This window comes from Pseudoalteromonas sp. 20-92, assembly GCF_030847595.1.
In the GTDB taxonomy this organism is placed as follows: Bacteria; Pseudomonadota; Gammaproteobacteria; order Enterobacterales; family Alteromonadaceae; genus Pseudoalteromonas; species Pseudoalteromonas fuliginea.
The window spans coordinates 115,343-173,013 of the sequence record NZ_JANJGQ010000003.1; the positions used below are offsets into that span (position 1 = coordinate 115,343).

Annotated in this window: 61 protein-coding genes (2 of these 61 running past the window's edge); 21 read left to right on the forward strand and 40 right to left on the reverse strand. The window is 38.1% G+C overall.

The features are described 5' to 3' along the window. From tpiA to rlmE, 5 genes are all read right to left on the reverse strand, one after another. Positions 1–388: the 5' portion of a triose-phosphate isomerase gene (tpiA, locus tag NRL14_RS04225; protein ID WP_306724090.1), read on the reverse strand. The gene continues 362 nt to the left of window position 1, outside the view; the window shows 388 of its 750 coding nt (coding positions 1–388); its start codon is at positions 386–388; its stop codon lies beyond the left edge, outside the window. A gap of 81 nt (positions 389–469) precedes the next feature. Continuing rightward, a complete protein-coding gene (gene glmM, locus NRL14_RS04230) occupies positions 470–1,810 on the reverse strand; it encodes a phosphoglucosamine mutase (RefSeq protein WP_007377781.1) in 1,341 nt (446 codons plus the stop codon). After that, positions 1,810–2,655 (reverse strand): dihydropteroate synthase, encoded by an 846-nt coding sequence (folP, locus tag NRL14_RS04235; protein ID WP_149614272.1) that lies wholly within the window; start codon positions 2,653–2,655, stop codon positions 1,810–1,812. The genes glmM and folP overlap by 1 nt, the downstream gene beginning before the upstream one ends. A 234-nt stretch (positions 2,656–2,889) precedes the next feature. Beyond that, on the reverse strand, positions 2,890–4,833 hold the full coding sequence (gene ftsH / locus NRL14_RS04240; RefSeq protein ID WP_306724154.1) for an ATP-dependent zinc metalloprotease FtsH: 1,944 nt from the start codon (positions 4,831–4,833) through the stop codon (positions 2,890–2,892). Positions 4,834–4,899: 66 nt separating this feature from the next. After that, entirely contained in the window at positions 4,900–5,529 is a 630-nt protein-coding gene (rlmE, locus tag NRL14_RS04245) for a 23S rRNA (uridine(2552)-2'-O)-methyltransferase RlmE (RefSeq protein ID WP_007377784.1), read from the reverse strand. An 88-nt stretch (positions 5,530–5,617) separates the two neighbouring features. Here rlmE and yhbY point away from each other — a divergent pair, with 88 nt between their 5' ends. Then, complete coding sequence (gene yhbY / locus NRL14_RS04250; RefSeq protein ID WP_007377785.1) at positions 5,618–5,914, forward strand: ribosome assembly RNA-binding protein YhbY; 297 nt, start codon at positions 5,618–5,620, stop codon at positions 5,912–5,914. Positions 5,915–5,992: 78 nt separating this feature from the next. On the opposite strand, the gene NRL14_RS04255 is transcribed toward yhbY, so the two are convergent. Together NRL14_RS04255 and NRL14_RS04260 are read right to left on the reverse strand one after the other, a co-directional pair. Beyond that, positions 5,993–6,496: a histidine phosphatase family protein gene (locus tag NRL14_RS04255; RefSeq protein WP_007377786.1), complete on the reverse strand. Its 504-nt coding sequence runs from the start codon at positions 6,494–6,496 to the stop codon at positions 5,993–5,995. Next, complete coding sequence (locus tag NRL14_RS04260) at positions 6,493–7,647, reverse strand: serine hydrolase (RefSeq protein WP_306724091.1); 1,155 nt, start codon at positions 7,645–7,647, stop codon at positions 6,493–6,495. The genes NRL14_RS04255 and NRL14_RS04260 overlap by 4 nt, the downstream gene beginning before the upstream one ends. 114 nt (positions 7,648–7,761) lie before the next feature. Between NRL14_RS04260 and NRL14_RS04265 the strand changes: the two genes are divergently transcribed. From NRL14_RS04265 to NRL14_RS04290, 6 genes are all read left to right on the forward strand, one after another. Then, positions 7,762–8,565, forward strand: coding sequence for a hypothetical protein (locus NRL14_RS04265; RefSeq protein WP_007377788.1), 804 nt, complete (start codon positions 7,762–7,764; stop codon positions 8,563–8,565). 92 nt (positions 8,566–8,657) lie between these two features. Next, positions 8,658–9,515, forward strand: coding sequence for a MipA/OmpV family protein (locus NRL14_RS04270; protein ID WP_007377789.1), 858 nt, complete (start codon positions 8,658–8,660; stop codon positions 9,513–9,515). Next, complete coding sequence (locus NRL14_RS04275; RefSeq protein ID WP_033023763.1) at positions 9,505–9,888, forward strand: DUF3019 domain-containing protein; 384 nt, start codon at positions 9,505–9,507, stop codon at positions 9,886–9,888. The genes NRL14_RS04270 and NRL14_RS04275 overlap by 11 nt, the downstream gene beginning before the upstream one ends. 21 nt (positions 9,889–9,909) lie before the next feature. Beyond that, the gene (locus NRL14_RS04280) at positions 9,910–10,614 is read left to right on the forward strand and encodes a response regulator transcription factor (protein WP_007377791.1); all 705 of its coding nucleotides are present in this window, start codon (positions 9,910–9,912) and stop codon (positions 10,612–10,614) included. A gap of 14 nt (positions 10,615–10,628) precedes the next feature. Beyond that, positions 10,629–11,921 (forward strand): ATP-binding protein, encoded by a 1,293-nt coding sequence (locus NRL14_RS04285; RefSeq protein WP_007377792.1) that lies wholly within the window; start codon positions 10,629–10,631, stop codon positions 11,919–11,921. A 204-nt stretch (positions 11,922–12,125) separates the two neighbouring features. Continuing rightward, the gene (locus NRL14_RS04290) at positions 12,126–13,481 is read left to right on the forward strand and encodes a sodium-dependent transporter (protein WP_306724092.1); all 1,356 of its coding nucleotides are present in this window, start codon (positions 12,126–12,128) and stop codon (positions 13,479–13,481) included. A gap of 76 nt (positions 13,482–13,557) precedes the next feature. On the opposite strand, the gene NRL14_RS04295 is transcribed toward NRL14_RS04290, so the two are convergent. Next, on the reverse strand, positions 13,558–14,004 hold the full coding sequence (locus NRL14_RS04295) for a GNAT family N-acetyltransferase (RefSeq protein ID WP_007377794.1): 447 nt from the start codon (positions 14,002–14,004) through the stop codon (positions 13,558–13,560). Between the two features lie 61 nt (positions 14,005–14,065). Next, the gene (locus NRL14_RS04300) at positions 14,066–14,809 is read right to left on the reverse strand and encodes a sporulation protein (RefSeq protein WP_007377795.1); all 744 of its coding nucleotides are present in this window, start codon (positions 14,807–14,809) and stop codon (positions 14,066–14,068) included. A 265-nt stretch (positions 14,810–15,074) separates the two neighbouring features. Between NRL14_RS04300 and NRL14_RS04305 the strand changes: the two genes are divergently transcribed. Both NRL14_RS04305 and NRL14_RS04310 read left to right on the forward strand, forming a co-directional pair. Next, positions 15,075–16,646, forward strand: a complete 1,572-nt coding sequence (locus tag NRL14_RS04305; RefSeq protein ID WP_007377796.1) for a cation:proton antiporter family protein — start codon at positions 15,075–15,077, stop codon at positions 16,644–16,646. A 577-nt stretch (positions 16,647–17,223) separates the two neighbouring features. Then, entirely contained in the window at positions 17,224–17,439 is a 216-nt protein-coding gene (locus NRL14_RS04310) for a DUF3820 family protein (RefSeq protein WP_007377797.1), read from the forward strand. A gap of 82 nt (positions 17,440–17,521) precedes the next feature. On the opposite strand, the gene NRL14_RS04315 is transcribed toward NRL14_RS04310, so the two are convergent. The 6 genes from NRL14_RS04315 to ilvY all read right to left on the reverse strand — a co-directional run bounded on the left by NRL14_RS04315 (position 17,522) and on the right by ilvY (position 22,990). Further along, positions 17,522–18,793 carry an ATP-binding protein gene (locus NRL14_RS04315; protein ID WP_306724093.1) on the reverse strand — a complete coding sequence of 424 codons (1,272 nt, stop codon included), beginning with the start codon at positions 18,791–18,793 and terminating at the stop codon, positions 17,522–17,524. 26 nt (positions 18,794–18,819) lie between these two features. Next, a complete protein-coding gene (locus NRL14_RS04320; protein ID WP_007378650.1) occupies positions 18,820–19,512 on the reverse strand; it encodes a response regulator in 693 nt (230 codons plus the stop codon). A gap of 14 nt (positions 19,513–19,526) precedes the next feature. Beyond that, positions 19,527–19,895, reverse strand: coding sequence for a DUF3019 domain-containing protein (locus NRL14_RS04325; RefSeq protein WP_149614280.1), 369 nt, complete (start codon positions 19,893–19,895; stop codon positions 19,527–19,529). Positions 19,896–19,908: 13 nt separating this feature from the next. Beyond that, positions 19,909–20,784: a MipA/OmpV family protein gene (locus tag NRL14_RS04330; RefSeq protein ID WP_149606245.1), complete on the reverse strand. Its 876-nt coding sequence runs from the start codon at positions 20,782–20,784 to the stop codon at positions 19,909–19,911. A 133-nt stretch (positions 20,785–20,917) separates the two neighbouring features. Continuing rightward, positions 20,918–21,964 carry a GGDEF domain-containing protein gene (locus tag NRL14_RS04335; protein ID WP_306724094.1) on the reverse strand — a complete coding sequence of 349 codons (1,047 nt, stop codon included), beginning with the start codon at positions 21,962–21,964 and terminating at the stop codon, positions 20,918–20,920. Between the two features lie 120 nt (positions 21,965–22,084). Then, positions 22,085–22,990, reverse strand: coding sequence for an HTH-type transcriptional activator IlvY (gene ilvY / locus NRL14_RS04340; RefSeq protein WP_306724095.1), 906 nt, complete (start codon positions 22,988–22,990; stop codon positions 22,085–22,087). A gap of 138 nt (positions 22,991–23,128) precedes the next feature. Here ilvY and ilvC point away from each other — a divergent pair, with 138 nt between their 5' ends. Next, positions 23,129–24,601, forward strand: a complete 1,473-nt coding sequence (gene ilvC, locus NRL14_RS04345) for a ketol-acid reductoisomerase (protein WP_306724096.1) — start codon at positions 23,129–23,131, stop codon at positions 24,599–24,601. A 179-nt stretch (positions 24,602–24,780) separates the two neighbouring features. Beyond that, the gene (locus tag NRL14_RS04350) at positions 24,781–26,700 is read left to right on the forward strand and encodes a methyl-accepting chemotaxis protein (protein ID WP_033023841.1); all 1,920 of its coding nucleotides are present in this window, start codon (positions 24,781–24,783) and stop codon (positions 26,698–26,700) included. A gap of 111 nt (positions 26,701–26,811) precedes the next feature. Here the strand turns inward: NRL14_RS04350 and NRL14_RS04355 are convergent, their stop codons facing one another. Further along, positions 26,812–27,150 (reverse strand): GIY-YIG nuclease family protein, encoded by a 339-nt coding sequence (locus NRL14_RS04355; RefSeq protein ID WP_188085523.1) that lies wholly within the window; start codon positions 27,148–27,150, stop codon positions 26,812–26,814. Between the two features lie 106 nt (positions 27,151–27,256). On the opposite strand from NRL14_RS04355, the gene NRL14_RS04360 reads away from it, so the two are divergent. After that, on the forward strand, positions 27,257–27,616 hold the full coding sequence (locus tag NRL14_RS04360; protein ID WP_149606242.1) for an outer membrane protein assembly factor BamE: 360 nt from the start codon (positions 27,257–27,259) through the stop codon (positions 27,614–27,616). Between the two features lie 59 nt (positions 27,617–27,675). Here NRL14_RS04360 and NRL14_RS04365 read toward each other — a convergent pair whose 3' ends face one another. Together NRL14_RS04365 and NRL14_RS04370 are read right to left on the reverse strand one after the other, a co-directional pair. Further along, complete coding sequence (locus NRL14_RS04365; RefSeq protein ID WP_306724097.1) at positions 27,676–27,999, reverse strand: RnfH family protein; 324 nt, start codon at positions 27,997–27,999, stop codon at positions 27,676–27,678. Next, on the reverse strand, positions 27,996–28,436 hold the full coding sequence (locus NRL14_RS04370; protein ID WP_007378640.1) for a type II toxin-antitoxin system RatA family toxin: 441 nt from the start codon (positions 28,434–28,436) through the stop codon (positions 27,996–27,998). Before NRL14_RS04370 ends, NRL14_RS04365 begins: the two co-directional genes overlap by 4 nt. Before the next feature lie 146 nt (positions 28,437–28,582). On the opposite strand from NRL14_RS04370, the gene smpB reads away from it, so the two are divergent. Continuing rightward, a complete protein-coding gene (gene smpB / locus NRL14_RS04375) occupies positions 28,583–29,062 on the forward strand; it encodes an SsrA-binding protein SmpB (protein WP_004335699.1) in 480 nt (159 codons plus the stop codon). Positions 29,063–29,703: 641 nt separating this feature from the next. Beyond that, complete coding sequence (locus NRL14_RS04380) at positions 29,704–32,295, forward strand: TonB-dependent receptor (protein ID WP_306724098.1); 2,592 nt, start codon at positions 29,704–29,706, stop codon at positions 32,293–32,295. 58 nt (positions 32,296–32,353) lie between these two features. On the opposite strand, the gene NRL14_RS04385 is transcribed toward NRL14_RS04380, so the two are convergent. Together NRL14_RS04385 and fadR are read right to left on the reverse strand one after the other, a co-directional pair. Next, entirely contained in the window at positions 32,354–32,959 is a 606-nt protein-coding gene (locus NRL14_RS04385) for a peroxiredoxin (RefSeq protein ID WP_007378637.1), read from the reverse strand. 363 nt (positions 32,960–33,322) lie between these two features. Further along, a complete protein-coding gene (fadR, locus tag NRL14_RS04390; RefSeq protein WP_306724099.1) occupies positions 33,323–34,036 on the reverse strand; it encodes a fatty acid metabolism transcriptional regulator FadR in 714 nt (237 codons plus the stop codon). A 304-nt stretch (positions 34,037–34,340) separates the two neighbouring features. Between fadR and nhaB the strand changes: the two genes are divergently transcribed. The 3 genes from nhaB (at position 34,341) to NRL14_RS04405 (ending at position 36,852) form a co-directional block, all read left to right on the forward strand. After that, positions 34,341–35,921, forward strand: coding sequence for a sodium/proton antiporter NhaB (gene nhaB / locus NRL14_RS04395; RefSeq protein ID WP_306724100.1), 1,581 nt, complete (start codon positions 34,341–34,343; stop codon positions 35,919–35,921). A 104-nt stretch (positions 35,922–36,025) separates the two neighbouring features. Next, positions 36,026–36,544 (forward strand): disulfide bond formation protein DsbB, encoded by a 519-nt coding sequence (gene dsbB / locus NRL14_RS04400; RefSeq protein WP_033031451.1) that lies wholly within the window; start codon positions 36,026–36,028, stop codon positions 36,542–36,544. Between the two features lie 5 nt (positions 36,545–36,549). Beyond that, positions 36,550–36,852, forward strand: coding sequence for a DUF6170 family protein (locus tag NRL14_RS04405; RefSeq protein WP_306724101.1), 303 nt, complete (start codon positions 36,550–36,552; stop codon positions 36,850–36,852). Positions 36,853–36,868: 16 nt separating this feature from the next. Here the strand turns inward: NRL14_RS04405 and NRL14_RS04410 are convergent, their stop codons facing one another. Next, positions 36,869–37,165, reverse strand: coding sequence for a ComEA family DNA-binding protein (locus NRL14_RS04410; RefSeq protein ID WP_007378631.1), 297 nt, complete (start codon positions 37,163–37,165; stop codon positions 36,869–36,871). A gap of 302 nt (positions 37,166–37,467) precedes the next feature. On the opposite strand from NRL14_RS04410, the gene NRL14_RS04415 reads away from it, so the two are divergent. Beyond that, positions 37,468–37,785 carry a YebG family protein gene (locus NRL14_RS04415; RefSeq protein WP_033031453.1) on the forward strand — a complete coding sequence of 106 codons (318 nt, stop codon included), beginning with the start codon at positions 37,468–37,470 and terminating at the stop codon, positions 37,783–37,785. A 111-nt stretch (positions 37,786–37,896) separates the two neighbouring features. Here the strand turns inward: NRL14_RS04415 and putP are convergent, their stop codons facing one another. Beyond that, positions 37,897–39,375: a sodium/proline symporter PutP gene (gene putP / locus NRL14_RS04420; RefSeq protein ID WP_033031455.1), complete on the reverse strand. Its 1,479-nt coding sequence runs from the start codon at positions 39,373–39,375 to the stop codon at positions 37,897–37,899. A 331-nt stretch (positions 39,376–39,706) separates the two neighbouring features. On the opposite strand from putP, the gene NRL14_RS04425 reads away from it, so the two are divergent. Next, positions 39,707–40,930: an EAL and HDOD domain-containing protein gene (locus NRL14_RS04425; protein WP_008133803.1), complete on the forward strand. Its 1,224-nt coding sequence runs from the start codon at positions 39,707–39,709 to the stop codon at positions 40,928–40,930. Between the two features lie 62 nt (positions 40,931–40,992). Here NRL14_RS04425 and NRL14_RS04430 read toward each other — a convergent pair whose 3' ends face one another. Genes NRL14_RS04430 through ccmA form a run of 10 tightly spaced genes read right to left on the reverse strand, consistent with a single transcriptional unit; the run spans position 40,993 to position 48,710 of the window. Continuing rightward, complete coding sequence (locus NRL14_RS04430) at positions 40,993–41,724, reverse strand: VacJ family lipoprotein (RefSeq protein WP_007377921.1); 732 nt, start codon at positions 41,722–41,724, stop codon at positions 40,993–40,995. Between the two features lie 9 nt (positions 41,725–41,733). Continuing rightward, entirely contained in the window at positions 41,734–42,987 is a 1,254-nt protein-coding gene (ccmI, locus tag NRL14_RS04435; protein ID WP_007377922.1) for a c-type cytochrome biogenesis protein CcmI, read from the reverse strand. After that, a complete protein-coding gene (locus NRL14_RS04440) occupies positions 42,988–43,449 on the reverse strand; it encodes a cytochrome c-type biogenesis protein (RefSeq protein ID WP_007377923.1) in 462 nt (153 codons plus the stop codon). Next, the gene (locus tag NRL14_RS04445) at positions 43,449–44,018 is read right to left on the reverse strand and encodes a redoxin family protein (RefSeq protein WP_007377924.1); all 570 of its coding nucleotides are present in this window, start codon (positions 44,016–44,018) and stop codon (positions 43,449–43,451) included. The genes NRL14_RS04440 and NRL14_RS04445 overlap by 1 nt, the downstream gene beginning before the upstream one ends. Next, positions 44,015–45,985, reverse strand: coding sequence for a heme lyase CcmF/NrfE family subunit (locus tag NRL14_RS04450; protein WP_008136761.1), 1,971 nt, complete (start codon positions 45,983–45,985; stop codon positions 44,015–44,017). Before NRL14_RS04450 ends, NRL14_RS04445 begins: the two co-directional genes overlap by 4 nt. Before the next feature lie 2 nt (positions 45,986–45,987). Beyond that, the gene (ccmE, locus tag NRL14_RS04455) at positions 45,988–46,467 is read right to left on the reverse strand and encodes a cytochrome c maturation protein CcmE (protein ID WP_007585848.1); all 480 of its coding nucleotides are present in this window, start codon (positions 46,465–46,467) and stop codon (positions 45,988–45,990) included. Then, the gene (gene ccmD, locus NRL14_RS04460) at positions 46,464–46,667 is read right to left on the reverse strand and encodes a heme exporter protein CcmD (RefSeq protein ID WP_306724102.1); all 204 of its coding nucleotides are present in this window, start codon (positions 46,665–46,667) and stop codon (positions 46,464–46,466) included. The genes ccmE and ccmD overlap by 4 nt, the downstream gene beginning before the upstream one ends. A gap of 2 nt (positions 46,668–46,669) precedes the next feature. After that, positions 46,670–47,407 carry a heme ABC transporter permease gene (locus tag NRL14_RS04465; RefSeq protein WP_007377928.1) on the reverse strand — a complete coding sequence of 246 codons (738 nt, stop codon included), beginning with the start codon at positions 47,405–47,407 and terminating at the stop codon, positions 46,670–46,672. Continuing rightward, the gene (gene ccmB / locus NRL14_RS04470; RefSeq protein WP_008136756.1) at positions 47,407–48,093 is read right to left on the reverse strand and encodes a heme exporter protein CcmB; all 687 of its coding nucleotides are present in this window, start codon (positions 48,091–48,093) and stop codon (positions 47,407–47,409) included. Before ccmB ends, NRL14_RS04465 begins: the two co-directional genes overlap by 1 nt. Beyond that, the gene (ccmA, locus tag NRL14_RS04475; RefSeq protein WP_306724103.1) at positions 48,093–48,710 is read right to left on the reverse strand and encodes a cytochrome c biogenesis heme-transporting ATPase CcmA; all 618 of its coding nucleotides are present in this window, start codon (positions 48,708–48,710) and stop codon (positions 48,093–48,095) included. The genes ccmB and ccmA overlap by 1 nt, the downstream gene beginning before the upstream one ends. Positions 48,711–48,823: 113 nt before the next feature. Between ccmA and NRL14_RS04480 the strand changes: the two genes are divergently transcribed. Both NRL14_RS04480 and NRL14_RS04485 read left to right on the forward strand, forming a co-directional pair. After that, the gene (locus NRL14_RS04480; protein WP_306724104.1) at positions 48,824–51,184 is read left to right on the forward strand and encodes a flagellar hook-length control protein FliK; all 2,361 of its coding nucleotides are present in this window, start codon (positions 48,824–48,826) and stop codon (positions 51,182–51,184) included. A 2-nt stretch (positions 51,185–51,186) separates the two neighbouring features. Further along, entirely contained in the window at positions 51,187–51,495 is a 309-nt protein-coding gene (locus NRL14_RS04485) for an EscU/YscU/HrcU family type III secretion system export apparatus switch protein (protein WP_007377933.1), read from the forward strand. 31 nt (positions 51,496–51,526) lie between these two features. On the opposite strand, the gene NRL14_RS04490 is transcribed toward NRL14_RS04485, so the two are convergent. The 8 genes from NRL14_RS04490 to NRL14_RS04525 form a co-directional block, all read right to left on the reverse strand. Continuing rightward, a complete protein-coding gene (locus tag NRL14_RS04490) occupies positions 51,527–51,928 on the reverse strand; it encodes a DUF2802 domain-containing protein (protein ID WP_007377934.1) in 402 nt (133 codons plus the stop codon). Between the two features lie 17 nt (positions 51,929–51,945). Beyond that, the gene (locus NRL14_RS04495) at positions 51,946–52,440 is read right to left on the reverse strand and encodes a chemotaxis protein CheW (RefSeq protein WP_007377935.1); all 495 of its coding nucleotides are present in this window, start codon (positions 52,438–52,440) and stop codon (positions 51,946–51,948) included. A 24-nt stretch (positions 52,441–52,464) separates the two neighbouring features. Further along, complete coding sequence (locus NRL14_RS04500) at positions 52,465–53,247, reverse strand: chemotaxis protein CheW (RefSeq protein WP_007377936.1); 783 nt, start codon at positions 53,245–53,247, stop codon at positions 52,465–52,467. A 3-nt stretch (positions 53,248–53,250) separates the two neighbouring features. Beyond that, positions 53,251–54,021, reverse strand: coding sequence for a ParA family protein (locus NRL14_RS04505; RefSeq protein ID WP_007377937.1), 771 nt, complete (start codon positions 54,019–54,021; stop codon positions 53,251–53,253). An 18-nt stretch (positions 54,022–54,039) separates the two neighbouring features. Further along, on the reverse strand, positions 54,040–54,990 hold the full coding sequence (locus NRL14_RS04510; protein ID WP_306724105.1) for a flagellar motor protein MotB: 951 nt from the start codon (positions 54,988–54,990) through the stop codon (positions 54,040–54,042). A 5-nt stretch (positions 54,991–54,995) separates the two neighbouring features. After that, positions 54,996–55,760: a flagellar motor protein gene (locus NRL14_RS04515; RefSeq protein WP_007377939.1), complete on the reverse strand. Its 765-nt coding sequence runs from the start codon at positions 55,758–55,760 to the stop codon at positions 54,996–54,998. Further along, entirely contained in the window at positions 55,753–56,883 is a 1,131-nt protein-coding gene (locus tag NRL14_RS04520; protein WP_007377940.1) for a chemotaxis response regulator protein-glutamate methylesterase, read from the reverse strand. The genes NRL14_RS04515 and NRL14_RS04520 overlap by 8 nt, the downstream gene beginning before the upstream one ends. Positions 56,884–56,944: 61 nt before the next feature. Next, positions 56,945–57,671 carry the end of a chemotaxis protein CheA gene (locus tag NRL14_RS04525; RefSeq protein ID WP_008136743.1) on the reverse strand. 1,478 nt of this gene lie beyond the right edge of the window, so only the last 727 of its 2,205 coding nucleotides appear in the window; its start codon lies off the right edge, out of view; the stop codon is at positions 56,945–56,947.

Sequence of the window (57,671 nt, forward strand, 5' to 3'; positions counted from 1 at the left end):
GCTCTGTTTCACTTTCACCCACACATAAGATTGGAATGAGACCAACATTTTGAGCTCGGGCAAATTTTTCAGCGACCGTAGTATTACTTTCATTATAAATACTACGTCGTTCTGAATGACCTACTAGCACGTACTTCGCGCCTAAATCTTTAATAAGTTTCGCATCAACTTCACCGGTAAAGGCGCCTGGTTTGTTTTCAGAAACAGTTTGCGCTCCTGTACAGACTCCGGTTAAAACCATTGATGATACTAATGGGAAAGGGGGAAATAAGACAATGTCTATCTCTTTTGATTTAACATTGTTGATGGCACCAGACATTTCTTTAATTAGCTCTAACGAACCATTCATTTTCCAGTTGCCTGCGACCATTGGCTTGCGTATTGCCATTTTTCCACTCCACATTAGAAAGCGGGCGAGATATTAACTTTTCTCGCCCAAAGTTACAAGAGGTTATTGTTATCAATCAGTTTATTTGCTCATAGATTCGACAACTGTCGCAATTTTTTGCGCACTATCGAGTACTATTTTTTCTTGTTCTGCTTCAACCATAACACGCACAACAGGCTCAGTACCTGATTTACGAAGTAAAACGCGCCCTTTATCGCCTAAGCTTTTCTCTACTTCGGCAACAGCTGCAAGGACCTCTGTTGTACTCGTTGGATCAGTTCCCGGTGTATAACGTACGTTAATCATTTTCATTGGGTATTTAGTAAAGCCTGCACCTAAGTCTTGTAGAGTACGGTTTTGTGCAACCATTGCAGCCAATACTTGTAGGCTTGAAATAATACCATCTCCGGTACTTATCAAATCTAGATTTAGAACATGGCCCGAGCTTTCCCCACCAATTTTCCAACCCTTCTGTTGCAGTAATTCCATAACGTAGCGATCGCCTACTTTACTACGTGCGAATTCAATTCCTTTGGCTTTTAAAGCATTTTCAAGACCCATGTTAGACATAACAGTCCCAACTACGCCACCACCTAAGTTATCTTCTTGGGCTGCTTGACACGCAATTATATAAACTAGATCATCACCATCAAATACACGGCCATTATGATCAACCATCATAACGCGATCACCATCACCATCATAAGCAATACCTACGTCTGCTTTAAATTCAAGTACTTTACGTTTAAGTGTATCTACGTGTGTAGCACCACATTCATGATTTATGTTTACGCCATTTGGCTCACACGCATGGGTAATTACTTCAGCACCAAGTTCGCGCATAACAGAAGGAGCAATATGATATGTAGCACCATTAGCACAATCAACGACGACTTTGAGACCCTCTAATGACAAACCTTGTGGAAACTGACTTTTACAAAATTCTATGTAACGACCATCTGCACTGACTAAACGAGATGCTTTACCTAATTTATCAGATGCAACGCAAGTCATTGGCTCATCAAGCATCGCTTCTATTTGAAGCTCTACGGAATCAGCTAGCTTTAGGCCTTGTCCATTAAAAAACTTAATACCATTATCGTAATAAGGGTTGTGTGATGCACTAATTACAATTCCCGCTTCCGCACGAAACGTTTGCGCTAAATAGGCAACAGCAGGCGTTGGCATAGGGCCAAGTAACACGACGTCAATACCTGCGGCAATTAACCCAGCTTCAAGTGCTGTTTCAAGCATATAACCTGAGATACGTGTATCTTTACCAATAATTACTTTTTTAGTGCCACCCAGAGATAAAACACGCCCTGCAGCCCAACCTAATTTCATAGCAAACTCTGGGTTAATAGGTGCTGTACCAACTAATCCACGCACTCCATCAGTGCCAAAATATTTTCTTTCTTTCATTATTGTATTCCTTGTTCGCAGGCTCGTAATACACTAAGCACGTCTGCGGTTTCTTTTACGTCATGTACGCGAATAATTTTTGCGCCATTTTGCGCCGCGATTAGCGCACCTGCTAAGCTACCTGCCAATCGCTCACTTGTTTCTCTATTTAATAAATTACCTATCATCGATTTACGAGATAAACCAGCCAATAATGGCAAACCCAATTTATTAAAATCATTAAACTTAGCCAATATTTGATAGTTATGGTTAAGCGTTTTTCCAAATCCAAAACCGGGATCTAGGATAAGTCGTTCAAACTTAATCCCGGCTGTTTCACAGGCTTTAATACGTTGACTAAAAAACATATTTATATCTGCAAACAAATCATCATAATGAGGTGAACATTGCATACTGCGAGGTTGCCCTTGCATATGCATTAAACAAATTGCTACATCTTCATAGTGCGCAACCGTTTCTAACGCATCTAATTCTTGCAAAGCTCTTACATCGTTGACTATATCAGCCCCTGCGAGTATTGCTTGTTCCATTACTTGCGCTTTACTGGTATCAATTGAAATAACGCAATCACTGTGCTCACGTATTGCTTTAATAGCGGGAATTACGCGGGCAAGTTCATCTTTCAAACTCACATTTGGTGCGCCGGGGCGGGTAGATTCTCCGCCTATGTCTACAATTTTCGCACCATCATCCAATAACTGCATTGCACGTTTCAGTGCTATTGTTGGGTCTAAAAACTGCCCACCATCAGAAAATGAATCCGGCGTTACATTTAATATTCCCATAATAACGGGCTTTTCAATATTAAGCGTACGTCCTCTGGGAAGCTTTAATATGTTAGTCATTGCCAACCTTTATTCTTTTTCCAATAAAATTAAATTAATATCTATTATAGCGATAAGTAAATAGCTTAATTACAAGGCGGAATTATGACATATAGTTATTCTATATAAATAATTTCTCAGCGAAGTTAGTGAGTTATTTAATTCGCTAGAATGAACATCCATCAATAAAATTGGTATAAATAACTGATACAAAAAAGCCCCGAAGTACGGGGCTTTCATTCGCTATTTTAACGATTATTCAGCTTTATCATCAAGGTTTGTTTCATCTTTTTTCGATGAATCATCCGATTTTCGACTTTCATCGCTAACTGGCTCTTGAGATTCTTCAGCTTTTACCGGTTTTGCTTCATGGCGGTCATGTGCATCACGCGGTTCACGCACTGGTTGGCGTGCCATTAAATCATCAATTTGCTTAGCATCAATAGTTTCATACTTCATCAGGGCATCTTTCATTGAGTGAAGAATATCAATGTTTTCTTTTAATATTTCTTCTGCTCGTTGATAGTTACGATCTGAAAGTAATCGAACCTCTGCGTCAATTATCTTTGCTGTGTCGTCTGACATGCTAGATGCACGACTGCCGCCGCCACCCATATACATTTCATTTTGATCTTCAGCGTAAAGTAACGGACCTAGTTTTTCACTTAAACCCCAGTGTGTAACCATTTTACGAGCAATATCTGTAGCTCGTTCAATATCATTACTCGCACCTGTTGTTACTTTATCAGCACCATAAATAAGCGCTTCAGCAATTCGACCACCGTAAAGGCTAGAAATCATTGATTCTAAAAGCTCTTTTGAATGACTAACACGGTCTTGTTCAGGCAAGTACATTGTTACACCTAGCGCACGGCCACGTGGAATAATAGATACTTTGTAAACTGGATCATGTTCAGGAACCATACGGCCCACAATTGCGTGACCTGCTTCATGATACGCAGTCATTGCTTTTTCTTGCTCGCTCATCACCATGGTTTTGCGTTCTGCACCCATCATGATTTTATCTTTAGCAGCGTCAAATTCAGCCATACTTACAACACGTTTATTACCACGTGCAGCATAAAGTGCAGCTTCGTTTACTAAGTTCGCTAAATCAGCACCAGAGAAACCAGGTGTACCACGTGCAATAAGTGCCGCTTCAACGTTATCGCCTAATGGCACTTTACGCATGTGTACTTTAAGTATTTGCTCACGGCCACGAATATCAGGTAAACCAACTTCTACTTGGCGGTCAAAACGACCTGGACGAAGTAATGCTGGGTCTAATACATCTGGTCGGTTAGTTGCTGCAATAACGATAATACCTTCGTTACCACCAAAGCCATCCATTTCTACTAGCATTTGGTTAAGTGTTTGCTCACGTTCGTCGTTACCGCCGCCCATACCAGCACCACGTTTACGACCAACAGCATCAATCTCATCTATAAAGATAATACAAGGCGCTGCTTTTTTAGCTTGCTCAAACATGTCACGTACACGTGATGCACCAACACCTACAAACATTTCAACAAAATCTGAACCAGAAATTGTAAAAAACGGTACTTTCGCTTCACCCGCAACAGCCTTTGCAAGTAACGTTTTACCAGTACCAGGAGGACCAACCATTAGTACGCCTTTAGGAATACTACCGCCAAGTTTTTGAAACTTAGAAGGGTCACGTAAAAAGTCTACCAATTCGGTAACATCTTCTTTCGCTTCATCACAACCAGCAACATCTGCAAACGTTGTTTTAATTTGATCTTCGCTCATTAAACGCGCTTTACTCTTACCAAATGACATAGCGCCTTTACCGCCGCCGCCTTGCATCTGACGCATGAAGAATATCCATACACCAATCAGCAGTATCATTGGGAACCAAGAAATAAATATACTCGCTAAAAATGACTGTTCTTCAGGTTTTACACCCTTCACATTCACATTACTTTTTAATAAGTCATTTAAAATATCTTTGTCGTAAATTGGCATAATCGTTTGAAAACGTTCGCCACTGGTTTTAGTACCTGTAATTGTCCCACTGGTACTTTCAATTGCCACTTCTTGTATAGAGCCATTTCGGGCGTCTTTAACAAATTGACTATAGCTTGTCTGACGATCAACTTGATCGCCACCATTAAAGCTCTGGAAGACTGACATCAGCACAACTGCAATGACCAGCCATAGTATTAAGTTTTTCGCCATATCGCTCAAGGGGTTAACCTCTTGTATCCAATTAATTTAAATTCAACTAAACGCCAAGCAACTGTACTACAGTTTGTATCCAGTCGCTACTATATATACTTCCCGAGAACGGGCACGCGAGGCATCAGGTTTACGTATCTTCACTACTTTAAAACTATTACGTACGTCTTGTAAGTATTGATCAAAGCCTTCACCTTGAAACACTTTAACAATAAATGCACCATTTTTCTTTAGTACTTGGCTACACATATCTAATGCAAGCTCTACCAAATACATACTACCAGCTTGATCAACTGAATTATTACCACTCATATTTGGTGCCATGTCAGAGAATACCACATCAACATTTTTACCATCAATGCGTTTTAATAATGCATTTAATACAGCCTCCTCACGAAAGTCACCTTGTAAGAAGTCTACACCTGCAAGGGAATCCATCGGTAAAATATCACATGCTATTACTTGACCTTTATCACCCACTTTTTCGGCTAAATACTGTGACCAACTACCCGGCGCGGCCCCTAAATCTACCACTGTCATACCCGGACGCAGTATTTTATCTCTGTTCTGAACTTCATCTAATTTAAAAACCGCTCTAGAACGCCAGCCTTTTTTTTGCGCTTCTTGAACATATTTATCATCAAAATGTTCTTTCAGCCATCGCTGTGAACTGGCTGACTGTTTTTTATTTGTCATAAATTAACACGCAACTAATTAGTAATATTCCTTAGATGGCGGTAGAATACCCTTAATTCAAGCCATATTCAGCAAAATTTGTATAAACATGACATTATCAAATAAACAAAAGCAGTTTTTAAAAGGTCAGGCACATAGCCTCAAGCCAGTAGTTTTACTAGGTTCTAACGGTTTAACCGAAGGCGTAGTAATGGAAATTAAAAGTGCGTTAGAAATTCACGAATTGATTAAAGTGAAAGCGCCGACTGACGATCGTGAAACTAAAGCTCTTATTTTTGAAGCTATCGTACGTGAAACTGGTGCGACTAAGTTACAAACAATTGGTCACACTATTGTACTTTATCTTCAAAGTGCTGAGAGAAAAATACATTTACCACGTAACTAAATTACTATTTTAAGTAACCTAGTGTGTTTAATGAAAAAACCAGCTTAATGCTGGTTTTTTGTTATTTTACGTTTTAAATTAAAAACTCATTTTATGATGGGTTACATCATATTCACTGCCAGTACTACTGGGCTTCTTATTTAATATAAAGTACTGAGTAAATTGTGTTTCACTCATTGCTGGCACTTTTTCATTCGAAAGTAGCTCGGCTAATTGCGGTGTTGTATTACTGTGCCCAATAACAACAACTACACCTTTTAGTTTTAGTAACTCATTTTTTAAATCACTTAGCTCACCTGCGTTATACACATTTACGTCGATATTAAAATATGCCTGCAAAGGAGCTGCTGTTTGTAACGTACGTTTATAGTTGCTGCTGAAAATATGTATCTTTTGATATTCTTTAAAAAAAGTAACTAAATTATTTGCACGTGCCTTTCCCGCCTCTGAGAGCGCTGGATTTTTACCCGCTAATTTTTCGCTATGACGAAACAAATATATTTCATCCGGTGTTGCAAATGCCAAACTACAATTAAATAACATAACTAAAAAAATGATTGCTAATATTATTTTATTATTCATATTTTTTTACCTCGTTTGTATTCTAATAGTCTGTCGATGAATTCAGTCGTTAGTTCATTGATTACGCCAGTTTCAGCATTAACTATTAAGCTAAAACCAATATTTAAGTGAGGAAATACAACCACATCACTCCTATAGCCTTGCACCCACCCGCTATGATAATAAAGCGTTTCTTCCGCGTAGTTATAAACACGCCAGCCTAAGCCGTAATATGCTTCATTAAGATGCTTTTTCCACACCCTGCGATACAGTTCTTTTTTTGTATGTGTATAAGGACGTGTTTGTTTTGCTAACGCATCTAGCGATAGAACATCAGGGTATTGTCCTAGTTGCGCTTTTAACCAAATAGCCATATCACTTGCACTGGCATTAACACCTGCTGCGGGCCCTACTTTATAGTAATTTTTTTTAAGTTTAGCAGTATACCAACGCTTTTTACCACGCACGTGAGGGAGTGCAAAATTTTTATCTTTTACCATACCGTCATAACCTAAACTGGCATCTGCCATTTTCAGAGGTAAAAAAACAGCTTTACTTAACCATTGGGAATAATTTTTATTTGTAGCGTGAAAAATCACATCGTCAATTAAGCTAAACATTACATTTTGATAACCGTAGCATTGTCCGGGTTCACAAATTGGCTTAACGCTAAGTAGCTTTTCAACAATATCGGGGTAGCGCATACGCGACTCAATTAAGTTATCGTATGCATTTGGTACTAAACCACTTGAGTGACTTAAAAGGTGAAATACTTTTAAATCATCTTCATACACTGTGTTTTTGAACTCTGGAATATAATTACTTATTGGTTCATCTAACCTTAATATACCGTCAGAGGCTAGCTTTGCAGCTAACGAACCTGCAAAGGTTTTAGACACAGATGCCAATCTAAAACGAGTATGAGCATCAACACTTTGCCCATTACGTGCTTTGGTAGCTCCTATCGGATGAATGTAGTCACTATTTTGAATATTAACTATCGATAATGCCGCACCGGGAATACCTTTACTCTTTAGTTTCTTTTCGGCATAGCGACCGTACTTTTTTACAAATGAATCCCAACCGGGATCCGTTTTTGCTACGACATCTATGGAGCTAAGCAATAAACACAGCGCTAAAAGGCTATACAATACAGAAGGGAGGTACTTCATTTTTTATAATTTTTATCTTTTTAAACTACATCTAGGTACATAATATCATGAAGTTTTGTTTGGACTAACGTACAATACGACGATTATTGTATTTTTAGTGGGTGTGAAGTACTTATGCGTTTTTTAGTTGTGTCACTTTTTATTTTATTTTTAAGCGGGTGTGTTATCACAAAACAACCAGCGGAGCCTTTGGCTATGCCGTTGAAGCCTAACTTAAAAAGCCAAACATACCAGCTTGAATATGAAACGACTCATTCGTCACCAAAAGTTAAATCTGTTCAATTACCTGCGCATAAAGTTATAAAAAATCAAACTGTTAAGATAATTTCAGACAAAGCAAGCCTAACAGACACACTATTATCGCAAATAAGCCAAGCATTAAACGACAAAGCATTAAAAGTAACGACAAAAAATAATAGTGACTATGTTCTTACTATACAGCAGCTTGATTTGTCATTTACAGACGATACAAAATATTTAATTAAACAGCCACAAAAACCCTTTTCGTTTTATACAGAGGTTGCCCAACAGTACCCAATTCAACAATGTGCCACTATTTTTGCTCAAGTCAGCATGCGTCTAACTCATAAAAAGTCTGGCGACATTGTCTGGTTTGCTAAGTCTTCAATCGACAGCGCAAGCTTTCATCGTGAGCCGCTAGTGTATAGTTTTAATGAAGAACAAAAAATTACGAATGAATTAGAAGTTGTTGCCTTTATCCACCAGCAAAATACAGAAGAGGCACGTTTAGCAAGGTTAGGTAAAGAAATACAAATTCCTAGCTACAAAACACTATCTAAGTTATCAAGCTTAACAAAGCTTACCGGTCCATGTAATCGTACAGAAATAAGTGCATTAACCCCCATGATGCAATTTTATTTAAGCAGTATATTAATCGATAAAATTAAAGTTCAGTAATTTCTAATGTTTGCTACATTTTTTTACAGATTTAAGGAACGTATTAACAATATACTACGCTTTATAACATATAATAATTAGGCTCTTTTGAGATGAAAAACGCTTTACTTAATTATACTTTTTTTATCATTACACTCCTATGTATGAGTATTTTTAGTACTTCAAGTATGGCAAGTAATCGTTATTATGCTGATAACACCTTAGAGCCAACTCAAGGTTTTGCATGGGATTGGAGCGCTGGTGTTGGTTATCATATCGGTGACTCTTACCTAATAGGTGTCGACTCTTATGACCATGGAATGCTGGTTGACTTAACACTTGCCCTATCTTATGAAAATTTTTATCTCGACTTTGATCATAATCAACTAAGTGGCGGCCTTGTTGTAGGTTACAGCCTGATAGACAAGTTTGATTGGGGTCTCGATATTTTAGGTACAAATGTTCAAAGTGGCTTTAACGATAAAGGACTAGGTCTATACAATGATGGCATTATCGATGAGTTAAGGGGTATAAAAACACGTAACTACGATTTTGATACCGGACTCAGATTAACTCGTCGATTTGAAAACTCACAAATTTCTTTTGAATACCTTCATGACATTTCTGGCACACATAATGGCTGGATCGTAAATACCTTTTTTAGCCATATTTTACCCTGGCGTAACTGGGAGTTTAGAACTGGAGTTGGGTTGAGTGCTTACTCTAGTGACTTCACCAATTATTATTTTGGTATAGACAGTAGTGAAGCGACGAGTGATCGTCCAATTTATAGAACAAATGCAAGTAGCAGTATGATGTTTGAATTCCATGCTGAGTACCCAATTAACCAAGATTGGGTCTTTTTAGCAGGATGGCTGACGACTTGGTTTTCAAATGAGATTGATGAAAGCCCTATTATTACTCGAAGATATCAACACCAAGCCAAGGTAGGCCTTCGTTATGTATTCTAGATGGGTCTGTGCTTTTCTGCTTTTCCCTACGGCATTTTTATCAAAAGCAGATGAAATGCCCAATGCGCTTATTGCGCTTCCAGATACTTGTGTCGCACTTAGAGAAGGAAGAAACTGTTATGCTGATATCACTCTAACATGGCATCAGCCAACGTTTGGCAATTACTGCTTACGCGATGCGACCTCAAAGTACATTATGCAATGCTGGCTTAAACAAAAGGAAGGAACTTTTAATTATGCTTTTGATTCACAGCAGAGTATCTCATTTGAGCTCTTTGATAGTAATACATCTAAAGTTATTAGCCTTACAGAAGTAAAACTACAGTGGGTATATCAAAACAGACAAAAGAAACGCCGTTGGCGATTATTTTAATAAACACATTAAGGATAATTTATGAATAACTACGGCACTATTTTACTCGTTGAAGATGATGTATCGCTCGCTCAGTGGGTTGCAGAATACTTAACGGAGCAAGGTTATACGACCCATGTATGCCATCGAGGCGACGAGGTTATTGGCCAAGTAAAAACCTTAAATCCTAGCATTGTCCTACTTGATATTATGCTTCCTGGACAAGACGGAATTAGCGTATGCAGAGAACTGCGTAGCTTTTATAACTCCCCTATTATAATGCTCACCGCACGCGATGAAGAAATGGATGAAGTAATAGGGTTAGAAGTTGGTGCAAGTGACTATGTCATGAAACCCGTTCGCCCTCGTGCACTTTTAGCTAGAATTAAAGCTGCACTTCGCCAAAATAATGAACCAAACAAATCACTGGCAAACGAAAAATTAATAACGGTTGGCGCGCTGAGTATTAACACTGAATCTAGAAGCGTAAAATTAAACGATCTTGATATAAATATATCCAGCGCAGAGTATTTACTTCTTCACTATTTAACGAGTAATGCGGGTCAAGTCGTATCACGTGATGCTGTTTTTAAAGCAACAAAAGGCCGTGAGTATGACGGCTTGGATAGAAGTGTTGACGTACTTATTTCAGCACTGCGCAAAAAATTTAATGATGATCCACAAAATCCGACTAAAATTAAAACTATATGGGGACGAGGTTACTTACTCGTATCTACCGCATGGTAAAAAGTGATACATAAGTGAAGAAATTTTATATTTCACTACTTAGCAGTGCACTTTTATCTATCGTTGTACTTGGCTGGTTAATTGATGCATTTAGCCAACAAACACAAACCTCAGAAGATGAATTTAGTGTGCAAAGTAAGATGATAATGGGCTTTAGCAAACAATTAGCTAATATCCCAACTTCTGAACGTGGTCGTTATGTAAAGCAACTAGCGAATGAGTTTAATTTATTAATTGATTACAAGCACAATGAATCTCTCGCACTACCTCCTTCATTATTATTACAGATGCACACTGCCGGTGGGTTAATTTTAGAAGATCAACAAGGCTTCTATATGCTTTATAGTAGTCAAATATTAAGCCCCTTTCATATATCAATGCGGTTAGACAAACGCGTAGATACTGAGCAGCGCAATGATATATTTTTAACACTACTATTTTATGCTGGTTTGTGCGTATTTATGGGGTTTATTATTACCCCTCTTGCAAAGCGCTTAACAGTCTTAAATGAAGCAGCTAAAAAGTTTGCCTCAGGTAATGTACAAGCAAGAATTAAAGTATCGCACTTCACCTACATAAAAGATGTAGAGCTCACATTTAACAGAATGGCCAGTCAGATAGAAAAACTAGTCGCCGAAAATAAACTAATGGCGTCAAGCTTATCTCACGATATTCGTACACCCATTGCGTGCCTGCGCTTTGGATTAGATGCGGCTATTGATAGCTATGATGAGCAACAAATAAAAAAATATTTATCCCGTATGGAAAGCGATTTAGACCATATGGAGTCTATGTTAAAAAGCTATTTAGCCTTTGCAACGCTTGAGCAAAATGCCAACAAATTGACCTACTCTTCAACTAATATTAAGCACTATCTCAGTGATATATTAATACAACTTGCACCTAAATTTGAATCGCAAATGCTCAACGTACAACTTAATAGCTCAAGTGACATTATCAATGCCGACTTACATTGGCTTGCTCGTGCAATAACTAACTTATTAAATAATGCTTGTGACTTCGCAGAGCTACATATTTATCTAAGTGCTAAAGTGTACGAACACCAGCTTGTAATCACTGTTGAAGACGATGGCCCTGGTATAGCAAAAGAAAATTTTAACAACGTATTTAGCCCATTTTTCAAAGAAGAAGAACATCGTAACCGCGCAGATAAAAGCTATGGGCTAGGCCTTGCGATTGTTGAAAAAGTAGCTGATTGGCATCATGGCAGCGTAAAAGTAAGTAAAAGTAACCAATTAGGTGGAGCCTGTTTTACACTCATTATCGATCAACATCACAAGGCGTAAAGCATTAATTACACCCTGTAATTAACATTTTAAAAACAAAAACAACCTGTTAACTATAACTATACAGTAACATTTATTAAAAACATCGCGTATACCATACTACTGGCATACTAAATTGTGTGAGATCAGCAAATAAGCACTTTTTATTTTTTTACATTTCCAGTAGATTGTCTGCGCCGTCAAAAAATAGAGAAGTACAATAATATGAGCGCAGTTAGAGGCGAGTTTAGTTCTCGTTTTGGTTTTATTATGGCCGCCGCAGGTTCTGCTGTTGGCTTGGGTAATATTTGGGGATTCCCTACACAAACAGCCAGCAATGGTGGTGCTGCTTTTTTAGTAGCATATTTAGTACTCGCGTTCTTTTTGGCTTACCCAGCTTTAATGGCCGAACTTATGATTGGTCGCCATGGTCAAGCAAATGCAGTTTCATCGCTTCAAAAAATATCTAATAGACCTTGGCAAAAACACTTCGCGTTTATTGTGGGTTTTGGCGGTATTTTATGTGCTGGATTTATATTAAGTTTTTACGCGATTGTTGCCGGTTGGATGCTCAGCGCAACAGCAGAGCCAATAGCGACGCTTGTTGGTGCAAACTCTACATCCACATGGCTAAGCGAGCAATCACTTACGCGAAATATTATATTTACTATGGTCTTTATCTTATTAACCGTCGCTATTATTAGTCGAGGTGTTGAAAATGGTATAGAAAAATGGTCAAAGCGTTTAATGCCTGCATTACTGGGAATTTTATTTTCATTAATTGCTTATGTAATGACGCAAAATGGCGCAATGGAAGGCTTAAAGGCGTACTTAGTTCCTGATTTTTCTTCTATTTTTGATCCTCAGTTATTAGTCAGTGCGTTAGGCCAAGCTTTTTTCTCATTATCATTGGGTACCAGTGTAATGATTATTTATGGCTCATACATTAGTAAAAAAGAGAACCTCGTTTCATTAGGTGCTTATGTAACCCTTATTGACGTCCTCATTGCCTTTGTAGCAGGTTTACTTATTATTCCTGCAATGTATGTCGCTCAAGCACAAGGCGTAGAAATATTTTCACCGGTAACAGGGAAGCTGTTATCAGAAGATACATTAGTATTCCAAGTACTACCTGCATTATTTGATGGTATGGGTAGCGTAGGCTTATTTGTTGGCTTTGCATTTTTTGCGTTGATGAGCATAGCAGCGCTAACATCATCAATCTCAATGCTTGAAGCACCGGTATCATACACAGTAGAACGCTTTGCAATGAAACGTGTGCAAGCTACTTGGTTCATTGGCGCTTTAATTGCTGTCGTTAGTATTACAATTGTATGCAATCTCAGCTCTTTATTTGGTCTGGTTATAACACTTACAACGAAAGTTGCCCAACCACTATTAGGGTTAATGTGTTGCATATTTGTTGGTTGGATTTGGTACAGGGGTTCACTACTCAAAGCTATTCAACAAGGAAACCCTGAAGTCCATAATACATTTTTTTGGAAAATATGGCCTTGGTATACTAAGTTTGTATGCCCACTAGCAATAGGTACAGTTTTTTTACATTCGTTATTAAGTTAAGCACTATAAAAATAGCCCACATTTGTGGGCTATTTTGTTAGCTATTAAATTAAGTCACTTAGCGTAGTAAAAATCACTAAACCACTTTTAAAATCATGTCTTGATGAGGAATGCCATCTTCAAGGTACTCTTCCCCCACACTTTCGAAACCAAATGAGCGATAAAAGTCGAGTAAATATGTTTGCGCGCCAATGTAAATATCACGCTCAGGCCACTGGTCTTTACAACACTTTATAGCTGTAGCTACAAGCTCACTTGCATAACCTTTGCCTCGTACCTTTTCATTCACTAAAACACGCCCTATTGAGCTGTACTGCGCGTTTCTATCATAACAACGAGCGTAGCTAAGCAACTTATTATTATCAATGCTATATATGTGCCGAGTAGTTACAGCAACATCATGATCATCAAGCTCTGGGTAAGGACAAGCCTGCTCAACTACAAACACATCCACCCGACCGCGAACAATAGTAAAAAGTGTATGTGTATCAAAAGCCTCAAATGACTCACATTTAAACTGCATATTAAATCCTATAGACAAAAAACCCAGCCTAAGCTGGGTTTGTTTAAATCACTGGCGAGTATTAAGCAAATAAACGCTCTAACTGATCACAAAGCTGTGAAAGATTAACATGATCATGCTCTATTGTTACGTCAATATAACCATCACCTTTAAAAGCACGATCGAGCTCAATTAAAACATGTGTTTTATGCGCTTCCGGCACAAACGACAATTCAATTTCCTGAATGCCAAATAAGCTTCTGCTATTAGGTTTATATTCAAGCTCTTGATAACAGCCAGATACAGACTGAAATGTAGATGCGCGTAAATGCCCCTTCTCCACATCAGCTTTAGCTAAGCTAAAACCTAATTTTTCCATTGCCTGCATACAGGTTTTAACTGCTTCATTAGGGTAAATATGCAAATGGTCTTTATCAGTAGGGTCAAGTGCTAAATCAATATCCAAACCAGTTTCTAGCCAAACGTGAGATTGATTGTAACCTGCATTAATTTCTGTAATTGGTGTTTCAGAGTGAAGACGCGCCTCAAAAGGAATACTTTTAACTTCGCCAGGCTCAATTGTACCAATTTCAGTGATGCGCCACTGATCAATTACATGATTAGTAAAATAGTCCCCATCATCTCCTGCTACTTTAACACGAGTCATTAGTAGCAAATCTAATCCTGATATTTCTTGGCTTACATCACCTGCAGTAATCACAATTTGTGCATTGAAAAGCTGGCCTGGTTGCAAGTGCTCTGTCTCTAAAATGGTGTCTACTTTAGCGGCACCAATACCTACCGATGCTAAAATCTTTTTAAACATATATTTCTCCTTAAGCTGAGCGGCTCTGTTATATGCTCTAACTTAAACCTCTTCGTTATCGCATCTTAACCATATTTAAAAGCGGTTGTCAGTGAAAAAGTGTTATTTACATGCTATTTACGATTAAATACGTGTTATATGAGCATTTTTCATACGCAGTAAGGTATCAACTTCATTAAATGAGCATGTCTTTACACTATATTTATTTTCATTGATATGAGTTTTTCGCTACACTGCAATACCAAATGAAGTGATATTAAGAATTATGGAACTAATCTATTTTGCTACCGCGTTTGTTTGTGGTTTTGCTGTTTACCAATTAAAACTACCTCCTCTTATTGGCTTTTTATTAGCAGGCTTTGCTTTAAATTTATCGGGTTATAAAAGTACAGAATTGCTTGATACAATTGCAGCCCTTGGTGTTACCCTTTTATTATTCAGCATTGGCTTAAAACTCAAAGTTAATAGCTTAATGAAACCGCAAGTCTGGGCACCAGCCACGCTTCACATTATTTTTAGTAGTGCTTTATTCAGTGGCTTTATGTTATTGCTTGGGGTCTTCGCCCTCCCTCTTTTTGTCGACTTGAGTTGGCAAAGCGCCTTATTAGTTGGGTTTGCCCTAAGTTTTTCTAGTACAGTATTTGCGGTGAAAGTACTCGAAGAACGCGGAGAAATGGCAAGTTTACACGGCAAAATTGCCATTGGTATATTGGTAATGCAAGATATATTCGCCGTAATATTTTTAGCAATTAGTACAGGCAAAATCCCTAATGTTTGGGCGTTGGCGCTTATTGTTGCTCTACCTTTATTGCGCCCTCTTATGTACTGGGTGCTTAATCGCTCTAAACATGGTGAGCTACTCCCATTATTTGGCTTTTTCTTTGCGCTTATTGCAGGTTATAACGCATTTGAATATGCAGGCCTTAAAGGTGATTTAGGAGCACTTATAATAGGAATGATGTTTGCACCGCATAAAAAAGCTGGCGAATTATCAAAATCGTTACTTAATTTAAAAGATATATTACTGGTTGGTTTTTTCTTAAGCATTGGCTTAAATGCCGAGCTAACGATTAATTCTTTAATTATTGCCATCATACTTATTTTTGTATTACCGATTAAAATAGCCCTTTATTATTTATTTACAAATGCATTTAAACTACGTGCTCGTACGTCGCTACTTACAGCCTTTAGTTTATCCAATTACAGTGAGTTTGGCCTTATTGTATGTGCGGTAGCGGCTACAACGGGGATGATTACTTCTGAGTGGTTAGCGGTAATGGCTATCGCTGTTTCTATCACCTTTGTGATTGCATCTCCTCTAAACAAGCGCTCAAACGAGTTATATGTAAAAGTAGAACATTGGCTATTAAAGTTCGAAAGTAAAACACGCTTAGCAGAAGAACTACCTGTAAATCTGAACGATACTAAAATAGTTATTTTTGGAATGGGTCGAATTGGTACTGGTGCATACGAAACAATTAACGCTACGCACCCAAATTTAGTTGCTGGTATTGACATAAAACCTGAGGTGGTTGATAAACATATTAATAGAGGCAGAAAAGTGCTGATTGCAGATGCAACCGATCCCGACTTTTGGCAACGCGTAAACCACTCTCATGTAGAAATGGTTATGCTTACAATGCCAAAGCATATGCAGAATATTTTTGCTTTAGAGCAGCTCCAAGCCTCAGGTTATAAAGGTCAGGTAACTGCCATTGCAAACTACCCAGATCAACAAAAAGAGCTTGAAGATATGGGCGTACACTCGACCTATAACTTTTACCTAGAGGCTGGTAGTGGTTTTGCTGAACATGTAAAACAAAAACTGTTTACGTAAAGTGAGATCTAGTCCTTAATAATTACTAAAGATAATTTAAGCTTTTTTCCTACACGGATGTAGGTAATGGGCGTTATCAGAACGTAGAAACGTGTTAATAATTTTTATTTAGAACAACTAGGTAAAAAAATTTGCCTAGTTCGGCGCAATTTTCTTACCGTTAAATAGACTCCATATAGAAGCAGATTGGTATAAATCCCCCCAAGTTAGAACAAATTTTAATCCGGAAAGATCAACAAGCAATAGCTAAAAAATAAAAATAATGAACTATACATTTATTTTAATACTTTTTGATGACTGAAAATCAATTCTATTTACATTCCTTTACAAGCGGGCCAACTAACATGTAAAAAAACAGGTAAACTGTTCGTGTTGGTTAAATAAGCTTCATGTTCTAAGACTTAATTAATTAGACTCCAGCTAATTAAAGTTCAACTAAGTTTAATTTTCTAACATAAATTCTTAATTAAGAGGGCCTACTCCCTCACTCAATAGGCTGTTTCTTGCCCGTCACAGCCTATTTTATTTCCTTAAAACACCTTACACTTAACTATGTCTTATACATTGAAGTAAGTGAATGGATCCAGAACAATTAAAACTTGCCATTAATACCAAGATGCCGTTTGGAAAATATGCAGGACGCCCATTATTAATGCTGCCAGAGCCTTATCTTGTGTGGTTTAAGCAACAAGGCTTTCCTGATTCAAAACTAGGTAGTCAATTAGCAATGATGTACGTAGTAAAGTTGAATGGGCTTGAGCAAATGTTGATGCCGTTATTAGAAAAAAAATAAAATAATTGGAAACTATTTTTAAAATACACGGTCTACTACTTTGCTACTTGTTGATTTTGGTTTTAACCACAAAAAAAGCGCCTTAAGGCGCTTTTTTTATATCCTCCATGAAACTACTTTTTAGCGGCAAGCTAATGACAAATTTAGCCCCACCAAGGACTGATTTTTCAACCCAGTAATCACCTTGATGCCAAGATACAATTTTACTCACAATAGCGAGTCCTAAACCAAACCCACCTGTTTTTTTGTCTCTACTCTTATCGAGGCACGTAAAAGGTTTAAACACATTTTCTCGCTCCATTTCAGCGATACCTATTCCATCGTCTTCAACAATAAATAGTATGCTGTGAGGCTCTGTAAGCAGTGTTACTTTTACTTGGCTTATTGCGTATTTAATAGCATTACCAATCAAGTTCTGAAATACGCGAGCAATGAAATGACTATCGCATTTATAGCTTAACTTGTCAGGCAAGTTATTTATAAGTCTAATTCGCGTGTCAAAATTTAGCTTTTCAATACTTATTTTAACCAATCCGACTAGATCACAACTTACAGACTGTAAACTTGGTTGCTGAGAGTCTAACCTTGCGTATTCAAGCATTTCTGAAACAAGTGATTCAAGTTCATTTATATCAGCGCTCATATTAGCTAAATATTTTTCGCTTTTATCATCTAAAAGTTGATCTTGGAGCATAGCAATTGCAAATTTAAGACGTGCCAACGGCGTTCGAAATTCATGAGAAACAGACGATGTAAGCTCCTGCTGAGCTGTTAATAAAAAAGTTATACGTTGTTGCATTACTTTTAGTGTATCGGTAACGGGTAAAAAAAACGATTTAGAGGTATTTGTTAATTGAAAATCTTGCAAGCCTTCGACGGCCTCACATGCGTGTCGCAATTTAGAAAAATCACGCCAAAGTAAAAAGCTCCAAAGACCTACAGGCACACCAACAATAATAAGTAATAATAAATATGGCCAAACAGAAGTGGGGGTAGACGTTGATACTCCTACAGGACCAACCTGTAGCAGTTCATTTTCGCTAAGCTCTACATACCATACAATACGTTGTTGTTTATCGTATAAATAGAGGTAGTGATTGTCTGTTAATTTCGCTTGTTGTGCTAAAGGTAATATTAAATCACGACGAGCAATTATGTGGCTTTCAAAATTATGTTCTAGCTTTTTTAGACCGTTAGGAGTTTGTGAGAGCAACCAAAGCGATTGCCCAAACTCATCGTCTAATAATACTTGCTGCTGTGAGTCTTCATAAGGCCATAACTGTTCAACTACACCGCTTACTACGAATAAAGAAACCACGATGTAAATATATAAACTCGTAAACAGTTTTCCCATTAAAGCCGACTAACCCATAACATTAATTATAATTCCCATGCATCAGAAACAAATAAATAACCTTGTCCCCACACTGTTTTGATACGATAAGGCTTATCGCTATTGTCACCTAGTTTTTTACGAATGCGTGATACCCTAACGTCAACAGTTCGATCAAGACCGTCGTACTGACGTCCTATCATATGTTGATGGACATGTTCACGACTAAGCACTTCACCCGCATTAGAGGCCAGTAACCAAAGTAGTTCAAATTCATGAGAAGTAAGCGTTATTTCATTATTATTTAATTTTACGATACGGCTTGTTTTATCTATGCTTAGATCACCAAACTGTAACTCTTCACTTGCTTTCACGATAGGTTGACCACGGCGTAACAGCGCATTTATTCTGGCGAGTAATACACGCGGTTCGGCAGGTTTTATAACGTAGTCATCAGCACCAAGCTCTAAACCAAGTACCTGATCAAAATCTTCACCTTTGGCTGTTAGCATAAGAATAGGCAGAGTATATTTATCGCGAACTTGACGGCAAACGCTAAAACCATCTTTTCCTGGTAGCATTACATCTAAAATAATTAGATCGACTGGATTAGCTTCTAAGTAGTCAAAGACTGCATCGCCACGATCTAACACTGCGACTTCTAAGCCGTTATGTTCAAGATAATCTTTTGTTAATTGCTGTAAGCCGAGATCATCTTCAACAAGTAAAATTTTTGGCATTAGTTGCTCCTAATTTAAAAAAAGCTCCACGGAGAGCGAAGTCTGCGCCTATTTTTCTTTGCGTGCGCGCTCTGTACTTCAACCTGTATTTTTGCTAATAGTACACCCGTGTGAGGATTGATTAGGGAGTATATGGTCTCTACCTGAACCCGCGCTTTATAATTGAATTGCCCCGAACGTTGCTGTTTCCAACAATAAATTTTTTCATCTTGTTTATATAAACAAACATCACTCAATGCTTCTTGCTGCCAATTAAATTGTAAATCAAGATCACAAAATGCTTGTTGCTCAGAAATCACACATACTTTGGGAGAGACGCTAAAATTAGCGGTTTGTGCTCTGCAAGAACCACTAAATAGCGATGCTATAAACACAATAAACATTAAATACTTCATATTAAAAAGTATGATCTAATCCTATAAAGGCAGTCATTGAATAAGCATGTTCAAAGAGCGGACTACCATCCATAGCCGAATAATTGTAATATGCTAAATGAAAACGAAGTGAGTTAACCTTACTCAGCGGCCAACGGGCGTCGATTTTAGCATAAGGCTGCCAACTACTGCCAACATCAATTTTACCTAATTGAGTTTCGTCGGTTTTTAGTCCATAGAAGTAGTCATTTAGTTCAGCCGATTTATAATTTATTCCCAGCGTCGGTTTTATTTTTAACTTTCCAACTTCAGCATGATATTGCCACTGCAATGCACCACGCAATCCGTTATAAACACTGGTAACATCATGAAGTGCTTGAATAGAAAATACGTTAGCATCATCTACATAGTGATATGCAATCCCCGCATCGAGGGCAATATGGCGTTTTTCTATGTCATTTATATTGATATTTTTGGGAGATGAAGTACTTTGTTGCTGCACTAACTGACTGTTTAACGCACTCGTTTGCAGAGTAAAAATATTAGTAGGATGCCAATCAATAAAAAAACGAGACTCTGCATTTAATTCACTAACAAGGTTTAAATTATGTTTTTGACTTTGTATAAAAGAATAACCAAGCCTTCCATTATCGAAAAACCAGTGCTGGCCATAAAAAGCCACCTGCGGAATCAACACAAGGGGAATGTTGTCCCCACCTCGTAATGGGTTTGTAACAACTCCAGCACCAGCGCTTAGACTAAAATGCCACTGCTCTATAGCTATATGTTGCTCTTCAAACTCTTGTGTTACATTTTTAGCTTGCTGTCCATTGGCAGCAAAGCATGCAACTAAAGTGATCAGCAAAAAAGCTGTTAATATTGAAAAGTTAAACCGCATCAGTATAAGTCAAAGTGTGTGAAAATTATTAAGTGCCCCATAGTAGCAAGGTCGTTTTAAACTAGCTCTAGCTAGTTACAATCATTCACAATTTTTATACATATTAATTAACTTATGTGCATTATTTGAACAACTAAACATCTGGCGCTATCTCTATTCGATTACGACCATGAGTTTTTGCTATGTAAAGCGCTCTATTAGCGCGTTCAACTAACACAGTGCCATTAGTAAATGGTCGTAGAATAGCCAAACCAAAACTCGCAGAAATAGCACGTTTAGTATTAGTATCACCTTTTTTACGAACAGCCAATTTTGCAATATCCAAACGAATACAATCTGCAAATGCCATCATATCGTTGATAGTGTCAAAATAAGCTGTAATACAAAATTCTTCACCGCCATAACGATAAACTTTTGCAGTCTCTTTAATTTTTTCTTTCACTTTTTTTGCTACTAACTTTAATACTTCGTCACCTTTTTGATGGCCAAAGTCATCATTAAAACGTTTAAAATGATCAATATCAAACATAATGAGAACCGCAAGTGATGTGTGTTGATTTTGCTCAGAATACTTTTTACAAAAATCCGTAATATCTAAATCAAACTTACCTCGGTTATAAAAACCAGTAAGAGGGTCTGTATCAGCAACTTCTTTTGAAACATTGAGTGCTTCTTTTAAGTCTTTTATTTCGTTATAAGCAAATGCAAGTTTAGTTTGAAACTCACGTGCATGATTTTGCATTGCAATCGATTCATCAGTTAAACGTTCAACGCACCCAAGCACTTGATTATACGAGCTAATATCTGTAATCAAATTTAACTCATTCTGGGAGTCAACCAAGGTTGTAGTAAAACTTTTTGAATGCTCAAGCGCAATGCCTAAATCTTGTTGCACTTGATCGATTGTGCTATAAAATTTTTCGGATACGTCTTGAAATAACGCTAAATCGTCTTTATTTAAATGCTTATCAAATATTGCCTTCGCTCTATCTTGAGTACAAGTTTGTTGCTGAGCAATGACATGATCAAGCTCTGCATTTAAAGAGGGTTTATTACCTTGTATATAACAATACCAAATAGCGTAATTGATTGGCGTAACCGGCATGCGGTACTTTACCATCATAGGAATCGCCTTTTTTAGGCATTGAGCAGAATGAGCAAGTGATACGGCATGATCCATAGTAAAATAAACTCTCAAGCGTCATTATTTTTATTGTTAGGTTTTTGATGTTAATTAATAGTAAACCTATAAGCAACTAATATTCATACTATTTTATGAACTAAATGAATATTTGATCCTTTAAATAGCACTTGCGTCTAAAGTTTGTGCAATACTCCATAAAGCGCTAATAGCAGGATCATTTAACTCTTTACGAAGGACAGCTAGACCAATCTCAAAACCTTCTGGAGTAGCCCTCTTTGTATCCAATACTTGTACCTTATCCTGCAGTGGACTGTTATCTAGCACTATTTTAGGGACCATTGCGACACCTAAACCCAGACTCACCATTGACACCATAGCTTCATGTCCAGCGACTTGCGCATAAATCTTTCCATGGACATTATTTTTACGCCACCACTGCTCAAGTCGTTGCCTTGAAAAACCTTGCTCCGGAACAATAAATTCAAGTTCAGACCAATCAATATTATCACCGTTGTTTATTAACTTTTCAGTGATCTGACAATGAATTCTAGGTGTAATTAAAACAAGTGGTGAATAACCTATTTTTACAAATGCTATTTGTGTAGGAAGCTTATTTGGCTTGGCTGCAATTGCCATCGACTCGTGACCATCGAGTACCCTATTAATAGCTAAAGCTGGATCACCGGTATTTAAAGTTATTTCGATATGCTGATGCTGTGCACGTAATTGCTCTAATATTTGATGTAAAAAACTATAAGAAGCTGTCACTGAGCAATAAATACTAACATTGCCATAAATATGCTGTTGTGGATCTTTCACATTCGCTTTAAAACGTTGCCAACTGGCTAACGTTGCCGTAGCGTAATCAATAAACGACTCTCCTTCACGTGTTAATTTAACACTGCGGTTATCGCGTATAAATAATGCAACACCAACCTCTTCTTCCAAGTGTTTTATATTGCGGCTCAAAGTAGGCGCACTTATATGGCAAAGTTCGCTTGCGCGGCCAAAATGAAGTGTTTTAGCCAGTGCTAAAAAGTAGTTTAAATGTTTATGATCCATATTAAATCCTGCATTTCACATTATGAAACACTTTAATTCAAATATATCATTTTACGCAAGTGACTATTTTACATATGGTGTTTGTAAGCGCAGTAAACATTGCGCATCTAACAAATATTACTTTATAGGACACTAACAATGGCGAATTATTTCAATACCTTACCTTTACGCGAGCAATTAGCGCAATTAGCGCAATGTGAATTTATGGACGCAGGCGAGTTTTCCAATGGCGTTGATGCACTTAAAGGTAAAAAACTCGTTATTGTAGGCTGTGGCGCACAAGGTTTAAACCAAGGCTTAAACTTACGTGACTCTGGTTTAGATGTTTCATACACATTACGTGAATCAGCTATTTCTGAGCGCCGTCAATCTTTCCTTAATGCATCTGAAAATGGCTTTGCGGTAGGCACTTACGAAGAATTAATTCCTACAGCCGATGTAGTACTTAACTTAACGCCAGATAAACAACATACCGCTGTAGTAAGTGCGATTATGCCACTTATGAAAAAAGACTCTACACTTGCTTACTCTCATGGCTTTAATATTGTTGAAGAAGGCATGCAAGTGCGTGAAGACATTACCGTAATCATGGTTGCGCCTAAGTGTCCTGGTTCTGAAGTCCGTGAAGAATACAAACGTGGTTTTGGTGTACCAACTCTAATTGCAGTTCACCCAGAAAATGACCCTCAAGGTCTTGGTTTAGCACAAGCTAAAGCGTATGCAGCGGGTACTGGCGGACATCGCGCAGGTGTACTTAAATCATCATTTATCGCCGAAGTTAAATCTGATCTAATGGGCGAGCAAACCATTTTATGTGGCATGTTACAAACTGGCTCTATTTTATGTTTTGATAAAATGATAGAAAAAGGCATTGATGCTGGTTACGCATCAAAACTAATTCAATACGGTTGGGAAGTAATTACCGAAGCACTTAAGTACGGCGGCGTTACTAACATGCTTGACCGACTTTCAAACCCTGCAAAAGTAAAAGCGTTTGAACTAAGTGAAGAGCTAAAACTAATTATGCGCCCGCTTTATAATAAGCACCAAGATGACATCATCGACGGTACTTTCTCACGCACCATGATGGAAGACTGGAATAACGATGACGTAAACTTACTTAAATGGCGCGCAGAAACAGCTGAAACTAACTTTGAAAAAACTCCAGCTGGCGATGTAGAGATTTCTGAACAAGAATTTTTTGATAACGGTATTTTAATGGTAGCAATGGTTAAAGCAGGTGTTGAACTTGCATTTGAAACCATGACTGCCGCGGGTATTATTGAAGAGTCGGCTTACTACGAGTCATTACACGAAACGCCATTAATCGCCAATACTATTGCGCGTAAAAAGCTTTTTGAAATGAACCGTACTATCTCTGATACTGCAGAATACGGCTGTTATTTATATAACCATGCATGTTTACCATTACTTGCTGATTTTATGAAAAACGTTGATACAGACATTATTGGTAAAGGCCTTGGCGAGCACAGTAACCAAGTTGATAACCAAACATTAATTCAAATCAATGCGGCACTGCGTGAACACCCTGTTGAAAAAGTAGGTGCTAAACTACGTGGCTACATGTCTGCAATGAAGAAAATTGTTTAATTCTAGACAATAAAAGTTTCGCTTGTTAGAAACCAAGCCCATATGCTTTTAGCACGTGGGCTTTTTTATGCATATTCACAACACTGCTTACTTTCATTTGTTCAGCTTAAGCTAATAATTAGCCCATAATAAATAATGTGCTAACATGGCTTTCTAATTAAGTTGTAAAATAAATTATTATGATGTTACAAAACCTTTCTATTACTCAAAAAATAACAGCCCTTGGTAGTAGTATTGCTATCTTTGTTGCCGCACTAATAGGCCTAACCTCGTTGTACAGTTCAGAAGATATTATTGAACAACGTATGATTGAGTCTGAACTACCAAGTAAGTTGCAAACTATCAGTAACCATATTGGTGGTGAAATAAACGCACTCATTGGTGCTGCTGAACAATTATCGTCAAATGAATTCATTTTACAATGGTCGCAAACTAATACTAAAAATGATGCTGTCTTACTTAAAGAATTAAACCGTTTAGTCACGCAGTACAATTTAGCAACCGCGTCTTGGGCAAATAGAGACACAGCTCAATATTGGAACCAAAATGGCTTTTTGCGCGTATTAAAAAATGATACTGCTGATGGCTGGTTTTTTGCATTTAAACAATCGAAAAAACCATACTCAATAAGTATTTACCAAGAGTCTGCAAACGATGTAAAAATGTTTATAAATCATCAACAGCCTAATGGAACAGGCTTAGCTGGCCTTGCTAAAAGTATTACTGAGATGCAAAAGCTATTGCAGCAATTTAAAATTGAACAAACTGGTTTTGTATTTATTGCAGATAAAAGTGGTTTAATTCAGCTTCATAAAGATTCAAGTAAAGTAGCAAAAGTTAATATTGATGAATTATTTACAGCTGACATACATAACCAGCTATTAAGCAGTTATGGCTTTGTATTAAAAGAAATAAACTTAAATGGTGAGCCAACCCTCGTGGCGGCAACACCAATCAAAAACACCGATTTATATGTTGTAGCCCAAGTGCCAAAAAGTGAAGTATTCGCAAGCGTAAATACCCTGCAATGGCAAATTTTTACTTTTACATTAATCATTGCATTAGTTGCTAGCCTAATTAGTTACTTACTTGCTCGTTCGCTCTCATCACCTTTATCTAAAATGGCAGAACTATTTTCACGCTTGGGTTCTGGTGATGCTAATCTTGCTTATAGATTACCTGAATCAAGCCAACCAGAGCTTAATAACTTAAGTGCTGGTTTTAATCAGTTTATCGAAAAAATAGAAATTGCTATTCAGCAAGTCGCGAATGAAAGCCATGACATAAGAAAAAGTTCAGATCATGTTTTTGAACAAGCTAAACGCAATTCACTCGCAATCGATAGTCAAAAAGAACAAACGATCTCGGTTGCTGCTGCAATAAACCAAATGGGTGCAACAGTACAGGAAATAGCACAAAGTGCGGCAAACACAGCAAAACTGACTGATAGCAGCCGTGAAAAAACTATACAAAGCCATCAGCAAGTTGTTCAAAGTCAGACAACTATTTCTGCTCTTGCGAGTGATATAGATGGCATTACAGAGCAAGTTACCCTGTTGTCCAAAAAAACAATTGATATTGCTAACATTATTGATGCAATCAGAAGCATTTCTGAACAAACTAATTTATTGGCATTGAACGCAGCTATTGAATCGGCTCGAGCTGGAGAGCATGGTCGCGGGTTTGCTGTTGTTGCCGACGAAGTGCGCGCACTAGCAAACCGTACTTCTCAGTCAACAAATGAAATTCAGTCAATGATAGAAGAGCTAACACAGATTTCTGATGATGTAGTTAACGATATTAGCCAATCAAAAGATAAAGCGCAGCAAAGCGTAGGGGCAATGCAAAACTCAGTAGAGTTACTCAATACGATAACCGAAACTGCAAACCAAATAAACGATATGGCCACACTTATAGCCACAGCAACAGAGCAGCAAAGCAATGTAGTTGCCGATGTAGGACGTAACATTGAGCAAATAAGTGAAATTAGTGATAAAGCAATGAGTGAGCAAATTAATACAGAGCAAGCCATTCGTGATTTAGCAAATAGCGCTCAAACTCTTGATGAGCTTGTCGATACATTTGAAAAGCATCGTTAAGTGGTTTGGCACTGCTATTACGAACAAGCTAGTATTAACTGCAGTTAATGCTAGCTTGTTCGTAGAGGTGAAGTTTTAATTACGATGAATAAAATTAATTAAAGTTTATATTTACAGCGATTTAGTCTTATTAATATCCACTTTTTTAAAATTGAGAACATATGCCTCTTTTCTAACTTTTGTCAGTTTTTTAATCTGATGCTCCAACTTACTCGCATCACTTTTACTGCCCACTTTTTGTTGGTGGATAAGCAGTAAAGGGCCTTTCCCTCTGAGGTTTTTGGCCCCTTTACCCACTTGATGTGTAGCAAAGCGTTTTTCTACATTTGTTGTAATACCCGTGTACCAATGCCCAAAGCGAGTCTGCACGATGTACAAATACCAAGTAGAATCCCTTTTTACATTACAAGATTCAATATGATGTAAACTTTTTTCATTATTAATGGTCAAAATATTACCTTAACGCCCTTAACAAAAAACAATTGCTAAAAGGGTTTTACCTTCAGTGACTAATCGGTATCATGCAGATTATAAAAAATAAGGATCACAACTAACAATGCAGTCGTTAAAAACTTTTTCCCTTTGGCTTATCGTTGCACTAACACTCAGTACAACAGCGGGTTGTTCTAGCTGGGTATACAGAATCAACATCCCTCAAGGTAATTTTTTAGAGCAATCTGATGTTGAAAAGCTTCGTGTTAATATGACTCGAGAGCAAGTTATTTACGTTTTAGGCCGTCCAATTGCCGAGGATGCTTTTGATAACAATACATGGCGTTACGTTTATAGCTTCAATAAAGGCCGTAAAAACGAGCAACACAAATCTTTAGTTATTAAATTTGAAAACGAAAAACTAGTCTCTATTTCGGGCGATTATGACCAGCCAGAAAATTTTAACACACCGCTAGAGCAATAAAAAAGCGAGTTGTGCGTTAATAAAAAAGGTGAGCCGTGCTCACCTTTTTTATTTCTACGTTAATGTTCTAATGGACGCCCACCCGTTACTTTGTTTGCTCGCCCTTCTTCCTTTGCTTTTTCAGCGCGTTTTCTACGGGCATCTTTAGGATCTGCAATTAATGGGCGATAAATTTCAACTCTATCACCATTTTTAAGTTCTTGATTTAATTTTACCGTTCGATTCCAAACGCCTAGAGTTAATGAAGTAGCCTCTATTTCTGGACATTTTTCTATAATGCCAGATTGGATAACAGCTTGCTCTGCTGTCGTCCCTTCTGGTACTTCAAGTGATAAACACGTCGCTATGGTTGGTAATGCAAATACCACCTCAACATTAATCATACTCGCGCTCCATAAACCTGCTTGGCACGTTGAGTAAATGCACTCACCATGTTTTTGGCAACATCGTTAAATATTTTACCAAAAGCAAGTTCGATTAATTTGCTTGAAAACTCAAACTCTAGCTCTAAATAAACTTTACATGCTTTAGCATCAAGTGCTTGAAAGTGCCAACGACCCTGCAGCATTTTAAATGGCCCATCCACTAGGCGCAGTAACACGGTTTGTTCATCAACAAAGGTGTTTTCGGTGGTAAACCACTTTTTTATACCCGCCTTAGATATTTCTAAACTCGCGGTCATGTTATTATCATGCTGTGAAACAATTTTTGAGTCTGAGCAATTTGGTAAAAACTGTGAATAAGCTTCTACATCATTAACTAGATCAAACATCTCTTTAGTGCTGTACATAACCAGCGCACTTTTTTCTATTTGTGGCATACTCACTCCCAACTGTGTGGGCGAATTTTAGCAAGCTTTGTGCGTTTCCCCAAATTTTCATACAGCTTAAATAAAAGCTTAATTTTTAAAAGCATTATTAAAAAATCGATGTAAAACATCTCACATTACGTATATTATAGGGCACTATGGCTAAGAAAAATTCATCAAAATCGACAAGTAATACCATCGCGCTAAACAAAAAAGCGCGACATGAGTATTTTTTACACGATAAGTTTGAAGCGGGTGTCGAACTCCAAGGCTGGGAAGTTAAAAGTATCCGAGCTGGAAAAGTAAACATCACCGAAACTTATATTCACCTTAAAAATGGCGAAGCATTTTTACTTGGCGCGCAAATCCAGCCACTTAATAGTGCATCAACCCACGTAATTTGCGATCCGTTACGTTATCGTAAATTACTATTAAGCAGACGTGAACTTGACCGTCTACTCGGAGCAACAGAGCGAGATGGTTATTCATTAATTGCTACTGCTATGTACTGGAAGAAATGTTGGGTAAAACTTGAATTTCATCTAGCAAAAGGTAAAAAGCTACATGACAAACGAGACGACGGGAAAAACAAAGATTGGTCTCGCGAAAAAGAACGCTTAATGAAGCACAAAGTATAATAAAAATGCCTAACCTTGTTAGGCATTTTATTTGATATGGATAACCACCCCGTAGTAAACAGATCTCAAGAAGCTATTTAATAATGTTAACTCTGTTGAGCTTAATAGCAATAAAGTTGCGAGCGTCACGTAAATTCGCTTTGATAAATCTAGGCAAAAATTTTTATATTTAGTTGTTCTAAATAAAGAATTTTAACAACGTCATAGAGTTATTTAATTCGTTAAATTGTTCAAATATTTATGCCGGTTAGTATTGTCACGGCGCAAAGTTTATAACCTCGTAGACTCAAAAAGCCGAGCAACATAAGCTCTACCTTAGCTAAAAACCAAACGTTTGGTTAAAATTCAACCTAAAAAGATAAGCAGCCCTAATTTCCCAAGAAATAAATTATTACAAATTAGTTTTATCTTCATTACTTACTTTTTCAGCCTAATTTAACAAGACAAGAAATATCAAATACAGCGCCTATTCACGCCCAGTTTGGCCTCAAGCAAAAATATATAAAAATTAATATATAAAAACTCTTTAAAATTCATAATCAAACCCTAAAAAACACGATTGACAACCTTTAAGTTACATGTTATTAATCAATTCGCTTGTTAAGCAAATAATTTTACAATAAATAAACAAGGGTTTAAGGATGAAACAATCAACAGTATTTACACCTAGCATTATTGTGAGTGCAACACTCGCATTATCGGCAGGTTTTACAACAACAACTTACGCAGCAGAAGAAGCTAAAAAAGTAGAGCGAATTCAAGTTACTGGTTCTCGTATTAAGCGAACTGATATTGAAGGGCCTTCTCCGGTGCAATCAATCGGTAGAGCTGAAATCGAAAACATGGGTTACGATAACTTACAACAGCTTCTAGAAAGAATGCCTGTGGCAGGTAGCGGTACTTTTTCAACCCGTGGAAATAATCAAGACTCAACCGCTAACGGCTCAGCTGCAGTAAGCTTACGAGGCTTAGGTGCTGATGCAACACTGGTACTAATCAATGGTCGTCGTGTATCAATTAGTGCTTTTGCGGAAGGTATCACCAACTCATTTGTAGATATTAACAGTATTCCCGTTTCTGCTATTGAGCGCATCGATATACTAAAAGATGGCGCTTCAGCTATTTATGGCTCAGATGCAGTAGCCGGTGTAGTTAACGTTATTTTAAAGAAAGATATTGACGGCGTTGAGATTAATTTAGGCTATGGCGGTACAGATGGTCCAAATTATGAAGAGACAACAGCCAGCCTTGTTTGGGGTACTACAAGCGAAAAAAGTAGTGCATCCGTTATTATCGATTACTTTAAAAATACATCCCTTTCTTCTGATGAAATGGGCCGCCTAGGCACTGCAAACCAATCGCCTTATGGTGGTGAGGATTTCCGTTCATCTCGTGGTTTTCCTGGCTACTTTTATGTAGATGGTGTTAAAACTATCGATCCTGATTGTCCTGCTGAAAATGCAACTTCAAGTGGTAGCTGTTTATTTGATTACGGCCCATATGGCTATATTTCCCCAGCCTCTGAACGTATAGGCGCTATTTCACAATTTGAATACCGCTTTGATAACGGTATTACAGGCTTTTTAGAAATGGCTGTTCAGCATAATAGCTCTGTCGCTGCAGGAGCACCAACACCACTTGATGAAGATGCTGGCCTGACAGTGCCTGCTAGTCACCCTAACAATCCATTTGGTGAAGACATTCAAATTGGTCGTTACCGTACAGTTGATGCAGGTGCTCGCCAATGGGATATTGAGTCAGATACCTTACGCTTTGTTGCTGGGTTAAAAGGCGAAATAAACGATTGGAGCTGGGAAACAGCAGTACAAAAAGGTCGCAGTAAATCACTGCAAACTGGCGATCGCACACAAGGCTGGGTACGCACCGATTTTTTACAGCAAGAAATTGATGCCGGTAACTATAATCCATTTGGTGGCACATATAACGACCCTACTGTAGTTGACAGAATAACAACCAGCTTAGTACGTCGCGGTGAATCTCATATGACGTCTTTTGATGCCAATATAACTGGTGAAGCATTTAGTTTTGGTGGCGAAGCAGTAATGATGGCCGCGGGTATTGAATACCGTGAAGAAGATGTAAATGATATTCCTGATGATCAATTTCAACGCGGTTTGATATTTGGTACTGAATCAGTATCCGCTTCAGCAGATCGTGATCAATACGCTGCATACGTTGAATTCTCAATCCCGCTTGCTGAAAACCTTGAATTGCAATTAGCTGGTCGTTACGACGATTACAGCGACTTTGGTACTACAACGAATCCAAAAGTAGCTCTGCGCTGGGCACCGACTGATGAAGTAACCGTTCGAGGTTCATGGGCGCAAGGCTTTAGAGCGCCTTCATTAGCGCAAATAGGCTTAGGTCCGTCACAAAAGAGCCAATTTTTTGTTGATACGCAGCGCTGTGAACAAACTGGGTTAGATTGCCAAGCGCTGGATTACAATATTGAGTTCTCTGGTAACCCTGATTTACAAGCAGAAGAGTCAGAATCATGGAACGTGGGCGTTATATGGGCACCAACAGCCGAGTTTGGCTTAAGTGTTGATGTATGGAGTATTACCCAAGATAACAAAATAGATGAAGAAGAGTTTGGCCCTATTTACGCTGCAGAATGTGGCAATCAAAGTAGTACCGTGTGTGTTCGTTTGGCCCCAACGGGTGGTGCAAGCTTGGGCACAATACAAAAAATACACAGCACCTTTAAAAACTTATCATCGCAGGAAGTGTCTGGTGTTGATGTTTCAGCAAACTATAATCACTCTCTTGATGACTTAGGTTTACTTAAATTTAATCTAGAGTGGGCATATCAAGATAAATTTGAAAAAGATGGCCGTGATTACACGGGTGAATATGGTTACCCAGAGCACCGCTTTATTTTCTCAACTAACTGGGAAATTGGCGACTTTAACACTAGCGTAAATATCAGTTATGTGGGTGAATTTGAAGATACACCTGATATCGACTTTGATGGTAATTTAGATTTTGATAGTAATACATCGCGTATGATAGATTCACAAACGCTTGTGGATTTACAAACATCGTACCGTATTACTGAATCAACTAAAATATCTTTAGGTGTTAATAACTTATTTGATGAAGAGCCACCATTTGCTATTGGTGATGGCGATGGCGATTTATATGGTTATGCGTCAGGTGTGCACAACCCTCGTGGCCGTTACCTGTATACTAAAGTAAGCTTCTCCTTCTAAGTAAAGACACAAAAAAAACCGCCAATTGGCGGTTTTTTATTTAAAACTAAGGGCTAAATTATAGCTCGCCTTCGTTTTCAGATAAGAACTTTGCAACGCCTTCAGGGCTTGCGTCCATACCTTTTTTACCTTCAGTCCAACCAGCAGGACATACTTCACCGTGTTCAGTATGGAACGCTAGTGCGTCAACCATACGAAGCATTTCATCGATGTTACGACCTAGTGGTAAATCGTTCACTACTTGGTGACGTACATTGCCTTCTTCGTCGATTAAGAATGACCCACGAAACGCAACACCCGCTTCAGGATGCTCAACGTCGTATGCTTTACAAATTTCGTGTTTAACATCTGCAACTAGTGCGTATTGAACTTTACCAATACCGCCATCTGCTACAGCAGTGTTACGCCATGCGTTATGTGAGAATTGTGAATCGATAGAAACACCAATAACTTCTACGCCACGCTTTTGGAACTCTTCAAAACGCTTATCAAATGCAATAAGTTCTGAAGGACACACAAACGTGAAATCTAGTGGGTAAAAGAAGATAACTGCTTTTTTACCTTTGATTGTTTCATGAAGGTTATAGCTATCTACAATTTCACCGTTACCAAGAACAGCTGCAGCGGTAAAGTCTGGTGCCTGGCGGCCTACTAATACACCCATTTTATTCTCCAAATATTTTGAGTTTGTTTTCAATTGCTTTCGCAATGCTGGTACTTATATGGGCGCTAAAAATTAAAAACCAATAGCGCATACATATAATTAATTGGCATTCTAAATTTTTTAGTTTAAAAAGAACAATCGTATTTAGCGATGTGAGCAATCGAAAATAACGAACACTTACAACTTGCACTAATCTGCTTGAATAATAGATCTATTTTGAGGTGTAAATTGCGTTGTAATTAGATAGTATTTTTAGCGTTACTGAAGAAGGGTTAATACATTAAACTGTTTAAAAAAACATATAATGTGGTATGAATTTTTACAGATAAAAAAAACCTGCAAATGCAGGTTTTTCGTTTAGATTTAATCCATTATATCCGAAGGCATATCACCTCGAATATTCTGCCAAATTTCACCCGTTTGATGACCATACTTACGCATCATAGAAATAGCGCCATCATGCTCTTTATTTTCAGCCAGTATAGTTAAATCTTTATAAAACTGACGGGCAAGCTCTCGTGTTCCTGCATCTGAAAAGTAATGACAACCAATCTTTGAATAAAACCCTCTAAAACCGTTAAGAATTAATACATAAATACGGTTATTACCAGCAACTGCTAATTCGTGATGAACTTTATAATCGTAATCAGCAAATGCCTGTGCAGTATCTTCTAATTCATGGCTTTGTGATAAAATTTCAATAACGCGCTCTGGATTCAACTTAATAGCGGCACACGTATAAATAGCACTAATATTCGTTCTTGCCGATAAAAGCTGATCTGTCAGCTCAGGCATTTTATCTTCATCAAGGCGTGCTAACGTTTCAAGAATATTTAAACCAGACGTTTCCCAAAAATTATTAACTCGTGTCGGTTTACCGTGCTGAATAGTCAACCAACCATCGCGAGCTAAACGCTGTAGTACTTCTCGTAAAGTTGTTCTTGTGACACCAATTAACTCTGAGAGCTCTCGCTCGGCAGGTAGAATTGAACCTGGAGGGAAATCGCCATTCCAAATAGACTCAACTATATATTCTTCAGCAAATCCTGCTGGGCTTTTCGCTTTAAAAATTCTCATTCAATTCCCACTCGAAGTAATCTACAACTTATCGTCTTACACGAATAACTGACTGATTGTACCAGAGGAAGCACAACTAACAAGTAAAGTAAGGTATATTAGTTCAACCAAATGAGTAGATATTTAATATTTATAAATAATTAAATTTTGATTTTTCTATTTTAGCTACAGTGTATATAAATATAGGCCATATTCACATTAGGTACATTGTTATCACTCGCATATTTTTGTTTACACAAAGCTTTAGCTGAATTAACTTAACGGGCACTAGCTATACATATAAGTACAATAAAAAGGAACACCTATGCAGCAGAGTGTTTTAACTGCAACATTTAAGAATTTTTTAGGTAATGCGCCACAATGGTATAAATATACGATCATTACGTTTCTAATTATTAACCCTATCCTTTTTCAACTAAATCAATACGTGGCAGGCTGGGCGTTGGTATTAGAATTTATATTCACCTTGGCAATGGCACTTAAATGCTATCCACTGCAGCCTGGTGGCTTACTTGTCATTGAAGCCTTATTTATAGGAATGACGACTGCAGGACAAGTTGAACATGAAATAGCACAAAACTTAGATGTAATTTTGCTGTTGATTTTTATGGTCGCCGGCATTTACTTCATGAAAGATTTATTACTCTACATTTTTACGAAACTAGTCGTGTCAGTCAGAAGTAAATCTATTTTATCTTTAGCGTTTACTCTTGCAGCTGCTTTTTTATCTGCATTTTTAGATGCATTAACAGTTATGGCAGTAGTCATTGCCGTTGCAATGGGATTTTACAGTATTTATCACAAAGTCGCGTCAGGAAAAGACTCCAACAGCGAACATGATATAAATGATGATAATCAAGTAAAAGAAGTTAATCGCCAAGAACTCGAAGAGTTTCGTGCTTTTTTACGTAACCTATTAATGCATGCATCTATTGGCACTGCACTCGGTGGTGTTTGTACTATGGTTGGTGAGCCTCAAAATTTAATTATTGCTGAACGAGCGAGTTGGCAGTTTGGTGAGTTTTTCTTAAGAATGCTGCCTATCACCTTGCCTGTATTTTTTGCTGGTTTATTAACTACTTTTGTTTTGGAAAAAACAAAAGCCTTTGGGTATGGCGCTAAATTACCTAAAAAAATTCACACTATTTTAAAAAATCACGCTGAAGGGCTTGATAGTAAAAGAACTAAACGCGATAAAGTTAACTTAACTATCCAAGCGTTCATTGCGGTATGGCTTATTGTCGGTTTAGCAATGCATTTAGCCGCTGTTGGGTTAATAGGTTTATCAGTGATTATATTGGCAACTGCCTCTGCCGGTATTATTGAAGAACATCAACTAGGAAAAGCATTTGAGGAAGCTCTGCCATTTACAGCGCTTTTATGTGTGTTTTTTGCCGTTGTTGCCGTTATTATAGACCAACACCTATTCACACCTGTTATTGCTTGGGTACTTACATTTGAAGGGCAATTACAATTAGTCATGTTCTTTATCGCCAATGGGTTACTCTCCATGGTAAGCGATAATGTATTTGTTGGTACTGTGTATATAAACGAAGTTGCAGCGGCACTGAAAGCTGGGGAAATTACCCGTGATCAATTCGACCTTTTAGCTGTTGCTATTAATACAGGTACCAATTTACCAAGTGTTGCGACTCCAAACGGTCAAGCTGCATTTTTATTTTTGCTTACATCAACACTTGCCCCAGTACTGCGTTTGTCCTATGGGAGAATGGTTTACATGGCATTACCATATACAATCGTGTTAACTACTATAGGGCTTACCTTTACTTACATAGGTTTAAGCGATATGACCGAACTAATGTATCAATGGGGCTGGATAGATCATCATGTAGCGACCATAGGGGCTACATCAAGTAGTCACTAATCTCATCTTAAAAAAAGCTACTTCGATAGCTTTTTTTTCCTTTTTGTTGCTGCGTACTTTATCCTACGCCATAATATATCGTCTTATTTAAGCGTGGAATTTTTATGAACTGGCTTGCACAATTACCGACTCAACGTACCCCGTGGATTTTATTCACCGTTATTGTTTTTTTACTTGAAGTAACCGCCCTTTTCTTTCAATACAAAATGGGGTTAGCACCTTGCATAATGTGTATTTATCAACGTACCGCAGTACTAGGGTTACTTAGCGCTGGTATTATTGGCTCAATTAAACCGCAAAACAAAGTAGTCAGAATAGCGGCTTACTTAACTTGGGGCGTATCAAGTGTTTGGGGATACCTGATTGCTCAAGAACATATAGATATGCAAACCACCACAGACCCTTTTGCTTTTAGCTGTGAATTTGAACCTAATTTCCCATCATTTTTACCATTGCATGAGTGGATCCCTAGCTTTTTTCAGGCAACTGGTGATTGTGGAAATATAGACTGGCAATTTTTGGGTTTGAGTATGCCCGCTTGGATGGAAATCATATTTGGACTATTTGCTAGTGTATTTTTTATAGTGATTAGTAGTCGTTTGCTTTTTAAAAGATCGGTTTAATTAGTATGTTTACTTTTTTTTCGAGTCAAATTATAGAATTAAAACATTTAAAAGTACGCGAAAGGCAAGCCGTTATAGCCCTATCGCTAGGTCTGATTTCACCTACTGAACGCGTGTTATTACGTATAATAAAGCTTATATTATTAAGCCCACTGTTTTTAATATTTACCCTATTTGAAGGCTGGGTAGTTATTCCATTTTTAATGCTTGGTGTACTTTGTTATCCATTATTAACTACGCCTATCGAAATTAATTTTGCCAAAAAAAATCTTAGTAAAGCATTAAAAGAATATGTTCAGGGCGCTTAGAAGCGCCCTAACCCACTTATAATGTTATTTTATCTTTTAGCTTAGTTATTAACTTTTTTCCTACACCTTTCACTTTCGCTAAATCGTTTACTTCAGTAAACTCTCCATTTGCTTCCCTATAATCAACTATTGCTTGTGCTTTTTTCTTCCCTATTCCTGGTAGCTTAGCGAGCATACTCGCATCAGCATCATTAATACTTACAACATCATATTTAGGCATTTCTTTGACCACATCAACTACCTGTGAAAACGCTGCAGTAGTCGGGAGCAAACATAATATACTTATGAATAAGAGTTTTTGTAAAAGACGCATTTATTTTCCTTATTGTACTTTCGAATTATTAAATTTTGCTCAGGAAATAGTAAAATAAAAATAGCTCATTATATAAAATCACCTAAACACATGATCACTATTATCCGAAATCCTAAAATGCAGCTGGTACAACAAGTGATTTATTAAATAAAGTAAAGTTACAGTTTTTTGTCAAATCTTAAATAAACTAAAAATTAATATCAGATACTTGCAAATTACACCACAAACCATTACTGTACATAAAAACAGTAATCTAATGGTTTTCATAAACCACATTGCCACGCAAGCTTGCAGGAGAAATCATGGCTGTTGTTGTTAAATATGTTGTAGAACGAAACGGAGTCGAGCGCATGACGTTTACTACTAAAAAAGAAGCTGATGCTTATGACAAAATGCTCGATATTGCTGAGTCGCTTGAGCTAATGTTAGAAAAGGTAGATGTGCCATTAAGCGAGCAACAAATAGAGTCACTTGCTTTAGAAATAGCAAAGAGTAAAGAAGACTTTATGACTATATTAAAAGGTGGCAAAGACCCAGTTGTCACCAAAGCCCCAACAAAAACTAAAAAGTCAGATAACGTTGCATCAACTGAAGACAACAACGATAAAAAAGCAAGTTAACTAGCCGTTTGCTCCCTATTGGATGAGTTAAGCTAAATAAAAAAGGGAGCAACTAAGTTGCTCCCTTTTTTATTGCTTACCACTTATTTTAAAATAGGTGGTAATTGCTATTTAAAGCTCTTTCTCTACTTCATCAAATAAAGCAGTGATGTTTTGCTCTGGCTCTTTTGTTACTAAGCTGATAACAACAATTGCGATACAAGATAAAATAAAGCCAGGTACAATTTCGTACATAAAGCTACTTAAGCTTTCGCCATTAATAGTAAATGGGCCATAAATCCAAATTAGCACAGTAAATGCACCCACTAACATACCCGATAATGCACCGGCAAAGTTCATGCGTTTCCAATAAAGGCTAAATAAAACCAATGGTCCAAACGCGGCGCCAAAGCCTGCCCAAGCATTACTTACTAAATCTAAAATAGAGCTATCTCTGTCGTAAGCTAAGTAAATGGCAAACATAGCAACTATAGCAACACTGATACGGCCAACAGCCACTAGCTCTTTATCACTCGCCTCTTTACGCAAAAATGTTTTGTAAAAATCTTCTGTTAGTGAACTTGAACTCACTAATAACTGAGATGAGATTGTGCTCATAATTGCAGCTAATATAGCGGCAAGTAAAAAGCCTGCTATTAGTGGATGAAATAAAAGCTCTGAAAGCACTAAGAAAATAGTTTCTGGGTCTTTGACCGTAATATTATTTTCATATGTGTAAGCGGCGCCAAAAATACCAGTAGCAACTGCACCAACAGCAGCAACAATCATCCAAGTCATACCTATACGACGCGCTGTGGGCATCTCCTTCACACTACGAACAGACATAAAGCGCACAATAATATGAGGCTGTCCAAAGTATCCCAACCCCCAAGCCATTGCTGAAATAATCCCTAAAGTAGACCCTGCACCTATCCAATTAAGCATTTCGGGGTTTACACTATGTAAAGTGGACTCTAAAGGCTGTTCTAAAAGTGAGTAGGTTACACAAGGCACTAAAATTAGTGCGATGAACATAATACAACCTTGAACAAAGTCAGTTAAGCTGACGGCTAAAAAACCACCAAACAAAGTATATAAAACAACAACACCTGTAGTGATATACAAACCCATCTCATAACTTAGCCCAAATGAGCTTTCAAATAATTTACCGCCGGCAACAACACCAGAAGAGGTATAAAGCGTAAAGAAAACAATAATAACTACTGCAGATACAACGCGTAGTAAGTTAGATTTGTCGTTAAAACGATTTGAAAAATAATCTGGAATAGTAATCGAGTCATTTGCTTTTTCTGTATAAACTCTGAGTCTTGGAGCTACTAAAAAATAGTTTAACCAAGCACCTGCGATCAAACCAATCGCTATCCATGTACTGCTAAATCCACTTACAAACATTGCACCGGGCAAGCCCATTAAAATCCAACCACTCATGTCAGATGCGCCAGCAGATAATGCAGCGACACTGGGGGAAAGGTTTCGCCCACCTAACATGTAACCAGAGACATCGCTTGTAGATTGTTTATATGCATATAGTCCGATACCTAGCATTACAACAAAATATAACGCCAGTGAAATAATCATTCCTGTTTCCAAATTAGCCTCCGCACATTTAATAATACCAAGCTTTTAATCCGAATATTGACTCTTAAAATTTTATAATAAAGACAGCATTGAGGTAAAAGCATTCCAGCCGACTATATCATGCCTAATATGGAAATCTCCAACTTGTTACCTTTTCCTAGTTTAAAAATATTCATGCTGCACACTTTTAGAACAACACTATGTAAACTCACAAAATAAAACAGATAAACCCTCTTATTTTTAATGATAATTTATTAATCATGCAAATATACGTAATGCTATTTTGAATGTTTTCCAATATATTATTACAATACCTGCTGACTTTACTCATACGGAATTGTTTATGTACTTTTATGCCGCACGCCAACCGATTTTAAATCGTGAAAAAGAACTCATTGGTTATGAGCTTTTATTTCGCGATGGCGTCGATAATGTGTTTCCCGATATAGATGGTGACGAAGCGACAACACGTTTAATAGAAGGCAGTCAATTCAACTTTGGTTTAGAAGATTTAACTGATAATAAGCCCGCTTATATAAACTTTACGTTGGATACGTTATCAAAAGGTTATCCAACACTACTGGGTAAAGATACAATTGTGGTTGAAATACTCGAAACAGTTCAACCCGGGAAGCGCTTATTAGCAATTGTTAAAGACCTAAAAGATAAAGGGTATACTATTGCACTTGACGATTACATTCATCAGCCTGTGTGGCGTCACTTTTATCCATTTATAGACATCATTAAAATTGATTTCTTAACATGTGATACAAGTACAATAAAAAACGTTATTGACGATATAAAACAACATTCTCATATTAAATTACTTGCCGAAAAAGTTGAAACGTATGAAATGTATAGCTTGGCATTAGAACTCGGTTTTGATTATTTTCAGGGATTCTTCTTTTCAAAACCCGAGATGGTGCAAAGTAAAGCATTGCCACCATCAGAGATGGCATTAGCTGAATTACTGTATGAAACCTCAAGTATTGAAATAGATCTTAAAAAAATCACTAATGTATTTGAGCGTGATGTAAATCTATCTTATAAGCTTCTTAGGTATTCAAACTCTGCTGCCTTTGCAAGGCGTGCTGAAATCAGTACAATTAAGCAGGCACTTATTGTGCTTGGCGCTAGCGAAATTAAAAAGCTCTTATCATTACTTTTTGCTGCGCAAGTATCTGCAGATAAACCCGTTGAATTAATCAAATTATCCTTAACCCGAGCACGTTTTGGTGAATTACTCGCTATTTCTCATGGCCAATTTAAAGATACTGGCATGGCTTTTTTAACCGGTATGATGTCTCTAATGGATGCTATTTTAGATGAGAGTATGGAAAGCGTAATGCAGAAATTACCTTTATCTAACGAAATAAAAGCAGCATTACTCGATAACGAAGGTTTATTGGCACAATACCTCAACCTAGTTAAGTATTATGAGCAAGCAAACTGGTCAGCGGCTAACGACATAACTACAGAACTAAACCTTGGTGAAAAAGTACCTGATGCCTACCATGAAGCGCTAGCTTGGGTCGATGAGCAAATGCATTTAATGATTCACGAATAATAACAACACCAGCAAACAAAAACGCCAGCATTTAGCTGGCGTTTTTGTTTGCTGGTGTTGGGTTATAAGCTTTCTAAAAAGTCTTCATCAAAATCAGCGGGCTCTTCTTTGATTGGCGGGTTACCATCGTATAGTTCATAAATTTGACGCTGGAAATAAATATCTTTCACAAACAAGTATGGATCAAGTGAATCATTTAATAGCCCCTCTTGAGGGATTAATGAGGCGCGCGCTTCCACTGCCTTTAAAACAAACACTAGAATAGTTTGTGGAGTCGTTAATGCTACCTCAGGTAGTACAAAGTTATCGACGACATCACCCGTTAAGTTACGCACTGTTTTTGGCCCCATAGCAGGCAGCATTAAATAAGCGCCATCGCCCACCCCCCACACACCCAAGGTCTGTCCAAAGTCTTCATCTACAACTTCAAGGCCTAATGAGCTGGCAACATCAAACAAACCAAATATGCCAACAGTAGAATTAACTAAAAAACGCGCAAGGCTAACACTTGCATTACCCGGCTTACCTTGCAGGCCGGCATTTATCATATCTACAGGAGCCGTTATATTGTCGGTAAAATGGACAACGCTCTGGCGTACAGGTACAGGTGTAACTGTCATGTAACCAACTGCTGCGGGGCGCAACAAGTATGCATCGAGTACATCCATATTAAAGTCATATAATGGACGATTAATACTTTGCAGAGGATCTCTCTCATCTACTTTACTTTGTGGTACTTGAGCACAACCGGCCAGTACCAATAAACATAAAAAAGTAAAACTATGCTTTAACATCTAACGTCCTTAAGGTATTAATGTATCAATTTGAAGTTGGTAGTCACTTACACTTTCACGCTTTAACGACTGTGAATGACCTTCTAGCTCACCAGAACTTGGCATAACCGAGTCATCTATAGAAATACGCGCCGAAATAATAATATTTTCGGCACTCGATAAGTTAAGCCCTGCAACCATTGCACTACTATCACTCAACTCGACTGTAATTGGAAATGAATATTTAGCGAGTTTAACAGCAGCTAATGGCATAGGTGAGCCAGTTGCAGCTTTTGCAAATATAAATAAAATACCGTTTTTTGGTTGTTTATCAATAAGCTCTTTTGCAATGTCGACAGTAACTGCAATAGCACCCGTTGTAGTAGTAACTGGCATAACTGAGCCTTCCGTTTGCATTTGCTGCTCTATATCAGCAATACGCTCAGAGATCATGCTATAACGAGAATCATTTTTTCCCATGCTTGCCAATAAAACTTCAAATGCAGTTTTAGCTTGCGGCCAATCTTTGCGCTCATACGCTATAAGCGCGAGTAACGAAATAGCATCTAAATTGGTAGGCTCGACTTTTAGTACTTTTGAGAGCATACCTGCCGCACGGGTCATATTAGCTTCGCTGCCTTCTAGTAATAAAACTTGGCTGTAACTAATAAGTACCTGCATATTATCAGGATTCATACGTAGTGCTTTATCAAATGACTGCTGCGCCATGTCAAATTCATTAAGCGACATAGCAACTCGTCCAAGTAGCATCCAAGCGACTTCATCATCACCCGAACGGCTAAGCTTAGTACGAAGCGCCAATGCAAAAGCCTGCAGCTCATTTTGACTAAGCGGCTCACCTTTTTGCATTACAGCACGCTCACCGTAATCCGCTAAATTATCCATTGCATCATGCCAAGCCGAAATTTGCTGCTGACTACCTGTAAAGCTATAAAAAATCCCCGTTAGTGCAAGAACAAATGCACCGCCTGTTAAAGCAAAAATACGATTATTACCTTTGCTATTAAGTGACTTTTCTGGCGATAATTCGTTCAATAAACGACGTTTTAATTCAACAATTGATTCTGTGTGATTGATGCTATCAATGCGTTGATTATCTAAATCGGTTTGTAAATCAACTAAACGCTGCTCATAAATACTAATTAGCTCCGCATTGGCATTATGAGTAATTGTTTTAACGTGCTCTTTTTTTAAAAAAGGCAACATCACAAACGCAAGAGCAACCAGTGTGAGTAAAGCAAAACACGCCCACATTAAAATCATTTAACTTTGCTCCTGACGTTTATTTTGTTCAATTAGCTTAGCTAGCAGCATTTCGTCGTCACTGCTCCAGGTTTGTTTTACTGATGCTTTTCGCTGGCGAATAACAATAAAACCAAAGCCGACTATGACAATTAATACAGGTAATACCCAAAGTACTAAAGTCGCGGGTGTAACTGGTGGGTCGTAATGAACAAAATAGCCAAAGCGGTCAATCATGTAATCAATCACTTCGTCTTTGCTCTTACCTTCTTTAACCAATACGAGTACTTTATCGCGTAAGTCTTTAGCAACAACAGCGTCGGAGTCCGCAATATTTTGATTTTGACACTTAGGACAACGCAGCTCTTTAGTTAGCTCTTCAAACAATATTGCTTGTTTGTTGTTATCAAATTGATAGCGGTCTTGCTCAGCAAACGCACTGATGCTTACAAAAATGCTAAGCGTAAGTAGTAACCATTTCATTATTTAAGCTCCTGCATAATTGGCGCAAATTTAGCTCGCCATACTCGCGGGTTTATATCGCCCGTGTGATGCAACAAAATAGTGCCGTTTTTATCGACTAAAAATGTTTCAGGCGCACCCGACACGCCTAAATCCAACGACAAAGTACGATGTAAATCCAAGATATTAAATTGATATGGGTCACCCGCACGTTGCAGCATATCGCTCACTTCTGTGCGAAGTGATTGCATATCAAAAGGGCCATCAAAATCAGCATCGTAACCTTGTACGTAATAAAGCCCAATAATTTTAACACCTTGCTCACGTAACTTAGTTAAATAGCCAAGCTCAACTAAACATGTAGGACACCAAGTGCCCCATACATTTAGTAAGTAAACCTCGCCTTTTAAAGACTCGTTAGTCCATGGCTTATTGTCTTGCATTAAATCAGGTAGATTAAATGCTGGCATTTCTTGACCTAATCGTCCCGTTTGAATTTCACGAGGGTTAGCAAAAAGACCTTGGTATAAAAATACACACACAAAAACAAACACTAAAAGCGGCGCAATAGCTAAAATTTTACGGTTCATAAAACACTCTCCGATGCAGCCCTACGCGCTGTTTTAGCTGATGTGCGGTAGCGTTTATCAAATAAAATCATAAATCCAGCGAGGGAAATAAGCACACCACCAATCCACATCCAACGAACAAACGGTTTGTGATAAATGCGAAGTGACCATGCGCCTTGGCTTAACTGCTCACCTAACGCTAAGTATAAATCACGTGTAAAGCCTGCATCTATTGCCGCCTCGGTCATAAACTGCATACCAATATCATACTTACGTTTTTCGGCGTGTAAGCGTGTTACTAGTTCATTATTTTTAAGCACAGATACAACACCAGCATGACCACTGTAGTTTGGTCCGCGAATAGCTTTAACACCATCAAAGCGGTATTCATATTGATTAAGCTGGACTGTATCGCCTTGTTTCATAGATACATCACGCTCAACTGAATATGCCGATGTAAGCGTTACACCCGCAATAACAAATGCAATACCAATATGCCCAAGCACCATAGCCCAGTAACTTACACCTAAGCGTTTTAAACCTTCTTTTAAGGTGCCATGCACTGCGGCTTTAGTGTAAATATCGATCCCGGTTGATATTGCAATCCAAACCGCAAGCGTAGTAGCTAATAGCGTAAGTGGTTTTACTAAGTCGTAACTTGAAAACAACCAAGCGCAGGTAATTACAACACTGGCTAATACGCCCATTAATATTTTGTTTTGTAAGAAAGCCCATTTATTTTGCTTCCAGCGTAAAAATGGTCCTATACCCATCAAAATAGCAAACGGCACTAAAATTATTGCAAACATTTTATTAAAAAACGGTTCGCCAATAGAAATACTGCCTAGGCCCATCTCTTTATGTACCATAGGTAATAGCGTACCAAGCAATACGATCAATGTAGCAACCACTAAAAATATATTATTGAGCCATAACGCCACTTCGCGCGATACCAGCTTGTATCGTCCTTCACTGTGAACTTGTGACACACGCAGTGCATATAACGCCAAGCCACCACCTACAACGATGCCTAAGAAGGCAAGTATAAATAAGCCACGATCAGGGTCTGTTGCAAAAGCGTGTACCGATACAATAATACCCGAGCGTACAATAAAGGTTCCCAAAAGGCTTAATGAAAACGCTGCGATAGCTAGTAAAACAGTCCATGATTTAAATACACCGCGTTTTTCAGTTACGCTTAATGAGTGCAGTAATGCGGTTGCCACAAGCCATGGCATTAACGATGCGTTTTCTACTGGGTCCCAAAACCACCAGCCGCCCCAGCCAAGCTCTGAATATGCCCACCAGCTACCAATTGTGATTCCTAGAGTTAAAAAGCCCCATGCAGTCATTGTCCATGGACGTGACCACTTAGCCCATGTGTTATCAAGCTTACCGGTTAATAACGCAGCAATAGCAAAAGAAAAAGCAACCGATAGCCCTACATAACCCATGTACAGTAATGGCGGGTGAATAATCATACCCGGATCTTGAAGTAACGGATTTAAATCACGCCCCTCTACCGGAAAATAAGGAAGTAGGCGCTCAAACGGGCTTGAAAGTAGCAAGGTGTACATCATAAAACCGACACCTAAAAAGCCAAGCACACCCAATACGCGAGCACGTAACACCCAAGGGAGTGATTTAGAGCGTGCAGCAACTACTGCAGTCCAACCCGCTTGCATTACAAGCCACAGTAAAATAGCGCCTTCATGGCCGCCCCATGTAGAGGTGATTTTGTAATACCAAGGCAGCGTGCTACTTGAATGATATGCTACGTACGATACGGTAAAATCATCCGTTACACTGGCGTAAATAAGTGCTGCAAAAGAGATTAAAACAAAAGCGAATTGCCCAATTGCTAAAGAGGGAGCTGCACGCATTAATCGAAGATTACCGGTATGCGCGCCCCAAAGAGGAAAAATACACAGTAAAACGCTTAATACCATAGCAAGCGTTAAAGAAAAATAACCAATTTCTGGGATCATAGCTAATTACCACTATCTAAGTTGTATTTTGGTTTTTCGTGCTTAATACCTTTAACTGCCTCTGCAACTTCTGCTGGCATATATTCTTCGTCATGCTTTGCTAGCACTTCAAATGCTTCAATAACGTTAGGTTCGATTAATACGCCCTGCGCTACAATGCCTTGCCCTTCACGAAACAAGTCTGGCAATATACCTTGATAACGCACGGTCACTAATGGACCTGTATCTATTAGCTTAAAGCTTACTTGTAAGCTCTGTTCATTACGCTCAACGGTGCCTGGTACAACCATGCCGCCAATACGTAACTTTTGGCCAATGAAAGGCTTTTCTTTATTAGGCCCTTTGCCATCAATAAGTTCGCTTGGCGTATAAAAAAGATTAATGTTTTCTTGAAGTGCATAAAGCACTAAACCAATTGATCCACCAATACCAAACAGCACGGCAATAATTACCAATAGGCGCTTTTTACGTCTTGGGTTCATGAAACTTGTTCCTGTTTAGCTTTTTTAATTCGCGCTTCGCGTATTATTTGCTGTTCTACTGAAGCCATAATGCGTTTGGTATCTCTTAAAGAGTTCACTAAAATACCAAGTAAAATAAGTGCGCATGTACCAAAAGAAAGCCATATATAAAACCCATAACCCCCCATTGCAATAAAATCAGAAAAAGAGTCAAACTGCATAATTACCCCTTATTTAACAACGAGCGTACCCACGGTCGGTGCTTTTCGCGTTGTAAAATTTCATTTTTAAGACGAATTAAAGTCACTGTTCCTACAAAAGCAGCAAAGGCTAAAATATTAACCATAAGTGGCCAAAACATACTTGGGTCTATTGCTTTTGTGTCTAATTTTGTAATGCTTGCGCCTTGGTGTAGCGTATTCCACCACTCAACTGAGTAATGAATAATAGGTAAGTTGATTACGCCCACAATCGCTAAAATAGAAGCCGCACGCCCTGCTGACTTCTTATCTTCAAATGCATGGTAAAGCGAAAGCACGCCAAGATATAAAAATAATAAAATAAGTTCAGACGTTAAACGCGCATCCCATACCCACCAAGCACCCCACATAGGCTTACCCCATGCAGCGCCAGTAATAAGCGCTATAGCTGTAATACAAGCACCAACAGGCGCTATAGCAATAACGGCAAGTTCGGCATTTCGTAGTTGCCATACAAGTGCAACAACAGCTGCAATAGCCATTGATGAGTAAGCGCCCATAGATAAAATGGCGGAAGGAACATGAATAAAAATGATACGGTAGCTGTCTTTTTGCTGGTAATCGGCAGGTGCAAAACCAAGCCCCCATACCCAACCAACAATCATACTAACTACAGTAACTACGGCAAAATAAGGCAGTAACGTATTGCATAATTGATATGCACGCTCCGCTTTAGCATAGGGATGTAACCACTTCCACATTAACTTACACTCACTTTTAAAGCTGACGATATGGCAATTGGTGCGCTAATAATAGCAATAAGTAACATTGCACCAAGGATAGCAAGCTGTCCACTATAATCCAGTGACATGGTACTGGTATCGATAGCCGACGTTGCAAAAATTAAAACTGGAATATACAAAGGCAGTACGAGTAAACTCATCAAAATCCCCCCTTTTTGTAATCCCACAGTAAGCCCAGCGCCAATTGCGCCGATAAAGCTCAATAGCGGTGTGCCTAATAATAATGTTAAAACGGTCGCTTTTAGCGCCGAACTTTCTAGATTCAATAACAATGCAAACAACGGTGTCATTAATACAAGCGGTAAACCTGTTACCACCCAGTGAGCAGCCACTTTAGCAAGCACCGTTAGCGATAACGGATAAGATGATGCAATTAATTGCTCCAATGAGCCATCGTTAAAATCATCTCTAAACAACTTATCCAAGCCCAACATAGTAGAAAGTAACGCGGCGACCCAAATAATTCCCGGTGCCATTCTCGCCAGTAGACCGGGCTCAGGCCCTATTGCTAACGGAAACAATGAGATTACAATTAAGAAAAATAAAATAGGGTTTACAATTTCTGCACGCTGACGAAACGCAAGCTTTATATCTTTGGTAAATACCGCACTAAATAGTAACCAATATGAGTGTTGACGAGTCATTAGTGACGATACTCCAATATAACCGTTTGTAAGTTACTAAAGTGGGTCGTTAAATCTTGGTGGGTCGTTAATAAGATAGCACCACCGCTTTTCAAGTGCTCAGTAAATCGTTGTTGTAAAAAGGCGACACCACTTTTATCAAGCGCAGTAAATGGCTCATCAAGCACCCATAGTTTAGCATCACTTAACCATAGTCTTACTAAAGCAACACGTCGCTGTTGCCCAGCAGATAACATCCTAACAGGCACATCTTCAAGTCCAACAAGGCCTAGTTTCGCTAAAATAGGGTATAAATCAGGCTCGCTATAGCCATTAATTTGCAACCAATGGCTAACATTTTCCACTGCACTAAGCTGAGTGTTTACACCCGTTTTATGACCTATAAACAATAGCTCTCTGGCATACTCTTCATAGTACTTAGATATCGGCAATTCTTGGTATAATATAGCCCCTTCATCAGGCGCAGAAAAGCCTGCGATAATACGCAATAACGATGTTTTTCCAGCCCCGTTAGGGCCTGCTAATTGCATGATTTGACCGTTATTAAGGCTAAAATTAAGATCCGCAAACAAACAACGATCTTGCTTGATGCAGGTGACGGACTTAATGTGTAACAAGATGACGATTCTCTCTGCCAAAAATTAGGCGTTAGTCTACCATAATGATAGGGTAATACGAATATTGCTTTAAAATCGATTCACTTAAAATAGAGAAAACTTGATTTAAAATAATGAATACGCCAACGCAAATCACATTATCTAATTCATTGGTTATCAATCAATCGAGCAATGCTCAAACGAATGAATTATCGCAATTACCTGATGAGGTGCTTGCCGCTAAAAATATACAATTTTCGAAAGATTCGATTACGCTTGATGTATTTATTGATAAGCATTGGCAAACATTAAGGCTTGGCACGACTAACACACCTCAAAACTTACAAAAAATAGCCAGTGCTAACATACAGCTCAGCCCTGATGGCAAAAAGCTCAACATTATACCAAACAGTACAACCCTCACCTTAAGTCAACCAACTCAGTTACAGCGTTTATTAAATTATGTAAGCACAGGCACTGAGGTAGAAAGTAAGCCAATGGATGTCCAGGTTGTTTTATCGCCTACTCCCAAATTAGTCATTGATAAACTCAACGCCAGTATTGCAATAAATAAAGACGTAGCGCAGCTACTTATAACCGAGCAATCTTTAAAAGTAATTGTAAGCACTAACAATAAAGGCGCACAGCTAAATATTATTAACAGCTTTGCTGATACAGTTCATTCGCAACCACTGAGTCAAACAAGACTGACTAAATTACTCGCAGCGCTGCTACCTAATGCACAACTGCAAGCAACACCAAAACTGGCCATTTTAACTCATCCACAAAAGTCGGGGTCGTTTACAACGCCTATAAATAATAAACAAGTTAGTGAACTACCCAGCACGACTATTAAGGTAAACTTAGTAAACCAGGCTGATAAATTGTTTATTAAAACCGATACTAGCAACATAAAAGTGATGCTTAATAACTCCTTCTCGAAACCATTTAACGAGTTGCTTTTAGCTCAAAAAAATAATGCACCTGAAGTAGCCGTTTCTGCGAGTAATATTAAAGTAAATCCATTACTTACTACTGATAGCCCAATAAAATCGTGGCTACAAAATAGCTTGAGTGACTTAAGAACACGAATTAATGATGCGGTAAAATATTTTGAAAGTAAGCCTTTTACGACACAAAATAAGTCAGAGTTTACAGCTGCCAATTCATCCGCCGCCTTACAAAAAAACACCAAAGTTGTACCACTAGACAGAGTTAACATTACCCAAAGTGCAAGTGTTCAGATATCAAAAAATACAAGTAACATTTTGACCGAGCACTTTTCTAGACTCCCGCCGCTTGTGCAACTAACTCAGCTTATGAAAGGAAGTGTTAGTGTTTGGCAATCACCTTCAAACATAACAACCAACACGCCAACAACAAATAACATTACTCAAAATACAGTAGCTTGCTCTACACCAAGTGATTTAAAAGCAAATCAATTAAACATCCTAAATGCGAGTACTAACAGTAAAACTGACACGTTAATTAAGACTACAAATGAAACAGTTACTAAAAATATTATCTCATCAGCAGAGCCGTTATCTAATACAGGCTCTCGTAGTCAAATGCTTCAACCAATAGAAGCAAAGCTATTAACTATATTATTAAAGCTTCCTGACACCACCGCCCCTACAGATAAAATGGCTAGCAATAAACAACTTTTAAGTAATCAGATCACTGATATTACAAATAAAGTAACAAAAGAAACACCCGATTTAACTCGGTTAATCAACCAAGCATTTAATCGTATGGTCTCAAGCAATAACACACACCCTGCGACCATACAGCGTGAAATACTTGCTACTTTACAACCGTCTCATCTAACGGGGGACATTTTGCAAAGTAGTTTCACTAAAGGGCTTGAACAAGTAGCTGTGAGTATTTTAGCCGCCCCTATAATTAGCCAGTCAGTAACACCTATCAGTTTTAATAATCAAACTGGCTTAGATGCACTTTTGCAAGTACTTATACCTACTTTTAAAACAGGTAACACTGGAGCAAAAATGCTTGAGCAACTCCAACAGGCTCAAGTTCAAGCTTTGGCTAGCGAAATTGTACAAGTTAAAAATACACTTACCCAAGTAAGTGTCTCAACACCAAATCAACAGCCAGACACAAACCCGCTTGCACAATTTTTATTACCCATGAGATTACCTCCAGAAGCAGCACAAACAGAAATAACACTAGGGCAATATAAAAAGCCAAACGCAGATAAATTAGGAGATAAAAATGTATGGTTTGTAAGGCTAAACTTTGATTATGCCCAACTTGGGCAGCTACAAATTACTGCTGAGTTAATGGATAAAGCACTTGATTGCCAGCTATTAGCCTCAAGCCAAGAAGTAAGCGCAATTGCTCACCCTCACCTAGATAATTTAAGATCAAAACTAGCTAAACATGGTTTGCAAGTTGGTGAACTTAATTTAAAACGAGGAGATGCTAACAATCAGGCATTTTATAAATCTCATGCAATTATTAATATTAAGGTTTAGCTATGAGTGATACACCTATTAATAAATCAGCCATTGGACTTTTATACGAAGCTGGCAACACCCCCACTGTAAGTGTGAAGGGGTTTGGTGAGTTAGCTGATGAAATAATAGCAGCGGCTAAACTAAAAGGAATTATGATCCACGAAGATGCTGCACTTGCTAAAACGTTGTCGCATTTAGAGTTAGGAGAAGAGATCCCAAAAGAACTTTATTATGTAATTGCAGAACTCATTGCATTTTCGTATGTATTAAGGGGTCAATTCCCGCCAGGTTGGCAAGACTTTCAAGGTAAGTTGAATATTAAAGCATGAGATTATTTATACGCTGATAACTAAAAAGGCGCTAAGCGCCTTTTTGTTTATGCAATGAAAAGAGTAATTCAGCCTCAGCGCGAGGTAATTCACACTCGCGTATTACCTCCTCTAAATCAGCCCCTAACTCAACCATTTTAACAGCACGCGAATAAATTTTGGCATCTGGATCATCATACTTTTGAGCCGCTTGTTGTTGAACTAATTCTTGATGCTGCTGTTCAACATCAAGTACACGCTTACCTATACTCAACAAGCCTGTTCGTAATTCAGAAACCTCACTTCGCAAAATATGAGTTTGTTCGGAAGTATCTTTAAGCTGCTGCATGACAAAATTCAGCTCACTCGTTTGTTTATTTTTCAATGCAAAAACTAACGCTAACGATATTAGACCTATCGCCAGCGCAGCTATTGCAATACTAAGTAACAGCATATTTTTATTGGTAAAGCTTATAAATCGCTTAACTCATCCCATTCATCATCACTGAGTAACTTGTTTAAATCGACTAAAATAAGTAACTCATTATCACGATTACAAACACCTTGGATAAATTTAGCACTCTCTTCAGTACCGACATTAGGTGCACTGTCAATTTCTGAACTGCGTAAATATACAACTTCAGAAACACTATCGGCTAAAATACCAATAACTTGCTCTTCAGCTTCTATTATTAAAATACGAGAGTTATCGGTTGCATCAGCGGCGTCTAAACCAAAACGAGCACGCGTATCAATAACTGTTACTACGTTACCCCGTAAATTAATAATACCAATTACATAAGAAGGAGCACCTGGTACTGGAGCTATTTCAGTGTAACGTAATATCTCTTGGACTTGCATTACGTTTACGCCATAAGTTTCTTCTTCTAACTTAAAGGTAACCCACTGTAATATTTCGTCATTGTCTGCATTTTTATTTGCTGACAGTAATTTATCTTGATTCATGCTGTTACTCCGTAATGGTCATTATTACTGACGACTATCTAAGCCTTTCTCTAATAGCGCATTTAAATTATCTACATCAATTAAAGCACACATTTTCTTTTTAATAACTCCAGCAAGCCATGGGCGCTTACTTTGATCTGTACGCCATTTTACATCTTCTTTACTCAATGTAATGTTATTTATTAACTTTTCAGCTAATAACCCCCATTGGCTGTCACCTAACGTTATTAAATATTGATAGTTAAGTGACGCTTCTAGTTTTTCGTCATACTTCTCAGGCATCACCCAATGCGCTGTATCAACAACATTAAGTTTTTCATCTCTATTAAGCATAACGCCTTTGAACCATTTTGGCTTACCAAATAAGTGATTTACTTCACCTAACTGATGAATCCCACCTAACGCTTTTAATGGTACAGCCAAAGTCAAACCCGCAACTTCAAAAAATAATGCTTGAAACTCACCGTCAAAATAATCTTCTTGGCTTTTTGTTACTGCTCTTTGTTCCGGCTCTACTGATAAATGTGAGCTTGTCTCTACAACTAAATCAGCTTTAACTGGCTCTGGCTCATTAGTAATATCTAATGGTTTTAGCTCTTCTGTTTGCAGATCTTGAGCAAATATTTTTTCCGCTGCTTTTAATTGTTCATTAGGCTTTAAATGTACTTGCCCTTTTTGCTGTTCACTCGGTATTTGTTCAAGCAGTTTTGCCACAGGTTCAAGGTTATCTGTAGGCTCGTCATCACGTAATAACGCACCTAAATATTGAGTCATTACTTTTTCATTAGCAAATAATTGCTTACTCATTCATTAACCTTGCTCTATTAAATAGTCTAATAATGCTTTATATGCAAAAACACCACGGGAACGAGGACAAAACTCTATTGGCACTTTTTGTGCCAAACTCGCATCTCTAAATTTTGTATCAACAGGAATAACACCTGGCCACACTTTATCTTTATAGGTTTCTTGTAAAGTTTTATATGCTTCCAACGATGCTTTAGTGCGTTTATCATACATAGTAGGAATTATAGTATATTGATAACTTTTCGCTTGAGAGCTTTGCATTAATTCCATAGTCCGCATCATCCTATCAAGCCCTTTCAGGGCCAAAAATTCGGTTTGTACGGGAACTAAAATACGCTCACTCGCAGCTAATGCATTAACCATTAAAACCCCCAAAACCGGCGGGCAATCAAGTATTGCATAGTCATAATATTCACTAATTTTAGCAAGCGTTTTCTTTAGTATTAAACCCATGCCTGTTTTATTACCCATACTTCTATCAAGTGTAGCTATTGCCATAGTAGCGGGTAAAATATCAAGATTCTCAAGAGTTGACGGGCAAAGTGCTTGCAATATTTCTTCACTTTGCATACTTGTTCCGCGAGCAAAAATATCGTACACGCTGACTTCTAAATCTTCAGAGTCGATACCAAAATAATAAGTTAGTGATGCATGGGGATCTGTATCAATAAGCAATACACGTTTGCCCTGTAACGCTAAAATACCGGCTAGGCTAACTGCCGTTGTTGTTTTACCGACCCCGCCTTTTTGATTCGCAACAGTCCAAATCTTCACATTACATCCTAATTGCTATTAATTTCGCGTCGTTATTCGGATCCCACCATGAGGTAAACGAATTATTTTTATTGTATTATCGTCTGATGGTAGTTCCACTTCAGGCTCTGTCTGTACTGCTATATTTTTTTGCTCTAACGATGGACTATCTTTAGGTGGTAAACCATACTTAGAAAGAGCGATTACAACCTTACGGTTTTCAGCTCGACCTTTCTCTGTGTTATTATCAGCAAAAGGATAATACTGGCCATAACCTTCTATTGCCATTCGTGCAGAATTAATACCCAACGCTTCAAGCTCGACTAAAATTGAGGTGGATCTTGCAACTGAAAGCTCCCAGTTTGAACGAAATATTTCGTTACTAATAACCTCATTATCTGTATAACCGCGAACTCTAATGTAGTTATCGACTGGATCAATAATATCTTTGACAATTTTTACGACTTGCTTAGCACGCGAATGAGCAACTGAACTACCACTAGAAAATAACATTCCTGAACTCAACTCTATAATGAGCCAATCTTGATTCAATTCAAGACTCGCTTCTCCATCACGAATTTCATCAATGAGTGCTGATTGAAGTTTAGTTAACAAGCTATCTAATGGTTTTCCTAAATATTTTTGTTTAATGTTACTTGTGTCACTTTGACCATCTAATAACTCAGGGCCTTGTTCCTTTTTTTGAATACTTTCGCCATACAACACCTCTTGTTCCGGCGTTACTCTGTCGGTTAAGACCCCACTCCCATTAACACCATCACCAACTTGTGAATGTTGGCGCGCAGATTTATCAAAAACATGCTCGAGCGAATCCGATAATATTTGAAATTTTTCTTCCTTATCTATAGCAATAGCGTACATAACCACAAAAAAGGCAAACATTATCGTCATATAATCTGCATAAGACACAAGCCAACGCTCAGTATGCTGACTTTTAGAGGAAGTGTGACGTAAACGTCGACGTAGCATAATCGTTATTTATCCACTAAATTAGGGCGTTCTACACGATAAGCTTCTAACTTTAATTCAATATTAACAGGGCTTTCGCCTAAACTGATTGCAATAACACCTTCAGCTAACAGTTCGTGATACAACATTTTTTGTTCAACACGTTGTTTTAGTTTATTTGCCATCGGTAAAAATAGTAAATTAGCTAAACCGACACCATAAATAGTGGCTATAAATGCTGTCGCGACACCAGCACCCAGCTTTTGCGGATCGGTAATAAATGACATAGCCTGAATAAGACCAAGCACTGCGCCCAAAATCCCTATTGTTGGGCTATACCCGCCCATAGCTTCATAAACGCGTCCTGCCTCTAATAAACGGTCGCGTTCTAATAATAAATCAATTTCAAGTGTATCGCGCAGCTTTTGCTCAGAGCAACCATCAACAAGTAAGCTAAGACCTTTAGCTGCATATGGATCGGGATGAGTTAAGGCCTCATTTTCAAGTGCTAAGTAGCCTTCTTGTCGTGCTTTGTGAGACCATTGTTTAACTTGTTCGATCGCTTCGTCTACATCATGCTTTGGCGAAATAAAAACCCAGTGGCTTATTTTTAGCATTTTTTTAAAAGTACTAGATGATGTTTGCAACATCACAGCGCCAAGCGTACCACCAACTACGATTATAAGTGCTGGTCCATTGAATAACGCAGAGACAACACCGCCTTCTAAAGAATAACCTATCGCTATAGCGCCTAACGCAATAAATAAACCTAATATAGAAAGCTTATCCACAACCAATCTCTTTTTTAATCCTTAGAGCGATATCATCTAGAGCAAGACTTTCACTTGCTAAGCCAGCACTTGCAACCGCCTGTGGCATACCGTAAACAACACAACTTTTTTCGTCTTGTGCCCAAATAGTGGCGCCAGTCTGCTTCAACATTCGAGCACCATCACGCCCATCAGCCCCCATACCAGTAAGAACAATAGCCAGTACGTCACCTTGACAAGCTTTTGCAACGCTTGCAAAAGTCACATCAACACTTGGTTTATATGTTATTCGCTCACTGTTATCTTCAAATACGCGCAATGTTTTTGAAGACCCACGCCCCTCAACCATCATTTGTTGGCCACCTGGAGCCAAGTATGCAGTCCCTGGTTGTAATCGATCCCCTTGTTGTGCTTCCTTTACTTTTATCTGGCATAAACCATTTAAACGCGAAGCAAATGCAGGTGTGAATGCGGCAGGCATATGCTGAATTAATAATATAGGATGCGGGAAATTTGCTGGTAATTGAGTTAATATTGTTTGTAATGCAACGGGTCCGCCAGTCGATGTACCAATAGCAACAAGTTGATATTTTTTACCACTAGCATGAACGGAGGCGTTAGAATTCGTACGTTGAAAGCTTCTATCTGGCTGCTTTAACGTTGCCGTGTTCCTTAATGAACTTGGAGTCGCTAATGGCATACTTTGCGGTTTAGCTGGTGTTATGGGCTTGAATGTACGGGGAACCCTTCTTCGACCAATTTCTTTCACTTTAGCTTGTAAAAGCTTTATTGCATCTTCATTGTTACGTGCAATATCTTCGAATTTTTTCGGTAAAAAATCCATTGCTCCGGCATCTAATGCATCAAGCGTTGCCGTTGCACCATCTCGAGTTAGTGAAGAAAACATCAAAATTGGTGTCGGATTACTCGACATTATTTCTTTAACTGCGCTAATACCGTCAAGCACAGGCATTTCTACATCCATTGTAATCATGTCAGGGCGTAGTTCAGCTGTTTTTTCAACAGCTTCTCTGCCATTCACAGCAAAACCTATTACTTTTATATCGCTGTCTTGCTCAAGTATTTCGCTCACTCTGCGGCGAAAAAAGCTAGAATCATCAACAACTAAAACTTTAACGGCCATTTAGCTCTCTTATTAAATTGAAGTGTAGGGCACTTTTACAGTGCACCTACTTTATTTATTATCAGCCCGCGTAATGTTTTAACATATTTGGTACATCTAAAATAAGTGCAATACCACCATCGGAAGTAATTGTAGCACCAGCCATACCGGGTGTTCCTTGTAATAAAGCATCAAGAGGTTTTATTACAACTTCCTCTTGCCCTATTAACGAATCTACGACAAAGCCTACTTGTTGTGTACCAATTTGGACAATAACTACATGACCATGTGCTTTACGCTGAGAGCGGTCAGCGCCTTTAACTAGCCAATGCTCAAGATAAAACAATGGAATTGCTTTTTTGCGCACAATAATTGTCAATTGACTATCAACAACATTCGTTTTAGTTAAATCGAGGTGGAATATTTCGCTAACACCCGCAAGTGGTAATGCAAATGTTTGCTCTCCAACAACAACCATTAAGGTCGGCAAGATAGCGAGAGTTAATGGTACTTTTATCTCTAAAGTAGTCCCAACACCTAACTCTGACTGAATACTTACCGAGCCATTAAGTTGGGTAATTTTGGTTTTAACTACATCCATACCAACGCCACGACCTGAAATATCCGAAATCTCTTCTTTTGTTGAAAAACCAGGTGCAAAAATTAAATTATATGCTTCAGTATCAGAAAGCCGGCTTGCTTGGTCGTGATCAAGAACACCTTTACTAATCGCTATTTTTTTCAGCTTCTCAGCGTCCATACCTGCACCATCATCTTTAATGGTAAGTAAAATATGATCGCCTTGCTGA

Excerpts from the sequence above, each read along its gene's own strand:
- ftsH (WP_306724154.1), bottom strand. The coding sequence starts at position 4,833 with ATGGCGAAAAACTTAATACTATGGCTGGTCATTGCAGTTGTGCTGATG.
- NRL14_RS04335 (WP_306724094.1), bottom strand. The coding sequence starts at position 21,964 with ATGGATCATGCCGTATCACTTGCTCATTCTGCTCAATGCCTAAAAAAG.
- NRL14_RS04350 (WP_033023841.1), top strand. The coding sequence starts at position 24,781 with ATGATGTTACAAAACCTTTCTATTACTCAAAAAATAACAGCCCTTGGT.
- NRL14_RS04520 (WP_007377940.1), bottom strand. The coding sequence starts at position 56,883 with ATGGCCGTTAAAGTTTTAGTTGTTGATGATTCTAGCTTTTTTCGCCGC.
- NRL14_RS04480 (WP_306724104.1), top strand. The coding sequence starts at position 48,824 with ATGAATACGCCAACGCAAATCACATTATCTAATTCATTGGTTATCAAT.
- NRL14_RS04380 (WP_306724098.1), top strand. The coding sequence starts at position 29,704 with ATGAAACAATCAACAGTATTTACACCTAGCATTATTGTGAGTGCAACA.
- NRL14_RS04360 (WP_149606242.1), top strand. The coding sequence starts at position 27,257 with ATGCAGTCGTTAAAAACTTTTTCCCTTTGGCTTATCGTTGCACTAACA.
- NRL14_RS04365 (WP_306724097.1), bottom strand. The coding sequence starts at position 27,999 with ATGATTAATGTTGAGGTGGTATTTGCATTACCAACCATAGCGACGTGT.
- glmM (WP_007377781.1), bottom strand. The coding sequence starts at position 1,810 with ATGAAAGAAAGAAAATATTTTGGCACTGATGGAGTGCGTGGATTAGTT.
- NRL14_RS04300 (WP_007377795.1), bottom strand. The coding sequence starts at position 14,809 with ATGTTTAAAAAGATTTTAGCATCGGTAGGTATTGGTGCCGCTAAAGTA.
- NRL14_RS04430 (WP_007377921.1), bottom strand. The coding sequence starts at position 41,724 with ATGTTAAAGCATAGTTTTACTTTTTTATGTTTATTGGTACTGGCCGGT.
- dsbB (WP_033031451.1), top strand. The coding sequence starts at position 36,026 with ATGAACTGGCTTGCACAATTACCGACTCAACGTACCCCGTGGATTTTA.
- NRL14_RS04270 (WP_007377789.1), top strand. The coding sequence starts at position 8,658 with ATGAAAAACGCTTTACTTAATTATACTTTTTTTATCATTACACTCCTA.
- NRL14_RS04330 (WP_149606245.1), bottom strand. The coding sequence starts at position 20,784 with ATGCGGTTTAACTTTTCAATATTAACAGCTTTTTTGCTGATCACTTTA.
- NRL14_RS04320 (WP_007378650.1), bottom strand. The coding sequence starts at position 19,512 with ATGCCAAAAATTTTACTTGTTGAAGATGATCTCGGCTTACAGCAATTA.
- NRL14_RS04500 (WP_007377936.1), bottom strand. The coding sequence starts at position 53,247 with ATGAGTAAGCAATTATTTGCTAATGAAAAAGTAATGACTCAATATTTA.
- NRL14_RS04450 (WP_008136761.1), bottom strand. The coding sequence starts at position 45,985 with ATGATCCCAGAAATTGGTTATTTTTCTTTAACGCTTGCTATGGTATTA.
- NRL14_RS04415 (WP_033031453.1), top strand. The coding sequence starts at position 37,468 with ATGGCTGTTGTTGTTAAATATGTTGTAGAACGAAACGGAGTCGAGCGC.
- NRL14_RS04315 (WP_306724093.1), bottom strand. The coding sequence starts at position 18,793 with ATGGGAAAACTGTTTACGAGTTTATATATTTACATCGTGGTTTCTTTA.
- ccmE (WP_007585848.1), bottom strand. The coding sequence starts at position 46,467 with ATGAACCCAAGACGTAAAAAGCGCCTATTGGTAATTATTGCCGTGCTG.
- NRL14_RS04485 (WP_007377933.1), top strand. The coding sequence starts at position 51,187 with ATGAGTGATACACCTATTAATAAATCAGCCATTGGACTTTTATACGAA.
- NRL14_RS04255 (WP_007377786.1), bottom strand. The coding sequence starts at position 6,496 with ATGAATAATAAAATAATATTAGCAATCATTTTTTTAGTTATGTTATTT.
- NRL14_RS04265 (WP_007377788.1), top strand. The coding sequence starts at position 7,762 with ATGCGTTTTTTAGTTGTGTCACTTTTTATTTTATTTTTAAGCGGGTGT.
- ccmI (WP_007377922.1), bottom strand. The coding sequence starts at position 42,987 with ATGATTTTAATGTGGGCGTGTTTTGCTTTACTCACACTGGTTGCTCTT.
- NRL14_RS04260 (WP_306724091.1), bottom strand. The coding sequence starts at position 7,647 with ATGAAGTACCTCCCTTCTGTATTGTATAGCCTTTTAGCGCTGTGTTTA.
- NRL14_RS04325 (WP_149614280.1), bottom strand. The coding sequence starts at position 19,895 with ATGTTTATTGTGTTTATAGCATCGCTATTTAGTGGTTCTTGCAGAGCA.
- NRL14_RS04370 (WP_007378640.1), bottom strand. The coding sequence starts at position 28,436 with ATGCCACAAATAGAAAAAAGTGCGCTGGTTATGTACAGCACTAAAGAG.
- NRL14_RS04310 (WP_007377797.1), top strand. The coding sequence starts at position 17,224 with ATGGATCCAGAACAATTAAAACTTGCCATTAATACCAAGATGCCGTTT.
- NRL14_RS04465 (WP_007377928.1), bottom strand. The coding sequence starts at position 47,407 with ATGTGGAAGTGGTTACATCCCTATGCTAAAGCGGAGCGTGCATATCAA.
- fadR (WP_306724099.1), bottom strand. The coding sequence starts at position 34,036 with ATGAGAATTTTTAAAGCGAAAAGCCCAGCAGGATTTGCTGAAGAATAT.
- NRL14_RS04425 (WP_008133803.1), top strand. The coding sequence starts at position 39,707 with ATGTACTTTTATGCCGCACGCCAACCGATTTTAAATCGTGAAAAAGAA.
- NRL14_RS04280 (WP_007377791.1), top strand. The coding sequence starts at position 9,910 with ATGAATAACTACGGCACTATTTTACTCGTTGAAGATGATGTATCGCTC.
- rlmE (WP_007377784.1), bottom strand. The coding sequence starts at position 5,529 with ATGACAAATAAAAAACAGTCAGCCAGTTCACAGCGATGGCTGAAAGAA.
- smpB (WP_004335699.1), top strand. The coding sequence starts at position 28,583 with ATGGCTAAGAAAAATTCATCAAAATCGACAAGTAATACCATCGCGCTA.
- NRL14_RS04445 (WP_007377924.1), bottom strand. The coding sequence starts at position 44,018 with ATGAACCGTAAAATTTTAGCTATTGCGCCGCTTTTAGTGTTTGTTTTT.
- ilvY (WP_306724095.1), bottom strand. The coding sequence starts at position 22,990 with ATGGATCATAAACATTTAAACTACTTTTTAGCACTGGCTAAAACACTT.
- NRL14_RS04440 (WP_007377923.1), bottom strand. The coding sequence starts at position 43,449 with ATGAAATGGTTACTACTTACGCTTAGCATTTTTGTAAGCATCAGTGCG.
- NRL14_RS04305 (WP_007377796.1), top strand. The coding sequence starts at position 15,075 with ATGGAACTAATCTATTTTGCTACCGCGTTTGTTTGTGGTTTTGCTGTT.
- ccmB (WP_008136756.1), bottom strand. The coding sequence starts at position 48,093 with ATGACTCGTCAACACTCATATTGGTTACTATTTAGTGCGGTATTTACC.
- NRL14_RS04295 (WP_007377794.1), bottom strand. The coding sequence starts at position 14,004 with ATGCAGTTTAAATGTGAGTCATTTGAGGCTTTTGATACACATACACTT.
- NRL14_RS04510 (WP_306724105.1), bottom strand. The coding sequence starts at position 54,990 with ATGCTACGTCGACGTTTACGTCACACTTCCTCTAAAAGTCAGCATACT.
- yhbY (WP_007377785.1), top strand. The coding sequence starts at position 5,618 with ATGACATTATCAAATAAACAAAAGCAGTTTTTAAAAGGTCAGGCACAT.
- nhaB (WP_306724100.1), top strand. The coding sequence starts at position 34,341 with ATGCAGCAGAGTGTTTTAACTGCAACATTTAAGAATTTTTTAGGTAAT.
- NRL14_RS04385 (WP_007378637.1), bottom strand. The coding sequence starts at position 32,959 with ATGGGTGTATTAGTAGGCCGCCAGGCACCAGACTTTACCGCTGCAGCT.
- ccmD (WP_306724102.1), bottom strand. The coding sequence starts at position 46,667 with ATGCAGTTTGACTCTTTTTCTGATTTTATTGCAATGGGGGGTTATGGG.
- NRL14_RS04410 (WP_007378631.1), bottom strand. The coding sequence starts at position 37,165 with ATGCGTCTTTTACAAAAACTCTTATTCATAAGTATATTATGTTTGCTC.
- ilvC (WP_306724096.1), top strand. The coding sequence starts at position 23,129 with ATGGCGAATTATTTCAATACCTTACCTTTACGCGAGCAATTAGCGCAA.
- NRL14_RS04490 (WP_007377934.1), bottom strand. The coding sequence starts at position 51,928 with ATGCTGTTACTTAGTATTGCAATAGCTGCGCTGGCGATAGGTCTAATA.
- folP (WP_149614272.1), bottom strand. The coding sequence starts at position 2,655 with ATGACTAACATATTAAAGCTTCCCAGAGGACGTACGCTTAATATTGAA.
- NRL14_RS04275 (WP_033023763.1), top strand. The coding sequence starts at position 9,505 with ATGTATTCTAGATGGGTCTGTGCTTTTCTGCTTTTCCCTACGGCATTT.
- NRL14_RS04495 (WP_007377935.1), bottom strand. The coding sequence starts at position 52,440 with ATGAATCAAGATAAATTACTGTCAGCAAATAAAAATGCAGACAATGAC.
- NRL14_RS04290 (WP_306724092.1), top strand. The coding sequence starts at position 12,126 with ATGAGCGCAGTTAGAGGCGAGTTTAGTTCTCGTTTTGGTTTTATTATG.
- NRL14_RS04405 (WP_306724101.1), top strand. The coding sequence starts at position 36,550 with ATGTTTACTTTTTTTTCGAGTCAAATTATAGAATTAAAACATTTAAAA.